The following is a 56,810-nucleotide window of genomic DNA, read 5'->3' as shown; positions in this document are numbered from 1 at the left end:
CAGCGGCGGGGTGGGCCGCGCAGGCGCGCGCCGATCGTCCGTTCCCGCGCCGAGGGCCGCGCCCGTCCGCGCGCGCGGCCGAGGAATCCAGGCGCGCCCGGACATGACGTAGGGCGCGCCATCGGGCGCGCCCTGGAGGGTGGACGATCGGCTGGGAGCGCGCCCTACTGCGCGCCGGACCGGGCCGCGCGCCGGACGTCGCGACGGTCGCGGCGCTCTTCTTGCTTGGCCGCGCGGTCTTCGCCGCGGACCTGGCGCAGGAGCTGGAGCAGCTCCTCGGGGTGGGCCTGGCCGAGGAGCTTGAGCGCCTGCAGGCGGTGGTTCGGCTCGGCCGGCATCCGGCCCTGGCGCGCCTCCGCGTACTGGACGGCGTAGCGCAGGAACGCGAGCTCGGCCTCCACGCGCAGGCGGAAGCCCTCGACCCGATGCCGCTGAGCGGTACGGCTCTCTCCGGGCTCCGGCTCGGGCATGAACTGGGCCGGTTCCTCGAGCATCAGGCGGCAGATGCTCACCGCCCTCCCGGCTACTTTGTGTGATCGGAATGCGAGGGCCTCAACGCGGTGGGACGTCGGTTCGGGGGCCGGCTCCCCGAGGACGAACCCTGTCCACCGATCGGTGAATGCGTCGTCGCCCATGGCCGCCAGTTCCTTCGCGTGCTCGTGGGCCAGGTCGTCGACAGCGTCCTGGAGCGGGCCCAAGGCGGCCTTGATCGTCGCTCGCCACGGCGCGATGCGGGCCTGCTGCTCCCGCTTGGTCTCGCCCTCCTGGAGAGGGTTGAAGGTCTTCGGCCGCCGCATGGCCGTCTCGAGGGCGTCAAGCGTGCGCGGTGCGAGCTGGGGTGACCCGAGAGCCGCGCCCTGGACGTCCCGCAGGGCGCGCCTGTCGGTGCCGCCCATGACGTAGGCGACGACCGCGCCCATGAACGCCTCGTCGCCCATCCGGGACAGACGCTTGATCTCGGCCGCGACCTGCTGCGCATCAGCCATGGGGGTGTTCCTCCGCTTCGGGTGGGGCCCGTGCTCTCGAGCCCTTGGTGGTGCCTGCTGAAACAAGGCGAGGTGGCCGCACGGTCGCGAAGAGGCGTGTGCCGGATCATCGCAGGAGCAACCGCTCCCCGGCCCCGAGTGCTCTACACGCACCCGGTTGGTCGACCCGTGTGGCCAAAGGGGACCACGGGCCCAGGAACACCCATCTCTTTCGAGAGGCGCGTGTCAGCCCATTTCACCTTTGACCGGTGTCTCAGACGCGTTCTTCGCGGCGGCAGTACGGCCACCTCGCTGCAGATGGTACCCGCCGGCGGGGGGCCGAACGGGCGCCGTGGACTTTATTCGGCCTGCTGAGGCGTCTTCTTGGTCGTCAGGGCCTCGATGATCGGGGCGAGCTTGCTCGGCTTCCACACGAGGTCGTAGCTCGTCTGGGAGGCCGCGAGTACGCCGAGGATGGTGGCCATGGTCAGCTTGCCGTGTTCGAACTGGTCCCAGCCGCTGTCCGCCGCCACGGTGGCGACGCCGGCGACGAGCGCGACGACGACCGCGACGACCTTCTTGTACTTCGCCGACCAGGCCGGGCGCTGTACGACAGCCGTGAGCAGCGGGAGCACGGTGCCGACCTGGACGCCGGTTGTCAGGGATTCGAGCGTTGCAGACATGGGTTGCCCTTCATGCGTGGGTGCGTGACGGGCGGACTGTGCGCGCGGCCGGCGCCTTACGTCGCGTCGTCGCCCAGGTCCTCGGCGATCTCCCGAGGCGGGGCTGGGACGGGGCGGTCGTAGAGCTTGGCGACCAGGGCGCGGAGCTGGTGGATGTACTCGACCGCGGCCGCCTTCCAGCGCCTCCACTGCCGCTGTTCCTCCTCCAGGCGCTCGACGCGGTTCTCCAGAGTGGTGACCCGCTCGAGCGTCTGCGCGGTCGTCGCGCGCTGCTGCTCGAGGAGCTTGGTGAACCCCTCGGTCACGGTCTGGACGGACGCAACGAACGTGCTGGCCTCCTGCGCCTGCGCGTCGGTGTCGGTCTTGCGCTTGTTCCCCCGGTACACCAGCCACGCCCCGCCCAGCACACCAGTCATGCCGAAGAGGGGGGAGAGGACAGGCGCCAGAGAGGTGAGCCACTCCACGGGGCGCCTCCTCGGTCATCGGTCGTCAGCTTGGGTGCGCGGGAGCCGGGGCCCGAAGGCCCGCAGCTCCCCGCAGCCCGGAACGCTGCACCACCGGAAGGCTTTACGTCGTCGTCTCCTGTACCTGGGCAGCCGTGTCCGGCCTGATGCCGGCGACGGCGTTCCATCCCGCGCGGATCGCGTCGAGGATCTGGTCGTCAGTGATGGCGGCCGCCATGGTTGCGGGGTCCGTGGCGCCGGTGCCCGCGGCGGCCGCGAGCATGGGCGGCGAGCAGACGATGCCGACAGCCATGCCCGCCGCCTGCGCGGGGGTGGGGCTCAGGACGGTCTTCGCCAGGTTCCAGCGCATCAGGGTGCCGGGCGTATCCGAGGCCTCGGCGAACACCTCCTGTGCGACAACAGCGATGGCCATGCGGATGCGTGGCAGTAAAGAGGCCTCGTTCGCGAGACCACACATGACGTCCAACGGCAGCGGCAGCGCAGGCATTGAGGACTCCTCACTTGGTGTAGGTGACGCGGAGCTTCGGGGGGTTGGTCTGGCCGTAGCCCCGTGCGCGGCCGTAGTACGTCAGGCCGGAGGTGTTTGGGTCCAGGGCAATGCCCCGCCACTTCGTCGAGTCGAACACGCTGGTGATGTCGACCCACTTGCCGACGTTCTTGCCCCAGCTCACGGTCTTGGACTCGGGGTCACAGGAGAACGTGGACGGGCGGGACGTGAAGCTGTGGGCCTTGATCACGGCACTGCCGCCGTTGTTGTAGTACCAGTGATCGAAGTAGAGATAGATCTCCGCCTTCTGGATGGTCGCGCCGGACAGGTCCGTGCCCAGGGACGACGAGAAGCCGATCAAGCTCGCCTGCATGCCGTTGGTCGAGCTGTAGTAGCCCTGGTAGCAGGAGTTCCCGTAGTACGAGTTATACGAGCCGCGGTTCGAGTACGACCCTGACCAGGTCGCCGAATAGGTCTTGATGCACTGCTGAACCGGCGGATCGGCCGTGCCCCCGCCCGTGTTGTACACCCCGGTCTTGGGGATCTCGGCGCCGATGTCCTCGACGATGAAGTAGCAGCTCCTGCCCGTGGTGGGGAGACCCAACTCGAACGTCTGCCCGCTGGTACCGCCCTCGTTGTAGAAGGACAGCAGGAACCTGTGCAGGCCCGCGCCCAGGGCGCTCGCCGGGACGACGTGCTCGAGCTCGGCCGTCCAGTACCGGCCCGTGTTCGACGGCGCGAGGATCACGTGCTGACGCAGCGTCGAGGTGATCGTGGGCGTGGCGGTACCGCCGTCACGCAGGTAGACCCGTGCCTCGCCATCGTTGGCGTTGTCAAAGTCGGCCGTCGCGTGAAACTTGATCCGGTACATCCGCCCGGTCACGATCGTCGCGGGCAGCTCGAAGAAGCCGATCTCTGTGCCCGTCGATGTCACGGTCGTAGCCGGTACGCCGTAGGCGATGATGCCGCGTGGCCGCTGGTCGAGGATCGTGGTGATGTCGTCGCCGCCGATGGTCACCGTGTCCGCGATGGCCAGTGACTGGAACCCGGCATTACCTCCCTGGTCGATCGTGGCGACCGGCACCCCGTCGGCGGACAAGGTGAGGTAGTTGGGGCGTCCGCTCATCAGCGCGACGGCCTCGTCACCGTCGTCGTCGAACAGCTGCAGACCGCGCGGGCTGAGCTCGGCCCGCGCCCCGGCGATACCGGACGCGAGGACGATGCGCGCCCTCGCGTTGTCGTACTGGACGGTGCCGACGCTGGAGTTGACGGTGGAGCACGCGATGCGGAGCTGGGTCGTGCCGGCGGGGGCCGCATCGTCGGGGACACCGCTCAGCGTGGTCCATGCGCCCTTGACCGCTGCGTTGTCTCCGGTGGTCACGGTGCTGTACCCCAGGATGTTCCCGGCCGTGTCCAGCCACTGCCCGTAGAAGCTGGCCCGGAGGCCGTCCCAGTCGGTGGAGGCGTAGTAGTCGATGGACAGCCACAGCTTTTGACCGGGCATCCCTGGCACCGTGGCCAGTGTCATGGAGCGGGTGATGGCCGTGGGATTGGCGGCGTTCACCTGCAGCGCCTGCGGGGTGTTGTTGCCGGGGCTGACGATGGACCAGTACGTACTCGTCGAAGCGCGGCCGGTGGAGATCGCGCCCTCGAACGAGGGGTCGGCGATGAGGTTGCCGTCGGTGCCAAGTGACAGCCGGTCGGCGGTGATCGCCCCGGCCTTGATGTGGGTGGCGTCGATGGAGCCCGCGGCGATGGCGGTTGCCGTCACGCTGTTCACGGCCATCTTGTCCGCGGTGATCGACAGGGCGGCCAGCTTGTCGGTGGTGATCGCGAGTGAAGCGATCTTCTCGGCGGTGACGGCAAGCGCGGTGAGCTTGTCGGTGGTGACCGCCCCAGCAATGATCTTCGGGGCCGTGATGGCGCCGTCGGCGATGTTGACGGTCTGCACCGCGCCGGTCTCGATGACCTCGACCGTGATGGAGCTGATCTCGGCGGTGCCGGTTCCGCCGCTGTAGTTCGCGTAGAACAGCGGCGATATGTAGCGGGCGTTCGCGTGCAGTATGCCCGGCGTGGTGGGTGCGGTGGTGGCGCCCTGGGTGGCGGTAGCGCCGGCTGCCGCGTAGCCCTTGAGGTAGCCGGTGAAGCGCTGCCATCCACTGCCCGCGGTGAGGTTCTGCGAGGAGGCGGCGATGTAGTGCTGCGAGGCCGCGGAGGCGGCGCCGGTGGTGTTGACCAGGGTGGTGCCGTCCGCTGCCACGCCGGCCACGCCCATGTAGAGCCGCTGCTGCGTGGTGTCGCTGCCCGCGACGGTCTGCCGGGCGACGACGGAGACGCGGTAGAGGATGTTCGGGTCGAACGGGATGAGCACGTCCGGCCGCCACGCGGCGACAACTCCACCGACCGCGCGCATGGCCGATCCGCCGGCCTGGGCGTCGGCTACCTGGACCGAGGTCAGGTTCGAGGGGGTGGTGACCGTGGTGGTGCTCGAGCCGCCGGTGCGCCACTTCGCCGCGTCCGCGCCGACGTCGTAGAACTTCTGCAGCACGCTCGCCGCGGTGGTGACGTTGAGCTGGCTCGTGGTGATCGAGCCGGACACGATGCGGTCGGCGTTCAGGGTGTTGACCGCGATCCGGTCGCCCTGGATGGACCCGGCGACCATCTTCGGCGTGGTGATCGCACCGTCGGCGATCTGCACGCCCGCCACCACGGGGCGGACGGCGACATTGTCGAACCAGAGCGTTCCGGCCGACGCCGTGAAGCTCTCTGCCCAGATGGACGCCTGCACGGTCCCTGCGGGCGCGGTGACGGTTGCGGTGGGCCGGTTCCACGTACTGCCGCCGAGGACAACCGTCGTGGGCTGAGCGACACCCCACCCGAGCGTCGCGCCGGTGGAGTCCTCCCACTTCGCGTAGACCTTCGGGATGCCCCCTGACGAGTAGTCGCTGGAGGCTAGGTAGTCGAACGCGATGAACAGTTGATCCCCGGGGATGATGGGAAAGCTGGTGATCTTCTTGGAGCGGGTGGTGACGGCTCCCGCAACGGCGTTGAGTTTGAGGGACTTGGGCGACCCGTTGCCGGTCGTGTCGATGGAGAAGTACGAGTCGTTAGCGACCAGGGCGGCGCTGTAGGCGCCCTCGAACGAGGGGTCGGTCAGGAGGTTGGCGCCGCCCGCGACGGTCAGCTTGTCGGTGGTGACCGACCCGGCCGCCAGAGCGGCCGCCGTGACGGACCCAGCGGAAATCTCCGCGGCTGTGACGGAGTTCGCCGCGAGTTCCCGGGCCGTGATGGCGTCAGCGGCGACCTTCCCCGCGGCTACGGCGTCCGCGGCGAGCGCGGCCGTCTGCACGCTGCCTGCTGTGAGCTGTGTAGCGGTGACGGAGTTCGCGGCGAGTTGTCCGGCCGTGATGGTGTTCGCAGCGATCTCGTTGGCCGTGACGGAGCCGGCCGCCAACTTCGCCGTTGTCACGGCCCCGGCGGCGATCTCGGATGCCGTGACCGCGCCCGCCGCGATCTGGGTAGCGGTGACCGCGTCGGTCGCAATCGCCGCGGTGGTGACGCTGCCCGCGACCAGGTTGACGCTGTCGACTACGCCCGTCTTGAGGGCCTCGACGGTGACGGCGTCGACCTGCATCGTCCCGGCCACGCCGGTCTGGTTGTTGTAGTTGAGCCAGACGTACGGCGAGATGAACCGGACGTTCGCGTGGACCGTGCCCGGGGACCGCGGGTCGTTGTTCGGGCCCGCGGAGCCCGAGGCGCCCGTGGCGGCGCGGCCCTTGAGGAAACCGATGACGGTCACCCAGCCGTCCGCGGTGCCAACGGACTTGCCGGACGCGGCCACGTAATACTGGCTGTTCGCGGAGTTCGCGCCGTCCCGGTTGACGAGCGTGACCCCGTCCGCGCCGATACCGAGCGCGCCGACGTACACAACATCCGCGGTCGCGGGCTGCGCTGTCGCGCGGACCCGTGCCGAGAACCGGTACAGGACGTCAGGGTCGTACGGGATCTGGGTAGTGCCGCGGATACGGATGAAGCCCGCGGCCTGGCCGACGGTCTGCCCGGTCGGGGCATCCGTGACCCCGCTCAGGTGGGACCAGGAGGCGCCGGTACCGGACTGGGTGACCGTCCACGCCGTGGGGTCGCCCATCGCGTCGACGTAGCGCTGAGAGGTGGTGTCGGCGAGCGCCGCGGTGAGCGCGTTGATGTTGACGGCCTGGGCGGCGATCTTGCCGGTCGTGACGGCCGCGTTGCCGATTTTCGCCGCGGTGACCGCGGCGTCGGCGAGCTTCGTGGAGTCGATCGCGGCGGCGGCGACCTTCGCCGCGGTGACGGCCTGGTTGGCGAGGGCGAGTTCGGTCACCGCGCCGTTGGCGAGTTTGGCCTGAGTGACGGCGTTGGCGGCGAGTTTCTCGCTGAGCACTGCCCCGTCGGCAAGGGCTGTGGAGTCCACCGCGCCGGCGGCCAGCTTCGCGGCCGTGACCGCGTCGTCCGCCAGGAGCAGATCGTTGATCGCCCCGGCCTTCACCTTCTCGCTGGTGACGGCCTCAAGCGCGATCTTCGCCTCGGTGACGGCGCCCTGGGCGAGCTTGACCTCGGTGATCATGCCGTCGATGAGGTCCTGGCCGACCGCTTGCCGAGCCTGCCCCTGGACCTTGGCCGACGGCCCCCCAGTCAGCAGCGCGGTGTTCTGCGCGACGAGGCACACGAACACGGGGTCGTAGCCCTCGATGTGCACGGTGACCGAACCGCCGAGCGAGGCCGTGATCGTGGCGACCTGGGTGGTCACGTTCGGTGTGAAGGCCTCGGTCGTCCCGACGTGGACCTGAATGAGGGCGAAGTCGCTGGGTGCCGTCTCGGCGTCGGCCCACGCGCCATCCCAGGCGATCAGGAGACCGGCGAGGGCGGACTCGACGGTCGGGGCCGTCGGGGTCGGGGGCGGTGTGGTGTTGACGGGGTCGGGGACCAGGGCGACGGCGCCGTCCGGCTGGACACCGACGGAGCCCTTGAGGGTGCCTTCCTCGTCGTAGATGTCGAGGGTGCCGCCCTCGATGCTGGCGTTGTTGAGCTGGTTGGAGCGCTCAAGCGCGGCAAGCCGGTCCTCGAGCTCCTTGAAGTAGGAGGCGAATTGCTTCCGCTTCTCCCGCTCGTCCAGGTTGAAGGACGACACCCCGTCCTCCCGTCCGTGTCTCTCGCGGCCGCCGGGATCTCCGGGGCAGCGGGAGAGTGGAAGGGAGGAGGGGTTAGTGTCGCGGCCTGATCAGCCGTAGAAGTCGGCGCGGGTCAGGGAGAGGACCGCGGTGCCGGCCGCGGGGTCGATCTCCTCGGAGACGACGCGGTGCCAGATGGCGAGTTCGCCCACCCACGGCACCTCGACCTGCAGAAGGATGCGGTCGCCGAGCGCCCACGAGCCGAGCGGGGCATTGGGATGGTGCCGGACCGCGATGGACGGGATCGTGAGTTGCTCGCTGTGCTTGGCCCGCTCTTTCTTGCCGTACTCGGTCAGCGTCCTCGCGTTCGCGGTGCTCTTGTGCGCGATGATCTTCGCGCGGCGTAGCCGCTTGTCGTCGACGACGACGCGGACCCGGGCCGTCTTCTGGCCGCTGCCCTTGCCCAGCACGTACACGTTGTTCGCGAAAAAGTCCCCCTGGTAGTTGGGGGTCGCGATCTCGATCACGTTCTCGCCCTGAGCAAAGCGCAGGTCGGAGCGGGACTTGCCGAGTCGCCGTGTGCCCAGGTCGATGTGGTGAAGGATCTTCTCCTTCGTGCCGTCCCAGTAGTGCCGCTCGAGGAAATCGCCCTTCGCGAGGTTCATGACGTCGGTGATCGTGGAGCCACAGTCGGGGTTGTCCCACCACAGCAGTTCCCACGGGTCCTCGCCGCTCGAGGCGCCCAGCTTGTATCCGGAGTCATGGCCGTCGAGGGTGACGCCCAACTTGCCCATCTTGTAGTCCTGCAGATGGGCCCAGATCGTCCGCACGACGTCGTAGGCATCCCACCGGGTGCTGACCTTGTTCTTCGGCTTCTTCGGCATCTTCTTCTTGGGGTGGGTGCCGTCGATGTAGCCGTCGTGATTTTTGTCTTTTCCGTCATACGCCCACTTCTGGGCTATTTTCGCGCCGGACCGGATGACCGACCCGAGGTAGGGCATGCCGCTGGGGTAGGCGGTGTAACCGGCACACGACACCTTCATCGCCTGGCCCTCGAACGACAGGTTCGTGACCAGGCCGCCCCACCGGATACGGCCCTCGAACTCGGCGAACAGGGCCGTCGACCACTCGGAGATGACCGGTAGGCCGTCGGGCTTGGCCATCAGCCGCAGATACTCCGGCTCGATCTTCCCCGTCATCTGGCCGGGCCCGTTCAACTCGCGCCTGGGCGGGGAATCGGCAACGAACGGCACGTCCCAGTCGAGGAAGTCACCCGACACCGCGCGCATCGCGATGTACCGCCACCCGCTCATCAGGCCTTCACCGGCTCCTGCGAGTACGTGACCTCGAGCGACAGCACCGTGTACGCGTCCGCGCGCAGCACGCCGGTGAAGCCGGCCGTGCCGATGCCCTCGATGTCGATGTCCCGCATCTGCCCGCGGTCGGTGGGGTCGAGGAGGAACTTGTGCCCGGCCTGGACGGCGAGCCTGCCCGCCTGGGTGGCCCCGTACGGCATGCCGACACCGTGCTGGTCGTTGAACGACACCCGTACCTGCCCGCGGGCCTCCGTGGTGTCCGGGTGGAGCAAGCCCGTCATGTGGACGTGCAGGCTCACGTGCGTCGCCCACTCCGGCACCTTCTCCGTCCACGTTGCGCCGAGCGGGAAGGCCTCCCAGACGTCGGTGATGGGGCCGACGTCGTCCGGTGCCGTCCAGGCGCCGGGCAGGTAGCGGCGTGAGGTCTGCGTGCGCGGCCGGGCGAGCTGCCGCAGGTCGGTAACCATGCCGGCGGTGATGGCGGTCGTCGACAGCGGCAGGTCGACCCGGGCGAGCGTGATGGCGGTGGAGTCGGGGTCGATGTCGAGGATGCTCGTGGTGCCGGGCGGCACGTCGGGGATGACCCTGGTGAAGACATACGGGCCGAGCGTCGGGTCCTCCGGTGCTGGCCACGTCTCCCCGCCGTAGGGGTCCTCAACCCTGGCGATGATCAGGTCCGACCGTCCTCCGTCGGAGGACGTCGGCTCGATGTCCACCTGCTCGGACGTCGGCATGCGGGCCGCGTACGACTGATCGCCGCCGCCCGCGGCTACACGCCGCTTCGCGACCATGGCCCCCGGCGCGACCTGCACAGCACCGGCCGGGGCGTCCAGCGCGGTGACGAGGAGGTCGGCGGGGGCGATGACGCCCTCCCCGCCGCAGGCTGCCGCCTCGACGATCAGGCGCAGCGTTTCCTCGGACGCTGCCGTGCCCTCGATGAACCAGGGGATGCCGTCCCACGCCATGACTTGTTCTCCTTCTCCGTACGGGAGAGGAGAGAGTGGGAGGCCGCGGCGTCTACTGTCGCCCGCTCACCACCACGAGTACGCGTCACGCCAGGCCATCCGAATCCGCGGCCCCTCGAGGGGTCGGGCCGACGACTTGGTGTAGGACAGCGACGCCGTCCAATACCCGGGCGGGAGGAACATCTGCGACAGCCGCGGACTCGACCTGGTCAGCTTGTCCGCCACCGACTTCGACGACGAGCTCGTGTAGTGGGTGACCGTACGCGCCCACGGGCGGGCGTCGATCGTGACGTGCTCGCCATCGGCGATCGTCATGGAGAGCTGCACCTCCCACAACGCCGGCGTCACCGTGACCTTCGGGTTCTTGCACGGCCCGTAGATCTCGATGTACGGGTACGTGTTGAGCGTGCCGCGCTGCTGGAACGAAGCGGTCTTCTTCGACGTGAACAGCCAGGCCCCGCCCCCGATCCGGCCGGGCCGCCCCGGCAGCCCAATGAACTGGTGGTCGTACAGCTCGACTTCCTTCTCCGTCTGCTCGTAGAACCGATCGTCGACGGCCGCGAACTCGCAGACGACGGGCGTGTAGCCCTGACGGGACAGGCGGGAGTGGGAGACAGCGAACTTCCGCGGCCGCCCGTACAACTGGCGGGTGCGTCCCCCAGAGCTGTGCACCAGCCACGCGACCCGGCCGGCCTTCTGGCGGATGCTGTCGGCCCGCCACACCTGCCGCAGCATGTTCACGCCGTCGAGGCCCCACTGGTACGTCCCCTGGTCCTTCTTGTTGTAGGCCGCGAGCACCGCCTCGGTGTTGCTCCAGTCGCCGACCCGGGTTCCTCGCGTCCACGGGCGCATCGGCCAATGCAGGTCGATGGGGCCGCCGACGCCGTCGACGCCGAGCTCGAACGTGACGGTGGCGGCGCGCTGGTAGTCGCGGCCCATGCGGATGCCGTCCTCGCCGGGCAGCGCTGAGTCGGCCAGGTCCATGTCGGCGAACGTGATGTCCGGCTCGCTCAGGCAGTAGATGCCCTGCGCTTCGCGGCCGAACGTCAGGGACGCGCCGGGGAAGTTGTCGTAAGGGGAGTAGCCGAGGAGCCATTCGCCGTCACGCATAGCTGCCTCCCAGGCGGATCCGGCGCAGCTCGAACATGGCGTCCTCCAATGCGGTGCCGGTGCTGTCCACGGCACCGATGTTCAAATTGAGGTCACCGCCGACGAGCGACCCGGCTGCCTGGGCGGCCGCCGCTCGCTGCCTGACGGTGGTGGCGCGCGTCCGTACGCCGCCCTGGGCGTACTGGCGCAGCGCGCCATTGGCGAAGTAGACGACCCGGCCGCCGAACATCTCCGCGACCTTCTCGAGGATTGCCTCGCTGCGCTTGCGCTTGCCGGGGGCCAGGGGGATGTAGGCCTCGCCGCCGGTCTCCGGCTCCGACCACAGGCGCCATTCACCGGGCTTGCCGATCTGGGCGATGTGGTTCTCGGCGCCGGCCGCGAAGGCACGGAGGCGGTTCGCGGCGCGGCGGATGCCGCCGTTGGCGTACTGGACGATGCCGCCGTCCGCGTGCGTGCGGACCACGGCCGGCTTGCCTGACTCGCTGTACTGGACGGTGACGTGCACGGTCTTGCCGGTCAGGTTGTTGATCGCGGTCTGGACTCGCTGGACCTGGGCGAGCGGGGTGGCGTTCGGCGCGGTGATCCGGACCTTCTTGCCGCCCTTGCCGTCCACGTTCTGGATCTTGTAGCCGAGATCCTTGAGCGCCTTCTGGGCAACCGCGGTGGGCGTCTTGACCTCGATGCTCTTGCCCTTGGGCAGGCCCGCGACCTTCTGCTGAACGTTCTTCAGGTCGCCCGCGGCCTTCTGGATGATCGCCTGGACCGTGACCTTCTTCTTGTCCGGGGCGTTGGCGATGTCCTGCGCCAGGGCGGCGATGTTCACGCGCGCGCCCCCGGTCGGGGCCGAGACCGACACCTTCTTACTGCCGGGGATCCGCTGCACGGTGAAGCCGAGCGCCTCGAGCTGTTCGCGGGCGGCCACCGTGGGCGCGTTGATCTGGATGCCCTTGCCCGGCGGGATGCTCTCGAGCTTGCCGCGCAGGGCCAGGACCTCGGCAGTCGCCTCCGGAATGCCCTTGGCCGTGACCAGGGTGGTGATGGTCTCCGGGACGAATCCCATCTGATCGACCAGGGCCTTCGCCTGGCCCTTCGGGATACCCAAGTCCCGGGCGAGCTCAAGGGCCTTCTTCCGGGCGCTCTCCATGGCGCTCTGGCTCTTGTCCATCGCCTCGGACATGGGCATCAGGCCCTGTTCCCCAGCTTCCTGCGCCTTGGTGGCGACGGCCAGCATGTTGTCGCGCAGGTCGGTGAGCTGGCTGTTCAGGGTCTGGCCGTTCTTGGTGCTCGTGTCCACCAACTTGTCGTTGCCGACGAGCGCCTTGCCCCAGCCGTCCGCCTTGTCGATGTTCGACTTCATCGTGTCGTCGATCTGGAGCATCACGGAGTTGAGCTGTGCCTCGGCGTCGTGGAACGACTGGGTATTGCCGTTGAGGGCGTCCAGTGCCGACTTGAGCGCCTGGGTCCGCTCGTCCGCCGACTTGGTCTTGTCGGAGAAGCCTTGGACGGCCGTCTGCAGGCGGTCGTATGCCGTCGTGCCGGTGGCGGTGCCGCCGTTCGTCGCGTCGGTGAGTTCCTGCTGCCGCTTCTTCGTCTCCTTGAGAGTGCCGCTCATGTCCCCGAGGGCGTCGGCAGCGGCCTTGTACTTCTCGCCCTGTTCCGAGTACACGAGCACGGACGCCTTGTCGGCGGCATAGCTCTTGTAATACTTCGTGGCGTCAGCCAGGCTCATCAGCTTCTTCTGCAGGTCGTCGACTGAGCCGCCCTGGGACAGGTAGGCGTTCGTGACGTCCTTGAGGCTCACGTCGGCGTCGCGCAAGACGTCGACGAGCTTCCCCTTGCCATCGGCGAGCTTGACGTCCTGCAGGTAGGTCGCTGCCTGCGCCCGGACGTTGGCGTCGACAACGCCGTTGGACTGGGCCAGGGCCTGGGCCAGGTTCTGCACCTGCTCCTCGTGCGCCTGCGCGGCGCGGGCCGCGGCCTCCTGCTTAGAGGCGAGCCAGCCGAGACCGATCGTCGCCGCGGCGATGGCGATACCGAGGGGGCCGCCCAGTGCGCCGGTGACGCCACCGATCGCCCGCACGGCAACCCTGTTGGCGGCACCGATACCGCGCAGGGTCCCGGTCAGGCGGTTGCCCTGCTGGGAAACCCGGCTGTAGACGCCGGTCATTCGGCCCCAGAGGCTCATGCTCGTGCCGCCCGCGGTCGCTGTACCGCGCAGCGTGTTGTTCAGGGTCCTGACGTTGGTGCCGGCGGCCACGACCGACGTGCCGAAGCCGCGCAGCATGGTGCCGATACTGCTGATGACCTTCAGCGACAGCATCGTGCCCAGGAGGATCGCCGCCACGGTGTTCAGCGCAGGGAAGGCGCTCGTCACCGAGTTGACGGCGTGTAGGAGACCGTTGAAGGCCACGAGCAGCACACCGAGACCGCTGCCGGCCGCCGACAGGTTGCCGATGGCCTCGGCGATGTTCGAGATGACGGAGATGATCGCGGGGCCGACGGTCTGCCCCAGGGAGTTGAAGAACGTCCCCAGCGCGGGCATCAACTGGACGCGGATCTGCCGGACCAGGTCGACGATGCCGCCGTCCTTCATGGACTTGCCGAGGCCGCGCATCATGTCGCCGAACAGCAGGTTGACCTCGTGGAAGGCGGGCGCAGAGTCAGAGAAATACTGCTTCATCGCCTTCTGGCCGGCGCCCGATTGGGCGTAGCGCTCGAAGCGCTTCATGCTGCCCTCGAGGCCGTCGAGCAGGGCGCCGCCGGTGTCCATGGCGGCCTTGCCGACGCCACCGAGGCCCTTGATCAGGCTCCCGGTGGCACGCCCGAGCTGTCCGGCAGCGTCTCCGGCGTGGTCCAGGAACTTCGCGAGGCTGCCCGTTTCCCGCCCGGCCTGGACCTGCGCCCGGACCCACTGGGTCATGCGCTCGCCGCCCTGGCTGACCCGCTCGACGAACGGGCCGGAGGCGACCAGGAAGTCGAGCGTGGCGTGGCCCATGTTGGCCAGGCCGTTGGTCAGGTTGCCGATGACGCGGGAGTTCGTGCCCGCGATCGTCTTGAAGTCCTTGCGGAAGACGCCGGACTTCATGAACTGGGCGCCGCGGTCGGCGAGCTTCCCCATCTGGGAGGCCGAGTCGCCGAGGGCACTCTTCAGCAGGGGAAGCGTGGCCTTCGCCAACGGCTTGATGTCGCCGTCGATGCGGGAGAAGAACCGTTCACTGACGGACTTCTTGACCTTGTCCCACGCGCCGGACAGTGACGCGATGTCCTTGACGGACCTCCGCGCCGAGCCGGACAGCTTGCTCACCGCCATGTCGAGCTTCTGCTGCTCGGCCTTGGTGACCTTGGTTCCGGCGGCCTGCTGCTGCTGGACCTTGAGCGTCTCCTTGAGGGCGTCGCCGAACCCGGAGAATGCGATCTTCGTGCCGATCGCGGCGGTGCCTGCGGCGGCGATCAGCCCGGGTATCGCGCCGAGGACACCGACCGCGGGTGCGGCCGCGGAGACCAGCGCGGTCAGGCCCGCGCCGTACTGGGTGATCAGAGCGACCGCAGGCTCGAGGAGAGTGAGGAGTCCGCCGATCAGCGCCCCGCGGCCGCCGGGCATCTTGGCCCGTACCGGGACGTTGACCGGCCTGCGGTTGGCTTCGTCCTGGGCGCCTCCGATGAGGCCGCGCAGCCCGCCGAGGAGGCCGCCCCGGCGGGAGCCGTCGCCGTCGCCGTCCGGCCGGACGGGAAGGTGCAGGTCGGCATCGTCAAGGCGGCGCCGAATCCCGTCCAGTTCGGCACGGAACCGCTCCTCGTCGACCTTGACCTTGACCTTGGCCGTGATGCCCTTGGAGGCCTCCTCGACAGCCTTCTTGAGCTGCTTGCGGAGCCCCTTGGCGTTGACCTCGACCTTGATCTTTGCGGCCAGGCCCTCGGCGGCCGCCTCGACCTCGCTGCGCAGCTTCGCCGCGAACCCGGATAGGTCGGCGACGACCGGCACATCGAGGCGGCCAGCCTGCAGGCCCTCAGACACTGCGGACCATTCCTCTCTGCATGGCGGCCATGAGCATCTGGCGGTGGCCGGTCATGCGGGGCGCCGGCGGTTCCGGAGCGGGCTGCGGCGGCTGAGGCCTGGTGGGGCTGGAGCTGCTGCGCGGCGCGGTGCCGGGGCGCGGCGGGCGAACGATGGTGGTCGGCTCCTCACGCCGCCGTTCTGCGGCAAGGAGCCCGATCTCCTCGACGATCAGCGCCAGTAGCTCGAGGTGCCGGTTCCAGCCCCCGAGGGGGATAGAGCGGACCTGGGAGTCGTCTGGCAGGCCGTCGACGAGGGAGATCAGCCGTCGGAGTCCGAGGAATCCGGGCTGTCCGGGGCGGAGCCAGACGCGTCGGGCGTCGATCCGGTGGTATCGGGAGAGGTCGGACTCGAGGTCTCCGAATCGCTCTCGGAGGAGTCGGCCGACCGAAAGAGCTTTCCCAGCTCAACCCCGTAGACCTTGGTCAGGCCGGTGGTGAGGCGGACGTAGTCGCCGATGAACGGGCGGCGCTTGAGGAACTCCTCGTGCTGGTCGCCCAGGAGGATCGCGTACGTCGCGCGGATCGCCTCGAGGAACTTGCGCGGCAGGGACGGGCGCCGGAACAGAGCGTTGACGACTTCCTTGACGCCGGCGTCGCCGTCGGACGACTCGAGGACCTCGCCCAGGAGGCCGACCAGGTCCAGTTCGTCGGACAGGATCGGGTCGAGGGCTTCCGCCGGCAGCTCCGCCGGGAAGTTGAACTGTTCTCCGCCGAACTTGACCGGGATGCCGTCGGGGTACTGAACCTCGCGGCGCTCGGCGTCCAGGTCGATGACGAACGACATGTGGGTGACCTCTTCTTGAGTGCGTAGCTGGGTTGCCGTGTGCGGCAGCGCGCGGACACTGGCAAGCCGGTGGGGCTTGTGTCGCGCGCTGCCGCGAGAGGTCACGTCGCGGGCGCGAACGCCGGGTCGTCGGTGAGGACGTACCAGGCATCGAGCTCGTCTCCGCCCTGGACCGCGAGCCTGAGAGGCAGCACGGCCTCCTTCGTCTTCGCGAGGTCCTTGGAGACGCCTTCCATCTGCATGCAGCGGGGAATGACGTACCGGTAGTGCTTGCCGCCGTCGATGACCTCGATGACGGCCATCACCTCGGTACGAGAGCCGATCCGCGGCGGGGTGAACTTGTAGTGCGTGGCCGCTGGCGGCCCGGCGACGCTGATGGTCGAGATCGTGCCGCCGCCGTACACGGCCACGAAGTTGTCACCGGACCACTGCTGCAGGTCGACCTCGATGGTCGCGGCGTCGGAGGTCTGGAAGGTGCGCGTCGGGTACGAGGACTGGGCGGACTTGACCTGCTCGAAGTTCGGTTCGGAGTTGAACTTGAGCGAGTCCTCGGTGGTGAGGCCGACGCTTCGCAGTGCGGCGGGCATCGCCACGGTCGCGTCGGCGGGCGCGGCCGTGCCGACGGGGGCCAGATAGACCCGGGTGATCGACGGGATGACGATCTGGTTGTTGTTGGTGGTCTCGCCTGCCATGACGGGGTTCTCCAAGGTGTCCGGTGCTAGGGCGCGGACACCTTGGAGAGCCGGGGTGGTTAACGTCGCGTCGTCACGGGTGCAGGGTCACCGAGAGGTTCATCAGCCATCGGGGTTGGCCGTCGACGAGCGGCGACCAGACCAGAAGGCCGGATGGCTTCACGCCGTTGACGACGGGTTGGCCGGGCGTGTGCGGAGCCTCGACGATGCCCTTGGCGGCCGTCGCGCAGCGCACGAGGATGCGGCGCAGCTCGGCCTTGCCGGGCCAGCCGCCCGGATCCCCGTGGACCTCGAGGGTCACCTCCGGTGCCGTCGCCCAGTTCAGGTCCCGCAGGTCTCCGCCGGGGCCGTGGCCGATGACCAGGTGCGGCCACGGCGCCTCGGGGATGCCGGACACACGGCCGGGGCCGCCGAGGGCGTCGGCGGCCTGGTCGCTCTGCTGGAGCCACGCCAGGAGCACGGAGACCGGGTCGGCGTCGGCGAGGGTCAACTCGGTCATCAGGTGCGGGCGATGAAGCCCTGGCCACGCAGGCGGCGGGCGTAGTCGGGGGACACGTGGATCTCGGCGCCCGGGGCGTAGTCGGTGCCGTCGATCCGCAGGTGATGGGACAGGGTGACGGGGACCGGCTTCTCGTCCTCGCCGAGAGGCGGGCCGACGACGTCGGGCGTACGGCGGGTGTGCTCGGGACGGGCCTCGGCGGTCTCGGTGACGGCCTCGGTGTTCTCCTCCGCCGCGGTGGCGGGCTTCCTGGTGGTGGTGTTCGTAGCCATGGCGGGCACTGTGGGGGCCCGGCCGGCTTGTGTCGCGCCGTCAGCGGCGGGCGGCGACGATGGCGGCCGCGCGGGACATGAAGTGTGCGCCGTCCGCTCGCAGGTTGCCCGGGTAGACGGTGCCCACCTCGGCCTCGACGACCTTCGGGGCCTGCACGGACACGGTGACGGTGACCTTCTTACCGGCCACGACCGGCTGCCCCGTGTTGATGTGCCGGGCGATGCCCTCGGGGTCCTTGTGCGTCGTGCAGCGGCAGTTCTTGAGGTTGGCCACGGCCCGGGAGCTCTCGTCGCGAGGCTCGAGCATGTAGGTCTGCGCGCCTACGCCGCGGTGTTCGATGTCCCATCGCATGGAGTTGATCGAGAAGCGCAGGTTCCCGGGGACTTCCTGGCCTTGGGCCGCGACGTGGGTGGGGCGGACCTTGTCGTCGCCGACGGTCACCCATCGCTTGGTGGGCGGGGCCAGCCGCTTTGCCTCGATCTCGACCTGGTGCGCGATGCGCTGCACCGCCGGGGCAATCATGCGGGCCAGGGCCTCCTCAAGCCCCTGGGTCGGCGTGAACTTGGCGCCGGCCATCACAGCACCTCGGGCGGGTTCAGGGTCGCGGCAGCCTGGACGTAGTCGACATCCGGGCAGCCGGGCACCGCGTGATGGCGGGGGGTGTTCGTCAGCGTCCAGGACCGGCCTGTCTCGTCGCTGATGGTGTCGCCCTCCTTGACCGGCCAGGCCTGCGGATCGAGCCGTACCGTCCATGAGCCGTCGTCCTGCTGCAGGACCGACCCGGGCCACGTCCCGCGCGGGGCCGGCTTCTGGTTCGGGTTCGGCGGGACGGGCACACCGTTGGCGTCCCGGCCCCAGGGATGAGCGAGGGCGTACACGGTCAGCAGGGCGTTCGGGAGGACGACGGCCATGATCAGCCTGCCCCAGCCACCACGAGGGCCTTGGAGATGCCCAGTTTGACCGTGTTGACGTACGTCGTGAACGCAGCGGTCGTGTTCTTGCGGTTGGCCCGGGTCATGTCTCCGTTGAGGAAGAACGCCGCGCGCTGGGTGGTGCTGATCTCGAGCTGGACGCCCATACCGCGGCTGGTCCGGTTGCAGATGTTCGTGGGGTCGTTGCCGTTCAGCTCCTCGGTGGCAAGCTGCACGGTGAACCCCGCGTCCTTGAGGCACTGGCCGATCTGGTCGCGGAGGTTGAAGTCCATGCCTCCGAGATAGGTGAACGCCGTGGCGCCCGTCGCTCCGTGCCATGAGACGCAGTGGGTGGCGGCCTGCGCCATCGCGAGGGCCTGCGGCTCGTCGTACCGGGTCGACGTGATGTGCAAGTCGGCGTTGCTGCCTGCGGGCTTGAAGGCGTCGAGGCTGTAGAAGTCGTGGATGTCGGCCGCGGCCGCGTCGGCGAGTTCGGTCGTGCCGGTCTCGATCCCGCCCCCGTGCACGGCCAGGTGCAGCAGGGTGGAGACCTGGGAGACGCGCCAGATCCGTTGATAGTCGATGCCTTCGATCTGGCCGCCGGCCAGCTCCCCGTAGGACTGGTAGAGGTCGCCCATCGGGGGCGCTCCTTTCGTGGATCAGAAAGACCGGCGGCCGCGGTACGTGGAGTACGGCCAGGGCGGGCGCGGCGGACGGTTGAGTGGCTGGTAGAGGCGGCGGCGTAGCCGGTTCAGGGACTCGAGCGCGGGGAGCGCTCCGGCCTGACCAGCAGTGGGCGCGGACTCGTAGGAGATGGACTGTCCCTCGGCGCTCACCGAGGACACGCGGCGCCCCGAGTTGCCCACTCCGCCGGGCCGTTGCCGCTCTGACTCTGCGGCGTGCGCGGTGACGTAGCGGACGATGGTCTCCTCGGTGGCGCCGTTGAGGCCCACCAGGAAGTCGACGTCGTAGGTGCCATCTGGGTGCGGCCGGTAGGCGATGACGCGGACGGTGTCGTCCTGGTCGGGCAGGGGCCAGGAGTCGGCGTCGTCCAGGTCGCCGGTGAAGAACGGCGTGACGGCGCGCAGGGTGATGGCCCTGGGCACGACCGGGCGGTTGAGGTAGCCCACCACGTCGGCCTGCGCGTTGCGGATGGCCGTCTCCAGCGCGCTGCGCTGCTCGGCAGTGATCGGGAGCGGTACGCCGAGTGCGTCGGCGACGGCTTCCGGGGAGGCGACGAGGCCCATGCCCATAGGCAGGTCGAGGCGCACGCTGGTGTCCTTGACCGGCTGGGCCCCGTCGCTCGGGGTGAAGGTGACCATGCCCCAGTAGCGGCCCGGCGGTACCTCGGGCAGGTCGAACCGGTACACCCCGGGGCGTAGCCGGGTGACCGTGGTCGCCGCGGCGACTACCGGACCGCTGCGGTCGGCCGTGCCGTACAGGTCCAGGCGGCTGACGACTCCGCCGGCCGGGTCGGGGTCGTAGTGCGCCCCGCCGTACATGGGTTCATAGTCGAAGACCACCCCTGGCTCCTCTTACTTCTCGTCGCTGTCCGCGTCGCCCTGGGCGGCGAGCCGTTCGGCCTGGGCTTCCAGCCGCTCCCGGATCCGCGCGGCGACGCCTTCGGAGACGTGAGCACCCGCGGGCTGCAGGAGGCGGTGAACGGGATTGCGGTGCGGTCCGAGGAACGTCTTCTCGACCAGGCGCACGGTGCACACGAGGACGGAGCCGTATTCGGTGAGCGGCACGAATACGGAGTCCACGTCGGCCGGGGGTTCCTTGGTTGCGTCGTCGATGATGACCTCGGCGAGGTTCTCGTCGTCGGGGATGACCTCGGTCGGGGTGGCGAACACGGGCGCTGCCGGGGCCTCCGGGGGCTCCTGGACGGCTGGCGGCTCGAGCGGAGCAGCGTCGGGTGCCTTCGGGGCACTGTCGGCGGCCGGGGCGGAATCCTCGGCGGCTGCCGCGGTGGTGGCGTCCTCGTTGGCTGGGGCGTTCTCTTCCGGGGCCGGGGTGTCGGTGGCCGTCGGGGGGTTCTCCACCGAAGTGGGGGTGTCGGTGGCCGGCGGGGCGGTCGGCTCCGCAGCGGTCTCGGGCTCGGTCTTCGCGGCCGCGGTCTTACGGGTTCGGGCGGTGGCTGCCATGGGTGGTTCCCTCTCGGGGTGTGGGTCCGGTCGGCGCGCACCCTGCACACCGGGAGACGTTTGTGTCGCGCCCTGCCTCGAGCGGGCAGGCGCACGTATGTTGATCGCGGACGGCCCCTGCGCCCGAGCGGAGGGGCCGCCCGTTCACGCAGATCAGGCGAAGGTGAAGCCGCCGGTCTTGGTGGTGTTGCCCGCGTCGTCGACGAGGACGACGTCCCTTGCGCCTGCCGTCACGGCAGGCGTGGTGACGGTCAACTTGTTGGCGGAGATGACGTTCAGGGCGGTGCCTGCCACGCCGTTGAAGGTCACCGAGGTGACGCCGTCCAGGTACTTGCCGGTGATGGTCACCGCCGTGCCGCCGGCGACGCCGCCGGTTGCCGGACTGATGCTGTCGATCACCGCCGGGGGATACAGGGCGTTGATCTGGGACTGGCGCACCACCTGCCCGGCCTTGAAGGCGAGGGTCTTGACGGACCCCTCGGGCTTCGTGTCGTTGCTGGTGCCGGTGTAGTAGCTGCCCTCGTCGCTGTGACGGGTGGCGTATATGTCCTGCGTGACGATCACCTCGGGGTCGGTGATGCCTGCCGTAGTGGAAGGGAACGCCGCCTTCGTGACCCGGGTTCCGTCCGTCTTGTAGAGCGCCATGGTCCACGCCTCTCTCTCGTGTCTGTGTTGGGCGCTGGCACCGTGCCCCACCCGGGCGGCTTCGGTCGCGCCCTACCGGGTGGGGCACTTGCCCAATTGGGCAAGAATGATCTTGGTGTGCCCCTGTGGCTGCTACGGACGTCCGCTGCGGAACTGCTTTCCGGGGCCGCGGCGGCGCTCATCCTGGGCGCGCTGCAGGTCGCTCCACCGGTTGGGGCCCTGCTTCTTCTTGAGGTGCTTGATGTTGTTGGCCGCGATCCCGACCTTCTGCGGGCCGAGCACGGACACCAGGCACCCCTCCTCGGCCAGGCCCCGGGAGGCGTATCCGGCCTCGGCGAGGGACTCCTCGTCGGGGAAGATGTCGACGTGCCGTTCGATGGTCACGTCGACCAGGCGGTCCTCGCGGCCGCCGAGCGAGTACACCCACCGGAAGTTCCCGGGCGGGTCGGGTTCGACGACCTCACGGAACAGGGAAACGCTCTTGGTGTACGCGTAGAAGCGAACGCCGGGCGCGGCCCGCATCACGCGCATCCACGCGCGCGTGTACTCCGCGGAGAAGAAGTCGCCGGCGTCGTGACAGCGGACCCACCGGTCTTGATACCGCTTGTGCTGGAGCTCCGCGGTCATCTGCGCTTCCCAGCCGGGCAGATCGTCCAGCACCATCATCAGGTTCGCCTCGTGGCGCGCCTTGACGCCCGGGAACCGGTAGGCCCCCTGGCGCGCGTAGCAGAGTTGAGCGCAGATTCCTGCCGAGGGGCACGTGTTGTAGGTGCGGCCGTCAGGCAGGGTTCCGGCCCATGCCGGGATCGACCAGTTGTAGATCCCCTGCCGCCGCATGTCTGAGTTTTGGGTGAGTAGCCAACGTGGTTTGTCAGTCATGCCCGGACCGTGAAGTTCCGGGAGGGCTTGCGTCGCGCTCAGAGGATCCGCAGGTCGTCCCAGCCGTCCGGGCCGACGCTGAACACCAGCAGGCCCGACGTGGAGACCTCACCGGAGCGGACGGCGTACCAGTCGCTCCCGTTGTCGAGCGTTGGCGCCTGGATCCACAGCCGGCCGTTGCCCATCTGCTGCGCGCGGAAGTGATGGAAGTGGCCGGAGATCAAGATGTCGGCGTCGGCGACGGGTTGACGGCCGAACGTCTGCCCGCGCCACCAGTCGCCCGCCTTGTCCGGCCGCGGGTACTGATGCCCGTGGGCCAGGCCGACGATGTGCCCGGCGACGTCGAGCGACACGGTGTCCCGCCACCGTTCCGGCATGACGAACGAGACGTGTCCGTAGGCGTCTTGGTTGCGGGCGTAGGCGTCGGCGATCTGGGACATGACCTCGATACCCCAGTCGTCGACGGGCGGGCCGACGGCGTCCTTCCCGCGGCGTACGCGGCCGTGGTTGCTGCCGCAGGTCGCGGCGACGACGCGGCCGAACTTCCCGGCGAGCCGGTCCAGGCCCTCGAAGGTGACGCGGCGGTGGACGCGAACCATCTCGGTGAGGGTCAGGTCGTTCGTGAAGGCCTGTTGGGTGGTGTTCTCGAAACCCTCGACACAGTCGCCGGCGTCGGCCCAGTAGGCGACGGACGGGGCGCGGCCGACGGCCGTGAGGTCGCGGATGTGGTCGTCGAGCCGGTCGAATCGGTCGGCGATCCGGGCGATGAGCTCCGGGGTGCCTCCGTCGCGGCCGACCTTCCCGGCCTGGGCGTCTGCGTAGACGACGACCAGGGCGCGCTCCGCGGTGTCGACGGCAGGGCGGGGCTTTCTGCGGCGGCGCATCGCGTCCCGTACGAGGGCGTCGACGTCGCCGGCGGACTGCCAGGCGGGGGTGGCGGGTTCGATGACGTACCGGCAGCGCCACACGGCACGGGTGACGGCGTCGTCGCCCTGGTTGTCGCGGTGCCAGGCGGCCGGATCGTGCTTGGCCTCGACGAGGCGGACACGGAAGCCGTCGGGGACGACGAGGCCCATCTCCTCGACACGCTCACGCCAGTCGTCCTCACCGGCGGGTGGCTTGTCGGCGGGCGGGGCAGTGACGACCATCGTGCCGCCGGGCTCCCAGCGCACTCCGCTCTCCCATCCCCGGGGTGCGGCCGGGTAGGCGCGCTGCACTTGGGGGGCGTTGCTCTGCTCGTGGGAGGCAGGCTCGAGGAGCGCCTGCAGATCGTTGTTCAGGGTCATCGCGGGCACCGGCATCCGTTGGATTCCCCGCGCCTTCGGTGCCGGGCGACGGTCCACGCGGTGACCGGGTCGCCGTGGCGGCTGAGTGCGTCGGCGATCGACTTGGCGGACACGCTGGGGGTGTCCAGCACAGTACGGAGCGATGCGGCGACGTCGACGTCCGCAGCCTCCAGGAGGGTGCCAACGCTGCAACGGGGCCCGCGTTGGGCGGCGGGGACGGTGGTGAGCGCGTCCAGTTCTGCCGCGAGGCCAATGAGTTGTTTCTCGATCACCAGGTCCTCCGTCGTCGTGATGGTGCTACGTGGGAGGGGGCGCACCCGTGGCCCGGGTGCACCCCCTCACTCCGGCGTGGATCAGCCGGTCGGCGTGGTCCAGGTGCCGATGACGAAGGACTCCGGCCGCGGAACCTCGAGCGCCAGGCGCTCGTCGGCGCGGAACGTGATGAGGCCCTGCTCGTAGTTCGTGCCGTTCTCCGAGGAGACGGTCACGGAGACGTTCTCGCGGTCGTGGAGCTGCGCGCCGAGACCGAACGCACCGATGAGGAAGTCGGTGTCGGCCATCGCAGTCGTTTCGACGACATTGAGGCGCCACACCTTCTTCTCGGCGCCGATGGCGACGGCGATGGCGACGCGGAAGGCGCCGTTCTTGTCCTCCTCGACCTCGACGTGTTCCCACATCGTGGGCGACAGGACGATGCCGGTCGGGTCGTACTCGGCGAGCAGCGCCTTGGTGATGCTGCGCCGAATCTGGACGCTGTACTGGTCGGTCGCGAGACCGGTGTACTGCTGGACACCCGGGGTGTTGTAGACGCCGGTGATGGACTGGCCGTCGCCGACGGAGTGCAGAAGGTCCCAGTCCTCCGCGTACTTGACGCCCTCCACCATGCGAGTGTTGATGAAGGTCTTGAGCCGCGGCTCGTCCGACAAAATGTTCTTGTGCGCGTCGAGCAGGTGGGCGACCTCTGCCACCGGGTACATCACCGGGGTCAGCGTGAGCTTCGACCGCGGAGCGCGACCCCAGGTGTCGGTGTCCGCGCCGGTCGCCGGCGAGGTGCCGTCCGCGGCGTAATGCTCCTTGACCTGGCGGGCGTTGTTCGTCCAGCCGGTCTCTCGCGCGCCGTACAGGACGGCGTTCTTGGTCGTCGACTTCGGGAACAGGTCCCGGATGTGGAACTTGCGGAACGGGCGCTCCGCGATGCCCAGGTTCTGCGCGGAGCCGAGGACCTGGTGGGTCACCGTGCCCGCGGACAGGGAGAAGATGGACTTCCCCTCGATGTCGGCGCGGATGTACGGCTTGTCACGGAACCCGGCCTCCGTGGCGTGCTTGTAGGACGCGGACTCGACGAACAGGTCACCGAGCGACTTCTCTTCGACGCTCATGGGGCGCTGCCCGTAGTGGGTGGCCGCGGCCGGCGCAGCCTCGGGGGCGTCGAGGTACTGCTTGATCTCGACGAGGCCCTGTTCGGCGTCGATGAGGGCCTTGATCTCCTGCGCCTCGCCGGAGACCTTGCGGAACGCGGTGGCCTGCTCGCTGGAGACGACGAACTGGCCGCCGTCCTCGACCTTGAAGGTCTGGCTGATGCGCTCGGCCTCGGCGGACTTCGCCTGGAGCGCCTTCTGCAGCTCCTCGATACGTGCGGTGGGCATTTGGGGTGCTCTCCCTGGTGCTGGGTGCGGTTGACGTGCGTCGCTCGCCCGGCCAGCACCGGGACGCCTCAACGCGAGGCGGAATGGAAAGGGGAGAGGGGTGTTAACGTCGCGCGCTGCCCGCTCAGGACGTCAAGAGCGGCAGCGCGTAGGGGTTGACCTGCGGTTTTGCTATCTGCGGTGGGAGGGGTGCGCGGGGATCGCATGGGTGCGGGGGTGCAACTCAGCTCCGCATCAAGGCGAGTGCCGACTTCACTTCCGCGGCGTCCAGGCGGACGGTGTCCTCCGGGCCCGGCGCCGGTTCGCCGTCGTCCTGGTCGCCGCCGTCGCCCTCGTCGGTCTCCTCGCCGGTGACGTCGCCGAAGGTGTCTTCGTCCCACAGGTCCAGTCCGAGCGGGGATCCGGCCGCGGCGGGCTGTCCGTCGTCGGCGACGTCGAGTCCCTTCGCGGACAGGGCGGCGATCAGCTCCTGGACCTTGTCGCGGACGTCCTCGAGGTCCTCCGGGCCGGCGGTGGAGCTGCTGACGCGGGCGGTGGCGTCGGTGAGGGCTCCGACGGTGGGCTGCACGACGCGTGCGTCGACGTCCTCGGCCTCGGTGGCGGCGCGGGCTGCCGTGGTGCCCTCCGGCACGACGATGGTGGCGAGTTCGACGGGTTGCGGCTTGTCGAGCGTGATGTCGCCCGCGGCCGTGACCGTGTACGGAATCGCGTAGTGGCTGCTGCGCCGCTCGTCCTCGCTGTGCACGGACACGATGACGCGGTCCGGGTAGGTGCCCTCGATGCACGTCCAGGTGCTGCCGTCCTGGTCGAGGAGTTCGCGGACGGTGTCGGCGAGACGGGCGCGGAACTGTTCCTGCGACTCGGGCAGGTGCATGGACGACATCACGGAGGCCTCCAGAGGGGCGGCGCTCTTGGCCTCGGCGACCATGGAGCGGGCGGACTTGTGCTCAATGCGCGGCAGGCCGCGGGCAATGCGAACGGCAGCGTGCGCGGACTTCTCCTCGTCGCCCTTGAGGGCGCGGAAGCGGGACATCACGCCGTCGGCGAACTCCTTGGCCGCAACGGTCCTGTCCGCGATCTTCGCGGCGTCGATGATGCCGTCGAGAACGTCCTGCGAGATGGGGTGCATCGGCTTCGGTGCCGGGCCCTGCGGAAGGGCGGCGCCGGCCAGTAGCTCCCACGGTGTCTCGCGGCACTCCGGCCGCAGAAGCGGCATGTCGGGGAGGGAGCCGATCGGCCACCAGGCGGTGACCTCCGTCGCGTCGCCCTTGGGGTCGTCCGGGTTGGCGACACGGCGTTCGTCGTGCGGCGTATTGATCGGCACCGACTCCTCGGTGGGCACGACCGCGACGAACCCGCGGTAGATGCCGCTCGGTGCCGTCCAGGAGCCGACGACGCTCGCGGTACTGGGCAGCGTCGAGCCGGTCTCCTCGCTCCACTCGCGCACCGCGGCGGCGAGCGGCTCCTCTCCGTCTTCCAGGTGCCCGCCGGGGATCTCCCAGGTGCCCGCGGCCGGATCGTCGTCATCAAGGGCGCGCTGGATCATCAGCACGCGGCCCGTGTCGGCGGCCTTCACCGCCAGGCCCGCGACCTTGACGTCCTTGCCTTCCGTCAGGGCGACGACGTCGATCTCGACGTGGGATGGCGTGGTCTTGTACTCGAGTCCGTCGTGTCCGCCGGTGGCGGACTTCACCTCGAGGGAGCGGGTCAGCGGGTGCGCGCCGTGCAGGACGGGCGAGACCTCGAACAGGTCCAGATCGTGGATGACGCGGACGCCGTCACCGCGCTTGCTCGCGCCGGTGTCGGAGACGCGGTAGCCGATGGAGAATGCGGCCTGCTTGTGCTCGTGCCACTGCTTGACCTGCTCGTAGGCGTCGCGGCCCTGGCGGGTGCGCAGGTTGTAGAGCACGGTCGCGACGAGGGCGCCGGCTTCGGCGGGCCAGTCGGGGATGTCCCGGAACCGTGGGTCGCCGGGTAGCCATTCCTCACACTCGACGACGACGCCGACAGGGTCTTTCCACCCGTGGTGCCACACCGTTTTGACGGGGCGTTTGGCAAGGGTGCGAGCGAAGGCGCCGGGCACGATGAGGTCCTCGACCTCGTCGACCACGCCCGTGACGGCGTAGATTGCCCGGCTCGTGCCTCGCTGGATGGTGCTGGGGCGTGCGGATTTGATGGGTGGAGCAGCGCTCGGCACGGCGGGGAACCTCCGGCGGTGGACAGTGGGCCGCCGGGCACCGTGCCGTCAGCGTGTGCCTACTGTCCTGCGCTGGCTCCCGCCGTCTGCTGGGGCTGTCCCTCGGCCTCGGAGCGGGCCATGGACCAGCCGCGGGTCCAGTAGCGGTATCCGAACCGTTCCTCGACGGAGCCGTTCATGTTGTACGGGCAGGCGTCGGACGGGTCTCCCTGCTGGTATGCGGCCTTGCCTTCGTTGAGCCGGTCCTGGAAGGTCTGGCGGTCGAGCTGCACTCTCGGCTCTCCTTACTGGCTCGCGAACATCGGGTCCTGGACACCGCGGTCTTCGGCCGGGGCCTGCCCGCCCGGCGCGGTCGGGTCGGTCGTACCGTCCCCTTCCGGGCCGTGGGTTCGGGTCATCTGCGCCCCGTCCACGTCGGTCGCCCACGCATCGGGGTCGGTGTAATGCCACACCTGGCCGGTGGAGTCACGCACCCATCCGGTCAGTGTGCCGTCCTGAGCCTGATCGAGCCAAGCCTGTTCCCCGTCACTGCCGGTGTAAGCGGCGAAGGCGTTGTCGGGATTGGTCTCGTCGCCCTCGTTGTACTCGTCTCCGGCCCATGGGCGGGAGTCGTCGTCGGGCTGTGGCGGGACCGCGCCCGGGTCGCCATCGCCTTCTCCTTCTGGTGGGCCGTCGGTTGCCGAAGGATCCGGCGGTGCGGCGGGGTCCTCTGCGGGCGCGGCCGGTGCCGCGGTGGGGTCCTCCGGCAGGTCCTCGCCGGAGGCCTCGGGGTCGGAGACGCCGAGCGAAGCCTCTTCGGTGCCCGCGGTCTCCTCTTTCTCGTCGTCTTCCTCCCCGAAAGGCTTGGCGCCCTGGGGGAGAGCCTTGATGGCGAATCCGTATCTGGTCACGGGCGGAGGATGGGCGCGCGGGGCGGCTTGTGTCGCCGCCAACCGTCGCACCCACCCCGATCAAGATCGTTCTTGCCCAATTGGGCAAGTGCCTCGGTTCAGCCTTCTGGCATGCGCGCCTGCCGCGGAACGGGCCCGCTCTCCTCGATGACGTTGGTGTACTCGCGGAGCACCGCGAGGATGGACGCACCGTCGTCCCCTGCAACGGCCGTCATGGGGCCGGTCGGTGACAGGGCGATGGTCTCGCCCAGGTGGAGCTCCACGAGGGCCGCGGCCCGGTGCGACCCGATCACCGGGCGGTCGGCCCGCCCGGTGATCTGCACGGTGTAGGTCGCACCGTCGTCGAACGAGCCGGTGACGGTGAACACTTCCTGCCTCCTATCGCGTGGCCATCAGGCCCAGGAGGAACGCTCTCAAGTCGTCGTCCTGGTACCAGTCGCCGCTAAACATCGCCTGAACAGACCGCGCGAGAGTGTCACCGGTCTCCGGTTGCGTCTGCTGCCGCCGCAGGAGCCGGGACAGGGCGCTCGGCCGCATGCGGCGGGCGCCGGGCCGGCCGGTGTGCGTCTGGGTGAACCAGAACGCGCGCTGCGCGGAGTCCAGGTCGCCGAGGTGCCGGGCGAAGTGCTGCGCCAGGGCGTACCCGGCGGTGCCCATTCCCTCGTCGGCCAGGTCGGCGACCGTGATCCTCTGCCCCTCCGGTTCGTAGCGGCCCTGCGTGCCGTCCACGGCCGTTAGGTGGCGCGCCTCGGGGGTGTTGAGCCACGCGCGCGGGATGAGCCGCTGTACGCCCCGTACGGCCCGTTCGGCGTCCGGGTCGGTGTCCCGGCCGAACACGATCGCGGCGTTGCCGTCGGGGCCCATGTCGCGGATGTCGGCCAGGGCCGCGGCCACGGCGTCCGGCACCGCGGCGGCGTACTGGGCCCGCATGTCCGCGTAATCCCGGCGCGAGGCCGCGAGTTCGGCACGGGCGGCCGTGATCTCGACCTCGAGGTCCTCGTCGTCCGGGATGGTCGCACCGCTGCGAGCTGCCTGCAGGTTGACCAGGCGGCGCTCGCTGCTGGCCACGTAGTCGTCGGCGTGCTGCAGCGTGGCGTGAGGGTCGTCGCCGAAGTCGTCGCCGAGAGCGGCGGACAGACGACGGGTCACGTCCTGGTCGACGTCGCTGCCGGCCGCCCGCAGGGCTGCCATGTGGCGGAGCGCGGTCAGGCCGGGGCCGCCGTCGGCCGCCCGGTCCGGGGTCCACTGGATGCGGTCCGACCGGTCCGGGAGGCGGCCCGCGGCGAGCTGTCCCCACGTCGTCGGGCGCCAGAAGGTGACGCGACGCTGCGACTGTCCGAACCGGCCCGGCTCGGGCATCAGTCCGGCCCAGTGGGAGATCCGAGCGGCCAGCGAGTTGCCGTCTGCGTCGGGCAGGTTCACCGCGCGGTGCAGGCGCGCCAGGCGGCGGGACTCCGGCCACTGTCGGACGCGGCGGACCATGCGGCCCAGGAAGGCACGCAGGCGGGCCATGCGCTCCCGCGCGTTGCGGTACTTCTCGGCGATCTTCCGGGCGCCTGCCTTCACCAACTCGGCGAGGCGCTTGGACATGCGGATCAGGGCAGCGACGATCCGGGCGAGGAGGCCCGGCTGTCGGCCAGCCTCCGGGGACACCGCGGCGACCCGGGCCGCGATCCGGCGGGCGGTGGCCTGCCGGGATCCGGCCATGTTCTGGGTGAGGGTGCGGGCGATCCGTTCGGCGTCGCCCGAATCGAAGCCCGCGGCCTGGAGCTGCTGCAGGAGCGCGTTCACCGCGTCGTCGGCGTGTCCCGTGACCGTCTGGGTGACGTCCGGGTCGGCGTCGGGGTCCGTGGTCGACGGTCGGCCGGCCACCTGGTCCGGGATGAGGCGCAGCAGGTCCCGGGCGCGGGCGGCCAGGTCCTCGTTGCTCTCGTCGGGGAGGGGCTCGAGGTCGTTGATAGTGCGCAGGGCTGCCCGCACGGTGTCCTTGTGGGTCTGGTCGCGGGTTTCCCGGAGACGGCGCAGGGCTGCGATCCGGTCGCGGCCGGTGAGGCCCGCGGCGTTGAGCGCGGCAGCCCCGTCACGGTGGGCTGCTCGGCGGGCATCGCGCAGGGCCTCAGCGGTGAGGCGCTGGGCGATCTGCTCCCGCAGGGCGTGGATGTCGCCGGGCGGCTCCGTGCCCGCGACGGCCTCGTCGATGATGCGGGCGGCGAGGCTGCGGGAGTGGTCGCTGACGATCCCGTCGACGTCTGCCTGCGGCACCTGGTTGGGGTCGCGAGGCGTACCGGCGGGCGGCAGGGCCGGGGTGGGCCGGTTGCGGTCGTAGACGTTCACGGCGCGGCCGTTGTGCAGACCGAAGTCGTGCACGTTGCCGTCCTCGTCCATGCCGGTGAGCTGCATCCACCAGCCGTTGCGCTGCGGCTCGCTGATGATCGTCAGGCGCCGATGACCGTTGAACTGGTAGCCGGTCCGGCTCACGGGCGCGTCGATGACGTCGCCAACGCGCAGGCTTCCCGGGCGGACGCGGGCGACGGGTACCGAGGGCTCGTCCGGCGTGCTCGAGGAATCCGGCGTGCTCGGCGTGGACGGAGTGGCCGGAGTGCTCGGGTCGTCTCCGGCACGGCGCAACGGGCCACCAGGGATACCGAATCCGGGGGCGGTCGAAGGGTCCGGGGTGGTGTCGGTGTCGTCGATGTCGGGCGGGGTGACGGGGTCCGGCTGCGCCTCGGGGAGCTGCCACACAGTGTCACTTCCGGGCACGGTCCGGCGGCGCCACTGGTGATTCTCGTCTTCGAGGAGGAGTCCTCGCATTCCGCCGGGAGCCTCTTCGACGTCGATGACGCGGTACACGTGGATCTGGTCGCCGCGGCGGGCGTCCGGCATGGCCACGTAGTCGCCTTCACCGATCTGGGACACGTTCATGGGTCGAGGCCGGTTGAAGCCGGGCGGCGGGGTCCAGCCGGCCGCCCGGTCAAGGCGGTCAGCGGCACGCAGTGCGCTGCGGCCCTCGGGCGTTGAGGGGTCCGCGGAGGCGCGGAGCTGACCGGCGAGAGCCCTGGCGTGATCGGGCGACAGAGGCAGGTTCGCGGTGATGCGAACGGCGCCCTGGTGCGCGTCAGGATCGTCATCCGGACCATCCGCGTGGTCGCCGACGGCGTCCCGCTCGTCCGGGGTCAGCTCGGGGTCGACGGTCGGGCCGGTGACAGGGTCGACGGGGTGCGGCGGGTCATGCACGACCAGGTCGTCGGCCGGCTCCGGGGCGTCGTCCGGGCCGAGGTCCGGGGCGCCACCGTCCGGGCCCTGGGCGCGCGGGAGTACCGCGCGGGCGTCGACGTCGATCTCGCCCATCTCGCCGGTGGTGGTGTCGGCGTACTGGATGGTGACGCGGTCCCCGTCCCGGCTGGGCGGGCTGGTGATCGCGACGGTGGAGAGGTGACCGTCCAGGTCCAGAAGCACGACGTCGCCGTCCTTAAGGTCCGCGGCCGCGGGCTCGTCGATGCCGGTCACCGGTGCCGTGTCGGGGACGTCGTCGCGTACCTGGCCGGTGACGCTGAGGTCTCCGGCGCTGCGGGTGATGGTGCCGTCGGCCGTGGTGATGGTGACGTTGTCTCCGTCGACGTCGTCGACGGGGCCGAGGAGCGAGCCGTCGGTGTCGCTGACGACGTTCTGGGTGGTCACGCGGTGTCCGTCGGCGGTCCAGCCGTCGGGGCGCTCGCTGTCGGTCACGGTGAGCGAAGTCGGCGAGAGCGCGGTGTCGTCGTTCCCGTCGGACCAGTGCACCGCCACGGTGGTGTCCGTGGCGCCGGTGACGGTGCCCTCACGGTCGTTGGATCCGGTGACGGTGCTGCCAGGGAAAAGGCCGCGGCCGTCGCGGTCCGCCGGGATCTGGCCGGGCAGGTCACCCGAGCGGAGAGCCGCCTGGGCGCCGCTGGCCGGAGACCCGGGCACGACGTCGTCCGGTGCCTCGGCGCGCGCCGCGGTGGCGTTGATGGACGTGTAGACGTTCCCGGCCGCGCCGGTGCCGTCCGGGTGCTCCGTAACCCAGCACCGCCACATCTGCTCGGTCCGGCCGCGGCGGGTGACCTCCACGCGCACGGGTGCGGTGTAGGCGTACCCGGCGCGCTGAACCGGCTTGCCCTTCTTGGTGGTGCCGGTCATGCGGACCATGTCGCCGGGCGCCAGGTCCTCGACGCGGGCCCAGTGCGCGGGCTGCCCGCCGATCGGCTCCGGCTCGGGCTCCGGGTCGGGCTCCGCCGGCGAACGCGGGGTGTTCTCCGGGGTGTTGACGGGCTCGTCCGGCGTCGGCACCGCGGGGGACGGCGTGTCGCCGTCGCCCTTCGGCTCGTCTTGGGCGCGGGGACGCTCCAGGTCGCTGTCCGGACCGCCCAGGCCGTCGAGGATGCGGCCCGCCCAGAAGGCGCGGGTGTCCAGGTCGGACAGCTCCTCGCGCTGCCGGTTGTTCCGCTTGGGGTCGTCCAGGGCGCTGCGCAGCCATGCGAAGTCGTCGCGGGCCTGCGCCAGGTCGTCCCGCAGGTTCCCGCTGGGAGACCGCTGGTCACGGAAGGCGTCGACCATGCCGGTCAGCCGCTCGTACCGGGCGCGGGCCTCCAGGTCATTACGCAGGGACTCCGGGAGCTCCGGCAGTTCCCGCGTCATGCCCGCCAGGTGCACCGTCACGGTGTCCCACACGTCGTCGCTCGGGTTCGCGGGGTCGGCGGGGCCGTCCTGCAGGGCGCGGACGACGAGGTTGGCGATGGCCGTGTCACGGGACTGGGAGCGGCTGTTCCGGTCGTGGGCCAGTCCGAAGAACGGCCGGGCGTCCCACACGGGTTCCGGGTTTCCGTTGAATCCGCGGAGAGCGGAGATGGTGCCGATCTGCTGGCCGTCGAGCCACACGTCTTGGGAGTCGCCGTTCCCGACGGGGCGCAGCTCGGCCCGGTCGGCGAACTCCTTCATCCGGTCGTGGCCGCCGAACCGGAACGCGGCGTCCTCCTCGCTCTCGACGTCGGCGGGGTTGAACGGCGGCGCCGGGGTGACTTCGTCGGCCGTGAAGGGCGTCGTGTCCTCGGGCGCCCCGCCCGCGGCCGCTCCCTCCTCAGCGGCGCGGCGCTGGTCCTCCTCGTGCTGGTGCCGGTCTGCGCGGTCGCTGTCCTGGCGTGACTGCTTGTACTGGGCGAACGTCTGGCGGCCGCCGTTGAGGTCGAACCACTCCTGCAGTTCCTCGCTGGCGTACTGCTGCCACCGATCGCGTGCCGACAGGCTGCCGCCCGAGAACAGCTCCCGCTCATCGAAGTCGGTGCCCCCGAACTTGTACTCACGGCGGAAGAAGTAGCCGTTCGTGAAGTCGACGGCCTGGCGGTAGCGGGCCTCGTCCCAGTCGGCGAACTCGGCGCGCAGGACACGGTCGGCCTCCCGCTGCCTGTACTGCGGGTACGTGAGCCGGCCGTTGCCCTCCCACCAGTCCTTCAACTCCTGCGAAGCCAGGTCCTGGGCGCGCTTGTTGCTGAACTTGCCGCCGGAGAACACGGCGCGGGGGTCGATGCCGTCTGCTTCGGCCTCGGGGCTGAGGATGCGTCCGCCGGTGGCCTGCATGGCTGCCTGGAAGCGCTCCTCATCGAGGGCGTCGAACTCTCGGCGCAGGCGTCCGGGGGTGGCCGGAGCGGGCTGTGTGACGTCCGTGTCGCCGAAGCCGAGGGCCTCGTCCATGAGGCGGCCCTCGCGCTCCGCCTCCTCGGGATTGGTCGGGGGCGTCTCCGGCACGGCAGCCCGGATCCGCTCGTCGACGTAGCCGTCGCGGCGGTCCATCTCCGCCATGACGCGGAACTCGTCCTCCGGGCCGAGGCCCTGCCGCAGGGCGTTCTCGAGGTCCGGGTCGCTCACGGTGGTGAGGTCCTCGGGAAGGGTGAACGCGCCGTTGCGCTCCTGCTCGTAGTCGTCCTGTACTGCGCGCAGCGCCTGGGGAAGGTTGCGGCCCTCTCCGTCACGCCACGCGGCCACGCTTGCCGGGCCCCATGCCTCGTTCCAGTCGAAGGGGTCACCGTTGCGGTCGGTGATCTCCTCGAACCGTCCGGCGAGCGCGCGCGCCTCCTCGGGGTCGTCGGAGGTCAGGGTGATGCCGGGGAGGTTCGTGCCGTTGCGGGCCTGGGCGAAGCGCCACAGGGTGGTGCCGTCGGCCTGCGGCTCGGGGTACACCGCGAGTCCGCCCTCGGGCGACAGGGCGAGGCCTTCACGGTCCGCCAACTCGGCGAGCAAGGCGCGCCGTTCGGGGGTGTCCTCGGCCGGGGTGAGGCCGTCGCCGGTGCGCCAGGCGTTCCGCAGGGAGTCCACGTCGCTGTGGCGGGGACGGCGGGATCGGTCGCCGTGGCGGTCGCCCGCGTCGCCGTTGCCACCATCGCCGCCGGTACCGGTCGCGGTCGGGACATTGAGGTCCGGCAGGTTCAGGTGCGGCAGGCCGACCCCACCAGGGCCGCCTCCGCCGGGACCGCCGTTGCCACCCCCGCGGTTGCGGCGGCGACGCCGGCGCCTGCGCTCCTCCTCGTCGTTTTCGTCGTTCTCCTCGATGTCCGAGCGGTCTTCCTCGTCGTCGGTGTTGTCGGGGCCGTCGCCCTCGTCGTCGCTCGAGCTAGTGCTGTCGTCGCTGTTTTCGGGGGTGTTGGGCGTGCCTGCGCCACCGGCGTCGGGCTCACCGTCAGGGGCGGCCGCCCCGCCATCGGCGTCGGGGCGTTGCTGGTGGCTTTCCTCGTCGCCCTGGCGCTGCTCGTCGTCCTGGTCGCCCTGGCCGTCGTCCTCGTTCTCCGGGGCATCTTCGCCCGTCGTCTCGTCACGGTTGTCGTCGTTCTGACCGTCGTTGGACTCGCCGTCGGTGCTTGGGGCGTCGCCGACCTGGCCGTCGCCGTTGTCGTCACCGCGGCGTTCGTCGCGGTCGTCCTGCTCACCGCGGGCGATGCGCGCAGCGCGACGGAACCGGTCGGCGGCGAGTTCGCCCTGCGGGCCTGCGAGCTCGTACTGATCGGCGAGCCCGTCCATGCGGTCGGCGATGTCGCGGAGCTCCGCGTCCCGGTCCTCACCGGAATCGGCACGGCCGAGACGGTCGTCGAGCTCCTGCATCTCCGGCAGGGAGTCGCCGCCAACTGCGTTCATGCCTTCGCCGAACAGATTCCGCGCACGAGTGGTGCGGTCGTCGACGTCCGGCGCGTTCGCATCCGGGCCGTCGCTCGGCGCGTCGGCACCATCGGGAACGGCCACGATGTCGCTCGTCCGGAAGCTCAGCGGCTGACCCTTGACGCGCCAGTAGCCCTCTCGCTCGGCCGGCCGCTCCACCGTGACGTTCATGTGCTCGCGGTCCGTAAGCCCGCCCCGGCCGCGCAGAGCGATCCTGAAACGGTCCCCGGGCTGGGGCTGGATCTGAGAACCGTCAACGGCTCGCCAGCCCTCCGGCACGCGCACCTTGGACGCGACGCGCTGCCCGTTCGCGCCCTCGATACGGCGCGCCAGGTCGGACGTGTCCTCTCGTCCCGGGTTGCCCTCCGGGAGCCGTTCCACCAGGTCAGTGCCCCGGAACATCGCGAACTCAGTTCGGACGGTCGGCTTGCCGTTGATCGTGACGTCCGACTCGACTTCGATGCGGACCTGGCCGTTGCTGAGTGGGGTGGCGTGAATAACGCGTCCCACCATGTGCATCGGCTCGTTGTAGGCGGGGTCTGCGGAAACGGTGTGGACCCAGTCGCCGACCTGGATCTTGTCGGCGGAAACCATGTCGCCGTCGTACCGCTGCCGCACCGCTGCGAACTCGTCAGCCTGCCCCGGGGCTGTGCTCTCGGGGGCACCCTCGTCCGGCGTACCGCCCTGCTGGAAGTCCGGATACCGAAGGTCACGTTCGGCCTTCATGCGGGCTGCGGTGGCCCACGACTTTGCCCTGCGAGTCTCGTACGGCAGCTCGAGGTCCGGGTCGTCGAACTGGCTCTCCAGCCACGCGGCCTCGTCGCGGATCTGGCGGAGGTCGCCCTGCAGATCGTCCGTCTCGCCCCGGCTGACCCGCTGGATGAGGTCCTGCAGACGCTGGATGCGCTCCGGATCCTGTAGGCCTTCCCTGTTCTGGAGGGTGGCGATGTCGTCGCCGATGTCGGCCATGCGGGCGCGGAGCTCGTGCCGCCATGCCGGGGTCGGCTCCGGTCGCGTGCGGTCGTTGGACCAGGCGAAGGTGTCGTCGGGGTGGCTCAGGAAGACGGGGCTGATGTCCGAGCGGGAGCCGTCGAGGTTGGAGACGGACAGGACCGTCGTCCCGTTGTCGTTCCGGGTCACGCTGTTGACGCGGACCGGCTGCCTCCAGCCCACGGGGTACGGGCGGCCGTTGCCGTCCCGCTGAGTGATCGGCACGCGGATGATGTCGTTCTCGGCGACGTCGGCGCGGTCGCCGAGGGTCCACCCCTCGGGTGCCTCGCTGCGGGCCTGCTCCCGCCGGGCGTCTTCGTCGGCGTTCGCGCGGCGGGCGTCGCGGTTGCGGACGAGCGCGGCCACGGCCTCCGTGCGGCTCGGGTAGAAGTCGGGGGACGTGTCGCCGTTGTCGTCGGTGTACCGCCACTTACGGGCGAGCTGACCAACGGTGCCGGCGTCCTCGCCGTCGACCGTCACCGGGTACGAGCCGTCATCGTTCCGCTTACCGATCTCGGCACGCGCGAGCGCCTCGGCCCGGTCCTGCTTCTCCTTTTCCCGCTTCTCCCGGTCCTTGCGGGCGATCTCACGCTTGCGCTGCTCCTCGCGGAGGTGGCCCCGCCGGTTGGCGACAGGCGAGATCGCGAGCATGGCGTTGCCCTGAACGCGCGGGCCTTCCCCGTTGCTCGCAACGTGCCGGTTCTGCCACGCCTGCAGCTCCTCGAGCTCGGCGTCGATGTCCTCGTCGGTCATGTCTGCCGGCGACGTGTTACGGATCGGCGCGTCGGGCGCCGTGGCGTTGTCGGCTCTGTCCGCGGCCTCGGGGATGTCCGGGGTGCCGGAGGCTTCGGGAGTGTCCGGGGTGCCGTTGGCGATGAGGTCCGGCGTACCGAACTCGTCGGTCGGCCGGGGCTGGTTCTGGTCTCCGGCCGCGGCCGGGATCTCGTCCTGGCCGAAGTCGTCCGGGCGCATCTGGCGCCAGTCCATGCCGCCGCCGGCGTCGCTGGGCTCTCGGTCCGGCACCGTGCCGGGCTTGGACGTGCCGAAGGTGGCGTCGGTGCGGGGCACCTCGAGCTGGACGTCCTCGTCGCCGCGGCGGCCAGTGATGAGGACCTGGCCCATGTCGCCGCGGCGGATCTCGGAGACCTCGAGGGGCTCCGACCAGCCGGTCACGATGCGGCCGCGGTTCTGGGCCCCCTCCGCGCGTCCCAGCTCGGGCAGGCGGATGGTGTCGCCCGGCTGGACGTCGTCCCATGCCGAGTGCTTCCAACCCTCTCCGGCGCGCTGGTTGCGCCTGTCGGTGAGCTTGTTGAGCGCGGTGATGGCGGCCGCGCGGCTCGGGTACCTCTCGGTGGTGGGGGTGCGTCCGTCGCGGTCGACGAACACCCACTTCCCCTTCTTCTCCGGGTAGACGATGCCGATGGGCGCACCGTCTCGGCCCTGGACCTGCTCGCCCTTGAGTCGGGCGAGGCGGGCAGGGTCGCGCACGAGACCGGCCTGGTCGCGGCGTCCCATCTCGTCGCGGCGGCGTGCGAAGGTCCGTTCGGACTGGGCGTCGCTCAAGGCGCGGATACGGGCGGTGACCTGGCGGCGCACGGCGCGGGAAGACGGGTCGTTGCCCTCGGGGAGGGTGGCGCCGCGAAGGTGGGCGAGCTCCTGGGCGATCTGCTCGTCCCGCATGGTCTTGGGGTCGTCGGCACCCGGGCGCGGTGTGCCGTCGTCGGCCGGGGCGTCGAACATCGTGCGGATCTGGCCGCCGCGGCGGCGGGCCAGGACACTGTCGTACGGCGTGGAACCGCGGCCCTGCAGACGCAGGTTCTTCGGGCCGACCGAGTCGACCGTGTCCCAGGAACGGCCGGTCCACACCTCGTCGCCAGGCTGGAAGTCCGTGGTGGCCCAGGTGCCGGCCGGGGCGTGGTACCGGTCCTTGAGCTGGTCGAGCTGCTCCGGGGTCAGGTCCGGCTTCTCGGCGTCGTCCTGCGGCGCGTGGTAGGCGACACCGCGTCCGTCCAGCCACTCCTTGAGCTGACGCACCTTGTCCTCGCGGCGCGACAGCGTCATGTTGCTGGGCAGGTAGAAGAACCGCGGCTGCGTCCTGTCCCTGCTGCCCTTGAAGCCCAGGCGGCGCAGCACCGCGAACTCTTCGTCGCTGACCATGCCGTTCGGCGTGGGGAAGCGGACGGTGGTGCCGGTGCCGCTGTGGTCGATGCGGACCTGGTCAGCCGGGGCCGCGGCGGGCTCGGCGTCCGGCGTAGCGGGCGTAGCGTCGGCGGCCGGGGCGTCTGCAGCGTTCGGTTCCTGGGTGTCCGCCTCCGGCGTCTCGTTGTCCGGAGTGTCCGCGGACGGGGCATCGCCCGCCGGTGCGTTGGCGTCGGGGGTGTCCGCCCCCGGCACAGCGGGGGCGTCCTCGTCCGGGTGCAGGACGCGCAGCTCTCTGTCCGCGGCGAGGAAGTGCTCACCGTCTTCGCCGACGACGCGGATACGGCCGCGCGGGGTTCGCAGCGGCGGCTCTGCCACGGTGTGCGTACGTCCGTCGGCGTCGACGAACCGGTCCCCGACCTGGAAGTCGGCGGGCTTGCGGGACTGCGGGGGGCGCAGTCTGCTGGTGTCGCGGCCTTCGGCGTCGGCGAACATGTCCGGGGTGCCCGTGGGGTCGTCCGCCTGGTCGTCCGGGTTGTTCGGGTCGGCCACGAACCGCTGCTGCTCGTCCGGGCCGACGTCGAACAGGCCGCCGGGCTCCTCCGCAGGCGGCTTCGGCTTCGGCTCCTCCCGCTTCGGGGTACGGCCGGCGCGGGTCGCCTCTTCCGCCTCGAGGACGGCCAGGCGGGTGCGGTCGGGGCCTTCCAGTTCGCCGCCGTTGGCCATCTCCCGCTCCATCAGGGAGACGATCTCGTCGCGGATCTCGCCGTCGTCCATCGTGGACGGGGCCTTAGCGCCGTGTGCGGCGGCCGCGGGCGCGTTGACCTCATCAGGGCTCAAGATGACCCCACCGTCGTCGCCCTGTCCGCTGGGCTCCGCGTTGGGGGCGTCGGCCGATGGCGCGTCCGCGCCGCCGCTGCCCGCGTCGGGCACGTTCGCGTCCGGGGCGTCGACGTGCCTCTCCTCGCGGCTCTGCTGCAGCTTTGCCGCGGCCTCGTCGACGCGCTTGGTGTAGTTGTTGTAGGCCCGGATCTCCTTCGGGTCGGAGTCCAGGCCTTCGCCGCCTGCCAGCGTCCACGCCCACTCGAGGAGGGCGCGGTGCGTCTCGATCGGGGCGGTCACCTTGAGCGTGCCGTTCCGGCCCCTTGTGGCCTCGGTGAGGGCCTTCCGGGTGTCCGGGTCCTCCATGGCCGCGGTCTCTTCGACGTGCAGGAAGTCCGCGAGAGCCTCCGGCATCGTCAGGGTGACGAGGTTCTGCGGGTTGTCCCAGTCGTGCTGCAGGGGCTCCGAGGTGGGCTCCTGGGCGCGCTTGCGCCTGTTCTCCCGGATCGCGCGGGCGTCGGCCACGAACCGGTCGGCGTTGTCGTCCAGGCGCCCCTCGAGCCGGTGCAGCGCCTGGAGAATGTCCCGGTCCAGGCTGTCGGTGTCGAGATCGTCGATGGCGGCGAGGGCGCGGTGCATGGCCTCGCCGTTCTCCTCGTAGCCTTTGGGCCCCTCGGGGGCGGCCGAGATGTTCCGCATGTGCTGTGACAGGGCACGGAATTCCGCCGGGGCGCCTTCCGGCCACTGCTTCTCGGCGAGCGCGTTGACGGCTTCCCAGTCGTTGAGGCTGGCCTCGGCCGCGCGCTTCGCGTCGGTGCTGTTGGGGTGCTGCTGCGTACGGGTGGGGGTGTCGCGCTGCACGTCCTCCGGGCGGCGGCTCGCTCTCGGGACGACGGGCAGGGTGTCGCTGGTGTTGGCACCGAACTGGTCGACTTCACGGCGTCCGCCAAGGTTGCGGGTGGTGAAGGTGCGCCCGCCCGGGTACCGCCTCACGTCGGTGACGACGTGGCCGAAGTCCCCATGGGTGAGGACGTCGCCGACGCGGACCTGGTCGACGCGCCTCGTCTCGGAGGCCGATCCGCTGGTGTGGCCCGTACGCTCGATCTGCGCGGGCATGTGCATGATGCGGGCGGAGTCGCCGGACGTCATCACGGTGCCGTCGGGCCTGGTCAGCGTGGCGTCCAGCAGGGGCGTGTAGGTGCCGTTCCGGTGGGATGGCGCGACGGTGCCCTCGACGGTGACTGTCTCCGGCTTGTCCTGGTCGCGGGTGCTGTCCGGCCACTCGATGTCGCCGGCGTCCACGGTCACTTTGATGCGGTCGCCGGGCTTGAGCTCGCTGCGGCTGATGGTCGCCGGACCGTTGTTGTCGGGCGTACGGGCGTTGTCGAACTCGGCGCGGGCTCGCTTGATGGCAGCCTGGATGTTCTCGCCCTTGCTCGAGCGCCAGGTGCTGGCGGCCTCGTCGAGGTTCGGGTTGGAGAAGTCGAACCCGGACCAGGTGCGCACCTTTGCGCCCTCGGTGGGAGCGGTGCGGTTGAGGTGGGCCGCGAAGTCGGTGGCTTCCTCCGGGGTGGCGAAGTCCCCGGCCATGTTCATGCGCTGGCCGGTGCCGGTGGCCGTCAGGTACCAGCGGCCGGTGGAGTCGTCGCCGAGGATCGCCAGGCGGCCGTCGGCGCTGGTTCTGAGGTCGTCGTCGCCTGCGATGGACCGCAGGAACTTCGCCATCTCCGGCTTCGTGCCGGGCCGGTCGGCAAGGTCGAGGAAGTGCTGTCGTACGGCCGCGGTGTTCGAGAAGCGGCCGCCGGCGATGTGCTGCTTGTTGGGCAGGGCGTGGACGTTGATGGGGTGCTTGCCGTCGGCGGGCTCGTCCTGGTCGTCGTTCTCGCGGGAGCCGACGGGGTCGTCGTCCTCGCCGATCGGGCGGCCGCGGTCGTCGACGTCGTGGGGGTCGTTGGGGGTGTCGGGGTCGCCGTCGTCGTCGTGGGCCACGCCGTTGCCGCGGCGAGGGTCCTTGTCCCGCTTCTCGTCCTCCGCGACCACCTTGTCTTCGTTGTCGGTGGGCGCGGAGCCGTCGGGCCTGGCGACCATGGACACCCACTTGGCGCTGGTGGTGTGCCGACGGCCGTTGAACTCGTTCTCGCCGGTCTGGTCCTGGACGAGGATGCGGTCGTTGGGGAGCGCGCGGACGACGCGCGCGAGCTTGCCGCCCCACAAGCGGACCGTTCCGCCGGTCTCGATGAACCTGCCCTTACTGTCACGCGGGTGCAGGGCGGGGTTCCACTTACGGCGGGCAGCCTTGACCTCGAGGTCGTCACTCAGGTCCTGCAACTCAGCGTGCGCAGCAGCGGGGCGATTCAGCATGGCGCGGACCATGCACATTGCCACTGGTTAGCGTCGCGTGCTCATGGCCGCCCGTATTTTGGGTGCGGGACGACCTTGATGGTGCGTAGCGTCGACCGCTATGACCTACGCATATCGGGCGGACGAGAAGACAGCCAGGCGGGTACGAGCCATCCTCCCCAAGCTGATCGCCGGAGCTAACCAGGCCATCACCGTGCAGTCCCTCGCATCCACCGAGGTATCAACGTCCCTCTTCGCCGTTCTGGCAGGGTGGTGGCGCTTCACCAACCGGACCGCGGAAGCCCTCATCGCTCTGTACGACGCAGGCTTCACGGTCGAAGCGGCACCGCTGATGCGTAACCTGGTCAATCACGCCTACGCGATTAACTGGCTGGCCGACAACGGCGAGGATGGGTACAAGGCGCTGGTCGACGAGTCGTACGAGTCGCGTCGCAAGCTGCGCAACAATCTCCAGGCCTTGAACTGGCAGTTGCCCGACACCGTGGACATCGGCGAGGCCCCCAACTTCGGTCACGCTACGGAGGAGGAGGAGAGGCGCCATAGGCGGCTGCGCGGCGAGTTGTCGAACTTCGAGACCATGGTCAAGGCGTACGGCACGCCGATGATGTATCCCGTGTACCGGAATCTGTCGTCGTTCTCGCACACCACCGACCTAACCGCCGCGGCGTTCGTCTCGTTCGACGAGCAGCGGGTGACGGTGTACGGGAACGGACGTCACGACCGGCTCGCGGACTTCTGCTGGATGCCCGTGCCCCTGCTGCAGGCGGCGAGCGTCATGAGTCCTCTCCTGAAGGGGAACCCCATGAAGAAGCAGATCAGCGATGCGTGCCGGGACTTGGGAATGCCTGACGACCTGGTGGCGAAGCGCCTCTGACCGTCACATGGTCTCGGTGAGGATGTGGAGGGCGAACCAGCCGGAGAATCCGAACCAGCCGAGGGTGAATATGGCTCTGCCGACTCTGCTGGTGCGTGTTCGGAATAGGCGTCGGACGTTCTCCGACAGGGTGTCCTCGTCGGGCTTGTTGGCCAGGGCGATGCCCTCGGCCAGGGCGAATACGGCGGTCCAAGCGATCCAGACGGTTTTCCACAGCATGGCGGTTACTCCTTCGATTCGGGAATGGGGAGGGGACCGTGGCCGTCGTACGGGGCGGCATGGCCGGATTCGATGAGGTCGGTGTTCAGGCATGCGCCGTCGTCGGTCGTGACCGTGGCCAACCACCGGCCGTACTTCTCCTTGCGGTGCGTCTGGATGATCAGCGTGGGGCCGTGCTCGGCGAGCCAGTCGGCGACATAGGCGTTGGCTTCCTTGCCCTTGGGCGTGTTCTTCTCAGCGGTGTTCAGGCCCATGAGGCGGAGGCGTTGCAGTGTGCGGACGCTGAATCCGAGGTCTAGGTCGCAGTCGAGGGTGTCGGCGTCGACCACGTGCTCTGCCGTGCCTGGATAGGTGTTCACGTCAGCTCACTTCCTCATCGGTGGCGTAGTACAGGCGGCATCGGCAGTTGATCGTCAGGGCGATCGGCGCGAAGGGGTCGCCGGGGTAGCGGAGTTGGGCGCCGTCGGTGCCGACCTGGAAGGGGATGCCAACCGGCAGGGTCTTGCCCTGAAGGGCCTTGTGCGCGGGCCGTACGCGGGCGTCCTGGCGGGTGATCCATGTCCGGGCGACTGCGGGCCCGGCCCCCTCTGCTGCGGCGTCCGCGGCTCCGTTGATCGTTGAGACGGCGCACGTCTCTGCGACCCTGGCCACCAGTTCCGGGCCGGCCGCGTTGTAGAAGCCGCCAACCGTGTGCTCAAGGGTCTTGAGGTCGAGGCTCGGGTCGTTGTCCTGGGCGGTGCGCAGCACTTCGGCGAGCTCGCCGAGGAGCGCCGTCATGGCCTCCCCGGCGTGCGCGGCGGTGACGAGCGCGGGCGCGAGCGCGGCCGGGGGCACCGTGTCGACGCCGGTGATGGCCTGGCTCAGCTTGCGGGCGGTGGCGGCCGCGGCCTGCTGCAGGATCGGGGCGAGGGTGTTGGTGGTCTCCTCCGCCCAGCGGGCTGCGCTGACGACGCGGTCCTCGTCGATGTTCGCGTGGCCGCCGCGGGTGTCGTTCTCGTTCTCCGGCTCCCAGAACCTCGTGTGCTTGCGGATCTTCGGGGCTCGGAGCCGGGCGACTATGACGCCTTCCTGGCGTGCCAGAAGCGCGGTGAGGGCCGCCTGGATGGCCATGGAGACGGCGTCGAAGTCGGCGTCGGTGACCTCGAATCCGTCGGTCGGAAGTGCCTTGGTCTCGAGCCGGGCGCGCGCTGCCTCGACGTCCTCGGTCGCGGGTCCGGCCTCGGGCTGCATGACGGTGGCGCGGGCACGCGCAACGTCGTCGGCCGCGGTCGTGGGTTGTCCGGAGGGCAGCTCGAGGGGCGCCTGCCCGTGGGCTGCGGCGACGTCGTCAGCGGCGGTTGGGGCCGAATCGAGGGCGCGGGCTTCGGCTACCGCCGCGGCGGCGGACTGGTTCCCGCCGGCTGCGGGCGGCGCGGCGCTCAGGTCGGCGCCGGGTTCGGCGCCGGCGCCTGGGTCGGGAGCCAGTCCGAGCGCGGCCGCGTCCTGGTCGTTGGCGGGGACGGGCGCCTTCTGCGGGCTGATCCACAGGGCGCGGGACTGCGGAGTGTTGAAGGTGCGGCGCCCGGCGAGCTGCCGGTACTCGTCGATGGTGATCAGGCCCGCCTCGAACTCCTTGCGGGCTTCCTCACGGGCCTGGCGGCGGGGGAACTCGAGCGCCTGGACGCGGGAGGTGTCGAAACGGATCACCCACTCGTCGGACAGGTCCGGGTCGAATGCCGACGCGATCAGGTTGAGGTGGGGGAGCTCGGTGTGGGCCCAGAAGTTCCACTCTTCACGGTCGGCGTTGTTGAACGTCCGCTCGGAGGCGTTGCCGATGACGCTCTCGTACACGCCGAACGCGGAGAGGATCTCGTTCTTCGCAGTGCTGGAAAGCGTCTCGTAAGCCATCTCCCGCGGGCGGGCGGAGGTGTCGACATAGGTGACGCCACCAGGTCCTGTACCGACGAGGGTGAGCTGCCCGGCGTTGTGTGCGCCCGGGGCGAGCCGCTTCTGGATCCGGTCGACCTCGTTGGCGTCGACGCCGTCCAGGTCGATGCCGACGATGCCGCCAGGGCGGCCGTCGTTGTCGATGAACGAGATGTTGTAGGTGCGGGCCTTCACGTCCAGATCGACCGACAGTCCCGCGGCCTCGAGCGGGGTCACGCCGCAGAAGGGATCGGTCGGGTGCGGATCACGGATCCAGATGACCTTTTCCGGCTTGAGCTCCCGGATGCGTCCGTTGTAGTCCGTGAACTCGAAGTGCTTCACGTACGCAGCGTTCTCGTCGTCCGGGATGATCTGGACGCGGTCCGGCGGCAGCAGGTCGAGCCTGGTGAGGACTCCGCCGCGGCTCTTGGTCTTCTCGATGAACACGCCCTTTTTGCTGAGCAGCAACTGGGCGCTGAGCCGCTTCTTGAAGACGTCGCCGGTCTCGAGCGGGTTGGCCTTCCGGTTGAGCAACTTCAGCAGCGGGTGGTCCTCGAGGACCTCCTCGAACTCCCGCTCGTCGCCGCCGCGACCGATCTGGATCGGAAGGGTGGAGGCATGCTTGCTGATCGCCTCCACGGACTTGAAGGTCCAGATGGAGCGCTCGTAGCCCTCGATGATGACGCGCTCGAGGTCCCAGCCGTCCGCGCGGCCGGGGGTTCCCCAGACGTTCGTGACGCCGGCGAACGACATAGACGTGTAGACGCCCCCGGCGAGGAGGTCCTTCGTCTCGACGGGCGGGGGTGCTGGCTCTACGGATCCTCTGGGAACGAGGAGGCCGCGGAGTGAGGGGAAGAGTTGGCGGGGCATCAGGCCCCCTCAGCGCTGGACATCCACAGGCCGGCGGCGACGGCAAGGATGCTGATGGCCAGCCAACCCAGCGGCGGCAGCAGGTAGAACAGAACGGCGGTCTGTCCTGCGTAGCCGCCGAACGCGGTGATGGCTCCGACGTCTTGCTGCCAGCGGTGCTTGGAGTTGCGGCGGACGAGAACACCACTGGCGCACAGCCCGATGAGGGCGGCGGACAGGCCCGCGGCCCAGTGCAAGGTGCCCAGCGCTCCGAGGCCGCCGAGCACACCGAACGAGAGCAGGAGGAGCCCGAAGGCCTCCCGGCCGATCTTCGCGTCGGGGAGCACGGGCCCAGTGATGTCGGTGGTGGCGACAACCGGGTCGTCGTTCGACGGCTGAGTTCGCTGAGTAGTCACGCCGCGCACCATGAACAGCGGGCGGTGTTAGTGTCGCGTGCTCAGCGTGGGGGGCGGGACACCCCGGACATGTAGGCGCCGATGCCGCGCCGGTTGATCGTGCCGCCGGGGATGATCCGTGCGTTCGCGGGCGGGGTGGGTACCTTCCGCTTCGCTCGCTTGGTCTGGTCACCGCCGATCAAGTGCGTGTTGTCGATCTTGGCGGCGCAGTCGTCGCCCCGGACTTCGTCGTACGGGCGGCGGCAGCCCCGGCAATACACCTCGAGCGCGTCGACACGCTGCCCCTCGGTGGCCTTGAAGCTGCCCCGGTAGTCGGCGACGCTCGCGATCTTCGGCGTGACCTCGATCTCGGCGGCCACAACCCAGACGTGGGAGAGGTCCGGCGCCTCCGCTTCGGCGGCCGGCGGCTCCGGCGGGGGAGCGGTCTTCTGATCAGGCTCAGGCGTGGACGCCGGGGCTGGGCGTATAGCCGGCTTGGAGGCCGGCTCGGGCTCGAGCCAGGCGAACAGGCTCTCCTGCAGGTGGGATCGGCTGGTCTCGGGCGAGAGGGGGGCTGTCGCGGTCGTCACCGTTCCTCCGGATCACTGCGGGGTTGACGTAAAGCGCAACCCCCTTCACCACCGGAACGTCAACAGCCGCGTTCTGTTACAGCCCCCTGTGTCAGCGGGCCACCACCCGAACGAGATCATTCCTGCTCAGTTGTGCGGTCACTGCGTCCGTGAGGTCCGGTGGGCGCGGATGAGTTGCACGACGACGGGGTTGTCGGCCTCGGGAGCGCGCAGCAGGTCGATCGCCTCCACGCGGAATGCATAGTCGACCAGCACGTCTTCCCAGAGCTGGGGCGTCAGGACCCACATCTGCACCGGGATCGGCTCCTGGCCAAGGACCCGGATCATCTCCTGCCGAGGCGCGACTTCGGAGGAAGGACCGTGGCCGTGGAGGTTGGTGTGCAATGCGGAGAAGACCAGCCGCCCGCCCTGGACGAGCCCGTCCCGGAGCGCCGGCAGTAGGTAGTGCGGGTCGTTGCACGCAAGGGTTCCGATCGCGTAAGCCGTCTCGTACGGCGCGGCGGTGCGGAGGTGCTCAACGACATCGGCGTTTACGAACTGGACACCAGGCACTTCGCTGAACTGCTGGACAGCCCGCTGATGTTGCGTGGGTGACAGTTCGACTGCGTCTACGAGGGCGTCATGGTCGCGTGCCAGGTGCACGGCCTGATGCCCAGGCCCTGATCCGAAGGCCAGCACCCGCCTTCCACGGAGCGGTCCGAGCGCATCAGTCCCCGGCCCGACGCCGTCCCAGAACCCCCACTTCATCTGCTCGGGAACCGGTGGCATATATCCGCGGTCGAGTTGCATCTGACCGTACCGGACCCAGGTCTGCGTGTTCACCGGGTGCGCGTTCAACTCCTCTGTCCCGTCGTCGAGGCGGCCCCAGCGTCGGCAGTCTCGCCCTGGTCCACCAGGTCCCGAGAGGCGATACGGGCCATGTGCCGTGCGAACACTGTCTCTGCATCGGGGTTCAGGCGCATCAGCGCGACCATGCCGGTGGTGATGACATCGCATACCTCGGACTCGACGTCATCCCAGGTATGCGAATGCCCCTTGCGGGGGTTCTGCCCCATGGCTCCGATCACTGCTTCGGCGACCTCGCCAGCCTCTTCCTGGATCTTGAGCAGCTGTAGGAGGATTCGCTGTTCGCGAGGGAGCGTGGAGTGATCCTCCAATCGGCCAGCAAGGCGGGCAATCGTCTGCCAGGTATCAGTCACGTGTCTCTCGATTCTGTGTCGTGCTGCGCAGTGGGACGTACGGTGTCTGCTGCACTGATGGGAATGGCGGCGGGGTCACCACAGGGTGGGCTCCTGTTCTGGTTCGGGGGCACCGGGAAGACCCGGGGGTACTGCGGTTGCGATGAGGCGATCCCAGCTCTCGTAGTGGTCAGCCATGGCGATGAGGAGATGAGCGGTGGCGTAGGCGTCGAAGGCGGCGCGATGGCGCTGTGCGGGTGCCTCACACAGGTCCGGCGCCACGTGCTCGATCAGGGCGCCGAGCGTGTACTTGGGCAGGCTCGGATAGGTGGTCTTGGCCAGCCGGAGCGTGTCAATGACTCCGGCAGGCTGCCACTTCGGCAGGTGCGCCGTCAGCACCCTGTAGTCGACATGGGCGTGGTGGGCGGCAATCCACGCGGTGCCCAACCGTGCGTGCACCTCGTCTGCGATTTCCTCCCAGTCTGGGGCTGTGGCGAGAACCTGATTGGTCAGGCCGTGCACCCGGGCCGCGTACGGTGTGACGGGGCGCCGCGGCCGGGTCAACCATGCGCCCGCCGTGCGCGTGTCCGGGCGTCCACCCTGCACGGGTAACGCGGCGACCTCTACCAGGTCCGGTGGATTGGCCCCATTGCCTTCGACGTCGACAACAAGAAGCGGGGGCCATGCGGTGAAGTCCATGGAGGTCACCGGTCCTTGGCCAGGGCGACGAGCTCGGCGAACACGCCGCCGGAGTTGACCAGGTCCTCGTACTCGCCGTGCTCGATGACCCGGCCCTTGTCCATGACGAGAATGCGGTCGGCGAGGCGTGTGTTTTCCAACTGGTGCGTGACCACAATCGTGATGCGGTCGGAGGCGCCGCGTTTGATCTTCTCGAAGATCTGGTGCTCGCCCCGTGCGTCCATCTGCGAGGTGGGTTCGTCCAGGATGAGCAGTTCAGGCCGCCTGTAGATCGCGCGTGAGCAGGCCAGGCGCTGCCACTGTCCGCCGGAGAGTTCGGCGCCTCCGAAGACTTCCCGGGCAAGCAGCGTCTCGATGCCGTCGGGCAGCGCCTCGACAGCCTCTCGCATGCCTACGGCGTCGATCGCTTCCCATACCGCTTGGTCGTCGTGGGTGAGGGGCTGCCCGAGGGTGACGTTCTCGCGGACGCGCAGGGGCCACTGGGCAAAGAGCTGCGGCACGAGGCCCGTCCGGGCCCAGACGCTGTCTTGGTCAAGCGTGGCGACGTCCGCGCCGTTCCATAGAACGCGCCCCTTGTCCGCCAGGTAGATACCAGTGATCAAGCGCAGGAGAGTGGACTTGCCACTGCCGTTCTCGCCGACGATGGCCAGGATCTCGCCACGGCTCAGCGAGAGGGACACGCCGTCGACGGCAGGGCTCTCCTTGCCGGGGTACTGGTAGACCACGTCGTCGATCCGGATGTCCTCCACGATCGCGGGTGCCGACAACTCACCGCGCTGCGGGGCCCGTTGTGCGGCGTCGTCGAGGAACGTCTGCATGTCGGTCAGGTAGAGGCTGGTGTGGAACAGGGCCGCCCCGTTGATAACGACCTGGGAGAGCGCTGCGAGCGTGGTCTGAACGGCGACGACCGCCGTCGCGGCAACGGCGAGTTCGATGCGCCCGGTGATGGCCAACCAGGCGAGGGTGGCCCAGGCCAGAAGCAGGAAGAAGCCGCTTGCCGTCGAGGACAGCAGGGTGATGCGCAAGGTCCGCGGAGCGGCGCCCAGCACGCGGCGGTCGATGCGCTCGGACAGCGACCGATACCAGAACAGCAGATAGCCGGTCATGCCGTTGGCGCGGACTTCGTCACCGTGCTTCGGCGTGGTGGCCCACCATCGCATCATGTGGCGGACGTTGCGGTCCGACACGTTCGCGTAGTGCATCTCGTAATCGACGCGCGCGGTGAGAACCGCGCCGACTCCGGCGGGCAGGACCGCGAGGAACAGCAGAGGCAACATCGCCCAGTGCAGCACGGACAAGACCCCGCTGGCCGCCGCCATCCTGATGATCGCGGCCATGAATCGCTGCGCGTCGTTCACCATCACGTGCGTGCGCACCACGCCCATCTCCGCGGCTTCCTGCCGGTCAGCGAAGCCGTCTTCGGCGTAGGCAGCGGCTTCTACTCGGCACACTGCTTCGACCAGCGAGGTGTCTGCATAGGTCGTCAATGGCGGGGTGAGCCTGCGATCCCCGTACGAGGCGAGCGCGCTGGACAGCCGTCCGAGTGCCGCCGCGCCGGCCACGACGAGCAGCGCGGGGAGCGCCTGGTGAAGACGATCGGCGACGGCTCCGGGGCCAAGGATCGGCTGCATGGCGCGGGCAGTCGCGGCCAGGCCCACCGCGGCGGCGGCGCCTGTGACCAGTTGGCAGGCGGCGAGGAGGAGAACGGCCGTGCGGTCGAGTTGCCAGGCCATTCGACAGATGCGGCGCAGCACGGACGGCAGGCGGGCGCACATGTGCGTGAAGGACACGTCGCCGAGCGGGTTGATGGAGTATTCGCCGCTGTAGCGGATCTCCGCAGGTGGCGGAGGGGGCGGCGTCTCAGCGTTTGCAGTCGAGGCGTCAGTCACAGTCACCTGTGTCCCTCCTAGGGGTCGGGGGCCTCACCTGGATGGCTCGGCGGTGCACGGCATAACGACGCGGTAGCAGAATCGAACGCGCTCGATTCCGGACGCGCTGGGGGCCTTGAGGCACAAGGGAACGAACGTGTGGACACGGTGTTGGGGCCGTTCTTGATGGGCGCGGATTGGCCGAATCGCCGACACCTGATGCGCCTGTGACGAATGAGGTTTTCAGCGAGCGTCTGCCTCCCTGAAGGCGATGGGCTGTCGCCCTGAGTCCAACAACGTCATGTCACCCAACAGGTATGGGTCCAGCCCTAGTTGGGCGTTCTGCATGTGTGGCGAGTCACAGGAGGCTGCGGAGCACGACTTCGCCTTTGTCGACTGCCTCCGTGAGCGCGTTCATGTGGTGCTCGGGCAGGCGCCCCGCGCCCAGTCCTGACGCGGCGACCGCGGCGTCCAGCTTCCGACGTTGCTCGCCGGTCAGGGACGGGCACGCTGCAGCGTGAGTCAGGACATCCCGGGCGGCGTACGCGTCAAGAGCAGCCGCGTTGGCGAGGGCGTTGTTCAACGGGCCCATGCTGGGGCTCGTTCGGTCGCGGGCCAGGTCGAGCGCGGCTAGGCCGGCTCGGGTCTGGAAGACGGCGGTTGAGGGGTCCGGTTCGGCGATCAGTGTGGCTACCTCGCTCAGCACGAGGTCCAGGTCTGGTTGTGGCACAGGCGCGGACATGGGTCGGCAGTAGACACGTAGGAGAGCCGCGATGGTGTTCTCCCACGGCTCAGTCGGGACGGTGGCGTCGATTGTGTCGCGGGCCTGCTGATCGAGGCCGCGTTCCATCAGCGCCATGATCTCGATTTGGCGGCCGTCGAGGAGGCGGTTGCCGACGCCGCGGTACGAGGTCATGGCCTCGGCGGCCTCGGTCCACCGGCCGATCCGCGCCAGGGCCCTGGCACCGTCGACGAGCACGGTGATCCACAGCTCCTCGCAGACCTTGCGGTGGTCCGTGTCCGTGTCGATCAACGCTGCGAGGTCGACGGTGTGGCCGCGGATCTCGGCGGTTTCGCGTTTCTGGGCGGCGCGGTACAGCCGCGTGAGGACGTCGTAGGCGGCCTTGCCGTCGCCCTCGCGGGTCAGCAGCCGGGAGATGTTGATGAGGGGCATCAGCGACATCACGGCGATGCCGCCGGTGAGGCGCCCGGCGTCGGCGAACACCTGGTGCTGTCGCCAGCACAGGTCAGCGGCCAGGTCGGGTAATCCGACGTCGGAGGCGATCAGCGCGGCGTAGTTGAGGACCCCGCTGGTGCGGGCCACCAGATCATGGTGGCCCGCACCAGCGGGCGCGACAGTCAGCCCCGTGAGGTGGGCGATGCGCTCGTCCAGCGGGAGCGCCGGCGCCTTGGGACGACGGACCAGCGGGATGCGGCTCGCTATCGCGGGGATCATCGGCTTAGCCCTTGCGCGGCCAGTCGACGACAAGGCGGCTGTACGTCTTGTCGATGACGAAGCGCTGGTCGGCGGCCGTGATCTTGTCGCGGGCTTCGCCGACGGCCATGCGGAAGGTGGGTTCCGGCGCGGTGTTGCCCCAGCCCTCTTCCCAGTCGCGGATCTCGCCCGCGACCTGGTCGGCGAGTTCGGCGGCGCGGGAGCCGTGGCCGATGACGCCGATCTCCCAGAAGCGGCCCTTGTCGTCCTCGCCCTCGCGGATAGTCAGGTAGGCCAGGCTGTCGCCGTCGAGCGCGGCCATGGAGCCCCAGCCGAAGTGTGGCGTGAAGCCGGGACGCTGGCCGGGCAGGCGGGACAGGCCGTTGGGCAGCACGGAGGCCAGGTACAGGTACAGCCACTCCCACGGGTCGCCCTGCCTGAACTTCACGCCGGTGTAGACCTTGGCCCCCTTCTGGTCCAGTACAGTGCGCATCGCGTCGCGGTCAACGTCCTGCTCGCTGAAGGTCTCCAGGCGGACGTTGCCCTCACCTGCCATAGGCACCAGGGTGTAGACGTCGTCGCACACGCCCTTACGTAGGGGCACGAAGGTCGACATCTCGCAGGAGACGGTCTTCCAGGTGTCGCCGTCGCGCTCGAAGGCGAAGGACCGCGAGATGCTGCCGCGAATCCGCATCGGGAGGACCAGACGTCCGCCGGGGGCGAGCTGGTCGAGGATCCTCACCGGCACGTCGCCCGCGCCGACCGTGAACTGGATGCGGTGGAAGGGGGCGTGCTCGGGAAGGCCGGCAGCGCCGTCGGCCAGCACCGCCGTCACGTTCGTCGCCCCGGCCTCGGCGAGGTTCTTCTGGGCGCCGTCGACGAGGTCCTGGTCGACGTCCACGGTCCACACGTGGCCGCCGGGGGCCACGAGCCTGCCCAGCAGGCGGGCGTTGTAGCCGGTAGCGGCCCCGGCCTCCAGGACCTTGTCGCCTGGCTGCGCAGCGAGTTGTTCGAGCTGGGTAGCGACGATCGAGGGTGCGGAGATGCAGGAGATCATCTCGCCGTGCTCGTCCTTCTTGATGGACACCGCGTCCTCCTTGTACGCCGACTCGAGGTCGACACCGGGAAGGAACTGGTGGCGCTCAGTGGTGCGAAAGGCGTCGATGACGGCCGGGGTGCGCAGATGGCCGCTGCCCATAAGGCGGTTCACCAGGGATTCACGCATGTCGGCGGCGTCGGTAACGGGTGTCACGGTGGTCTCCATTCGAGCGACATTAGGGTCCGGGGAAGTGAACCGGCGAGTAGACACGTCGGCCCCTTCCCCTGCGGCAAAGGCAACCTCGCGGCCCAGCCATGCGGTGGCGGCCTGCTCGGCGGCAGGTACTCCCGCGCGGTTGAACGCGAAGATCGCGTGATGGGCGAGAACGGCGCGCAGGCCGCGTATCAGGCGCCCATCAACGGCGAGCTGACGCAGGCGATGGCCAGCGTCCTCGAACGCGGCGAGACGTTCGGCCCAGCCGGGTTCGGCGTCCGGCCGCTGCGCCGCGTCGGCGTTCATCAGGCGCCGCATGGCGCTCACGGCCTGGTCGCGCGCGGGGCCGGTGGGCGGGGTGACGGGCGGCCGCAGGGCGCCGAGTTTCGCCCAGACGTCCCCGGCCTCGAACGGGTCCAGTCCCGCTGAGCGGATCATGGCGGAGAGCAGCAGTACACAGCGCTCTCGGCCGCCGGGCTTGCCGGTCTCGAACAGGGCGCTGGGGCTGTCGACGCAGAACACGTCGTGCGCCACGACCATGCCCTCCGGTCCGCCGAACGCCTCGGTCTCCGGCTCGTAGATGCCGCCGACCCATCCCGTGGCCAGATGCTCGGTGACGAGGCGATCCAGCAGAGCGCCGACGGGACGCTCGGTGCGCAGACGCAGACCTGCGTCCTTACGAAGGAAGTGGAAGCGCTGGGCATCCAGCGAGGCCGCCAGTGCCTGAGCGGCCGCGCGGCTCACCGCCCGCCCAGGAAACGCCACGCTGGCATGCCACCAGGTCGCATCGGCGGTGATCGGAAGGTTCTCGTCGTCGAAGTCCATACGTGTGGGGCTCCTTGTCGGGGCGTCAGTTCGGTTGAGGGCGGGTCAGGTGATCAACAGGACGCTGGTCCAGTCCGTGGTGTTCGTGCCGCCGAGGGCCAGGTGCGCGCCGCTTCGGCCCTCCATGAATCCGGGCTTGGGCAGTCGGTCCAGGTCCGCGGCCAGACGCCTGCTCAGGTCGTGAACCACTGGGGAGAAGCGCTCTGGCGTGGGGCTGTCGGAGGCGACGGCGCGAGCAATCGTCACCAGCCCGGCCCATCCGTGACACAGCGTGGCGTCGACGATCCGGCCGAGGTGGGACGGGTCGCTCAGCGTGCTCAGGACAGCGGCCTCCGCCGCCTGTCGGCGGTTCGAGTCGCCGAGCGCGAGCGCGGCAAGTTGCTGAGCGCGCGCAATGCCGGGCTGGCCGTAGCACCAGGACTGGCGCGCGGGCTGCGGTCCGGGCGGCTCATGCGCCACCAGTTGATCGAGCCTGGTCCAGTAACAGGCGCCGTACGCGTCCAGCCAGTGCGCGAATACCTCGATGGCGTCGAGCTGCCCTGGCACGTGGACGTCGTGCCGGACGGCGAGGGCGAGCACCGCCAAGGGGCCGGCCACGCCGTGAGCGACACCGTTGTTGCCGTGCCCGCCGCGCATCCCCTCCCCGCCAGGCCCCAGTGCGGACCACCAGCCGGGCAGCTCCCGGCCCTCGAAGCGGACCGGCTGCGCCAGAGACACGAGGTAGGCCAGCACCTCCCTCAGCCGCGGCGAGTCCGCGCCTCGGGCCAGCAGCAGCGCACCCAGCCCAGCCAGCCCACGGATGAGGTCGAACTCCGCCAGATGCGGCAGCGCACCCGCCGCCTTCCGCCGATGGGCAGCGGCCAGACGGGCGTCCACGACGCGGTCGACAACGTCGCGGACGTCGCGGCCAGCATGTCCGGCGCGCGAGAGCACGAACTCCAAGGCAGGGGCACCGTGGAACAGCGACGCATTACCTCCCGCACTGACGCCGCCCGCCACGGCCTGGGCGAGGTGGCGCCGCGCGGCCAAGTGATCACCGCGCTCGATGTGCAGCAGTGCCATCCCGAGCATGCCCTCGGAGAGATCCTGCGTGCCCGCCGGAACCGCCGTTGCCGTCATGAGCGGGCCCTCAGCGGAACGACGAGGTTGTGGGCCCTGCCACCGATCCAGCCGTCGGCGTCTGGCGGCGGTGCATCGTGCAGCGTCGCGACGCCGGTCGTGCTGGCGTCAAGGTGGGCGCGCAACAGGTCCAGGTGCATGTCGTGTCGCAAGTCGAGCGGAAGCTGCTGGTCGTCTTCGGCCAGCAGAACGCGGTCCGGAACGCGGAAACGGCCCATCCAGGCGTGCAGTTGCTCGGCCCACTCATCCAGTGACGCGGTGCGATCGGGCAAGTCCCGAGCGCGCACCTTCCATCGCGCGGCCACCAGAATCGAACGGCGGTAGTGCACCGCCGGGGTGAACGGCAGCGTCCATGCCGCGCCCCAGTCGAACCAGGTCACCTGTGGCGTGGTGGCCCGGCTGATCTCGACCAGGAACCGGGCCAAGGGCGGGGTGTAGTTGTTCCACAGGAAGTTCAGAGCGGTCGGCGCGAGCAGTTCCAGGTGCGTGCCGGTGGCAGCCTCGGCGAGGTAGGGGCGGCCGTCCCGGATGCCAACGACCAGGTCGGACGGGAACAGCACGCCTGCCTCGGGGTGCCGGAACTCGCCGACGCTGACCACCTTGGGCAGCACGCGCGGGGCGCGGGTGAGTAGGTCGGCCGGAACGCGTCCCGCGTGGAAGGAGAGTTGGGCCAGCTCCGCGCCGGGCTCGACTGTGGGCAGGTCGGTGTACGTCGCTCTCGAGTCCGGGAACAGGTGCCAGAACCGGCCCGTCATCGAGCCGGCCGAACGGGAGACGGTGGATACGTGGAGCCGAAAGTTCCCGCGCTCCAGGGCGCGGGTCGAGCGGGCGTTAAGGCGCATGCCGAGTTCGAGGTGGGGTGCGGTGGCCGTGGGCTTGCCCGCGGCGGCCTCCAGTTCTTCGATCACCGCCCCGGGCAGGGGAACGGAGCGGGCGCCTTCGACGGCCGCGGTTCCGGCCAGTTCCAGCAGCAGCCGGTCTCGCCGGGCCATGGGCCGCGGAGGCTCGGACACCTGGCCGAACCCGTCGGGAAAGCCCAAGCCCTTCTCGGGGTCCAGCACCAGGTGCAGTGGGATCTCGGCGGTAGCGCCGTAACGTTCGGTGAACTGCTCGATCCAGCGACGCCAAGCCGGGATGCCGTTGGGGTGCGCGGCGATCCGGGCAAGCACAGTCGCGGCTGTCTCCGCCTCCGTCAGGACCGTGCTCGGGAGTCGCACCGTGGCGTCCAGTCGCAAGTCGGGGGCCACCGTGCTTGTGCGGACCTGGCCACGCAGAGCAGGCGGTAGCGCTTCGGTGGGGTCGATGACCGTGGCGGGCGCGCGTAGCGATGACCGGAGCAAGCGCACGCGCAGAAGCTCCCCGAGCAATCTGGTGCGGTGCGGTGCGGTCGTGGTCGGGAACTCGGCGGCGAGCTTGTCGAGCAGGACCGAGTACCGGATCGGTGAGCGGGCGGCGTCGAGGATCAGCTTGAGCGCGGGCGTCAGCGCGAGGGAGAACTCCGAGGCGCCCTCGGACGGGACGTAGACGCGCCCGCCGCGCTGTTGGACGAGATTGTTGACGCACACGTCGACGTCACCTATCCGCTCGCCATCTGCCTCCCAGCCGCTGATTGCCACATCGAGCGCCACCGGGTCGGGCCGGGCGACGGACAGGTGTTCGTCGCCGACGCGGACCTCGGCCGTGTCAGCGAATTTGACCCGCGCGACCCCCGCGAAGAGACCGTACGGAGTGGGGCGGCGCGCGTACCGGATCGCGTACCGGGCGGTGGCCAGTGCCGCCCTCCGCACCCTCCGCACTCCTGGAGACCGCCCGGCGAGGACTGCCTGAAGCTGGCGGGCCAGATCCGGGCTGGCGCTGGTTACGGCCTGCCGGAAGGTGTCGTCGGCCCACACCACACGCAGCCACGCACGCCACTGTTCAAGCGAGGCGGAGGGACCTGGCCAGGGAGCCATGCTCGGCTCGGTGAGGTTCACTGCGGCACGCAGCATTGGTTCTCCGGCGGCTCGGTACAGGCTGTGCCGTACGCGCGTCATCCCCTCACTCCGTTCTTGGTAGGCGGGGCGTGGGTCGGACGGAAAGCTCCGTCCGAC

42 protein-coding genes are annotated in these 56,810 nt (G+C 69.8%); 1 reads left to right on the top strand and 41 read right to left on the bottom strand.

Annotated elements, in window-relative coordinates; translation table 11 throughout:
• Nucleotides 1–164: 164 nt before the first annotated feature.
• The 28 genes from ABZ453_RS34105 to ABZ453_RS33970 all read right to left on the bottom strand — a co-directional run bounded on the left by ABZ453_RS34105 (nt 165) and on the right by ABZ453_RS33970 (nt 41,512).
• Nucleotides 165–986 (bottom strand): hypothetical protein, encoded by an 822-nt coding sequence (locus tag ABZ453_RS34105; RefSeq protein WP_359021106.1) that lies wholly within the window; start codon nt 984–986, stop codon nt 165–167.
• Nucleotides 987–1,324: 338 nt separating this feature from the next.
• Nucleotides 1,325–1,648 (bottom strand): hypothetical protein, encoded by a 324-nt coding sequence (locus ABZ453_RS34100; RefSeq protein WP_359021104.1) that lies wholly within the window; start codon nt 1,646–1,648, stop codon nt 1,325–1,327.
• 56 nt (nt 1,649–1,704) lie between these two features.
• On the bottom strand, nt 1,705–2,112 hold the full coding sequence (locus tag ABZ453_RS34095) for a hypothetical protein (RefSeq protein ID WP_359021102.1): 408 nt from the start codon (nt 2,110–2,112) through the stop codon (nt 1,705–1,707).
• Between the two features lie 103 nt (nt 2,113–2,215).
• Nucleotides 2,216–2,599 carry a hypothetical protein gene (locus tag ABZ453_RS34090; protein WP_359021100.1) on the bottom strand — a complete coding sequence of 128 codons (384 nt, stop codon included), beginning with the start codon at nt 2,597–2,599 and terminating at the stop codon, nt 2,216–2,218.
• Nucleotides 2,600–2,609: 10 nt separating this feature from the next.
• The gene (locus ABZ453_RS34085) at nt 2,610–7,766 is read right to left on the bottom strand and encodes a hypothetical protein (protein ID WP_359021098.1); all 5,157 of its coding nucleotides are present in this window, start codon (nt 7,764–7,766) and stop codon (nt 2,610–2,612) included.
• Between the two features lie 90 nt (nt 7,767–7,856).
• Entirely contained in the window at nt 7,857–9,059 is a 1,203-nt protein-coding gene (locus ABZ453_RS34080; RefSeq protein WP_359021096.1) for a hypothetical protein, read from the bottom strand.
• Nucleotides 9,059–10,027: a hypothetical protein gene (locus tag ABZ453_RS34075; protein ID WP_359021094.1), complete on the bottom strand. Its 969-nt coding sequence runs from the start codon at nt 10,025–10,027 to the stop codon at nt 9,059–9,061. The genes ABZ453_RS34080 and ABZ453_RS34075 overlap by 1 nt, the downstream gene beginning before the upstream one ends.
• A 66-nt stretch (nt 10,028–10,093) precedes the next feature.
• The gene (locus ABZ453_RS34070; RefSeq protein WP_359021093.1) at nt 10,094–11,137 is read right to left on the bottom strand and encodes a hypothetical protein; all 1,044 of its coding nucleotides are present in this window, start codon (nt 11,135–11,137) and stop codon (nt 10,094–10,096) included.
• Nucleotides 11,130–15,152 (bottom strand): hypothetical protein, encoded by a 4,023-nt coding sequence (locus ABZ453_RS34065; RefSeq protein WP_359021091.1) that lies wholly within the window; start codon nt 15,150–15,152, stop codon nt 11,130–11,132. Before ABZ453_RS34065 ends, ABZ453_RS34070 begins: the two co-directional genes overlap by 8 nt.
• Before the next feature lie 300 nt (nt 15,153–15,452).
• Complete coding sequence (locus tag ABZ453_RS34060) at nt 15,453–15,977, bottom strand: hypothetical protein (RefSeq protein ID WP_359021089.1); 525 nt, start codon at nt 15,975–15,977, stop codon at nt 15,453–15,455.
• 101 nt (nt 15,978–16,078) lie between these two features.
• A complete protein-coding gene (locus ABZ453_RS34055; RefSeq protein ID WP_359021087.1) occupies nt 16,079–16,669 on the bottom strand; it encodes a hypothetical protein in 591 nt (196 codons plus the stop codon).
• A 73-nt stretch (nt 16,670–16,742) separates the two neighbouring features.
• Nucleotides 16,743–17,168 carry a hypothetical protein gene (locus ABZ453_RS34050; protein WP_359021085.1) on the bottom strand — a complete coding sequence of 142 codons (426 nt, stop codon included), beginning with the start codon at nt 17,166–17,168 and terminating at the stop codon, nt 16,743–16,745.
• Nucleotides 17,168–17,440, bottom strand: coding sequence for a hypothetical protein (locus ABZ453_RS34045; RefSeq protein WP_359021083.1), 273 nt, complete (start codon nt 17,438–17,440; stop codon nt 17,168–17,170). The genes ABZ453_RS34050 and ABZ453_RS34045 overlap by 1 nt, the downstream gene beginning before the upstream one ends.
• 40 nt (nt 17,441–17,480) lie before the next feature.
• On the bottom strand, nt 17,481–18,017 hold the full coding sequence (locus ABZ453_RS34040) for a hypothetical protein (RefSeq protein ID WP_359021081.1): 537 nt from the start codon (nt 18,015–18,017) through the stop codon (nt 17,481–17,483).
• On the bottom strand, nt 18,017–18,352 hold the full coding sequence (locus ABZ453_RS34035; protein WP_359021079.1) for a hypothetical protein: 336 nt from the start codon (nt 18,350–18,352) through the stop codon (nt 18,017–18,019). The genes ABZ453_RS34040 and ABZ453_RS34035 overlap by 1 nt, the downstream gene beginning before the upstream one ends.
• A gap of 2 nt (nt 18,353–18,354) precedes the next feature.
• Entirely contained in the window at nt 18,355–18,990 is a 636-nt protein-coding gene (locus tag ABZ453_RS34030; protein ID WP_359021077.1) for a poly-gamma-glutamate hydrolase family protein, read from the bottom strand.
• 21 nt (nt 18,991–19,011) lie between these two features.
• Entirely contained in the window at nt 19,012–19,875 is an 864-nt protein-coding gene (locus tag ABZ453_RS34025; protein ID WP_359021075.1) for a hypothetical protein, read from the bottom strand.
• A 12-nt stretch (nt 19,876–19,887) separates the two neighbouring features.
• On the bottom strand, nt 19,888–20,496 hold the full coding sequence (locus tag ABZ453_RS34020; RefSeq protein WP_359021073.1) for a hypothetical protein: 609 nt from the start codon (nt 20,494–20,496) through the stop codon (nt 19,888–19,890).
• A 153-nt stretch (nt 20,497–20,649) separates the two neighbouring features.
• Nucleotides 20,650–21,141 (bottom strand): IPT/TIG domain-containing protein, encoded by a 492-nt coding sequence (locus ABZ453_RS34015; protein WP_359021071.1) that lies wholly within the window; start codon nt 21,139–21,141, stop codon nt 20,650–20,652.
• Nucleotides 21,142–21,273: 132 nt separating this feature from the next.
• Nucleotides 21,274–22,020, bottom strand: a complete 747-nt coding sequence (locus tag ABZ453_RS34010; RefSeq protein ID WP_359021069.1) for a hypothetical protein — start codon at nt 22,018–22,020, stop codon at nt 21,274–21,276.
• 38 nt (nt 22,021–22,058) lie between these two features.
• Nucleotides 22,059–23,306 (bottom strand): hypothetical protein, encoded by a 1,248-nt coding sequence (locus tag ABZ453_RS34005; RefSeq protein WP_359021067.1) that lies wholly within the window; start codon nt 23,304–23,306, stop codon nt 22,059–22,061.
• Nucleotides 23,303–23,578: a hypothetical protein gene (locus ABZ453_RS34000; protein ID WP_359021065.1), complete on the bottom strand. Its 276-nt coding sequence runs from the start codon at nt 23,576–23,578 to the stop codon at nt 23,303–23,305. The genes ABZ453_RS34005 and ABZ453_RS34000 overlap by 4 nt, the downstream gene beginning before the upstream one ends.
• Nucleotides 23,579–23,659: 81 nt before the next feature.
• Complete coding sequence (locus ABZ453_RS33995) at nt 23,660–24,952, bottom strand: phage major capsid protein (protein WP_359021063.1); 1,293 nt, start codon at nt 24,950–24,952, stop codon at nt 23,660–23,662.
• A 223-nt stretch (nt 24,953–25,175) separates the two neighbouring features.
• Nucleotides 25,176–27,062, bottom strand: a complete 1,887-nt coding sequence (locus tag ABZ453_RS33990) for an NUDIX domain-containing protein (protein ID WP_359021061.1) — start codon at nt 27,060–27,062, stop codon at nt 25,176–25,178.
• Between the two features lie 146 nt (nt 27,063–27,208).
• On the bottom strand, nt 27,209–27,421 hold the full coding sequence (locus tag ABZ453_RS33985) for a hypothetical protein (RefSeq protein WP_359021059.1): 213 nt from the start codon (nt 27,419–27,421) through the stop codon (nt 27,209–27,211).
• Nucleotides 27,422–27,433: 12 nt separating this feature from the next.
• Nucleotides 27,434–28,039 carry a hypothetical protein gene (locus ABZ453_RS33980; protein ID WP_359021057.1) on the bottom strand — a complete coding sequence of 202 codons (606 nt, stop codon included), beginning with the start codon at nt 28,037–28,039 and terminating at the stop codon, nt 27,434–27,436.
• Between the two features lie 98 nt (nt 28,040–28,137).
• On the bottom strand, nt 28,138–28,407 hold the full coding sequence (locus tag ABZ453_RS33975; RefSeq protein WP_359021055.1) for a hypothetical protein: 270 nt from the start codon (nt 28,405–28,407) through the stop codon (nt 28,138–28,140).
• Nucleotides 28,408–28,417: 10 nt separating this feature from the next.
• Nucleotides 28,418–41,512: a hypothetical protein gene (locus ABZ453_RS33970; protein WP_359021053.1), complete on the bottom strand. Its 13,095-nt coding sequence runs from the start codon at nt 41,510–41,512 to the stop codon at nt 28,418–28,420.
• 100 nt (nt 41,513–41,612) lie between these two features.
• Between ABZ453_RS33970 and ABZ453_RS33965 the strand changes: the two genes are divergently transcribed.
• Nucleotides 41,613–42,386: a DUF5677 domain-containing protein gene (locus ABZ453_RS33965; protein WP_359021051.1), complete on the top strand. Its 774-nt coding sequence runs from the start codon at nt 41,613–41,615 to the stop codon at nt 42,384–42,386.
• Between the two features lie 3 nt (nt 42,387–42,389).
• Here ABZ453_RS33965 and ABZ453_RS33960 read toward each other — a convergent pair whose 3' ends face one another.
• The 13 genes from ABZ453_RS33960 to ABZ453_RS33900 form a co-directional block, all read right to left on the bottom strand.
• Nucleotides 42,390–42,605 carry a hypothetical protein gene (locus ABZ453_RS33960; protein ID WP_359021049.1) on the bottom strand — a complete coding sequence of 72 codons (216 nt, stop codon included), beginning with the start codon at nt 42,603–42,605 and terminating at the stop codon, nt 42,390–42,392.
• 5 nt (nt 42,606–42,610) lie between these two features.
• Nucleotides 42,611–42,964 (bottom strand): thermonuclease family protein, encoded by a 354-nt coding sequence (locus ABZ453_RS33955; RefSeq protein ID WP_359021047.1) that lies wholly within the window; start codon nt 42,962–42,964, stop codon nt 42,611–42,613.
• A 1-nt stretch (nt 42,965) separates the two neighbouring features.
• Nucleotides 42,966–45,380 (bottom strand): phage portal protein, encoded by a 2,415-nt coding sequence (locus ABZ453_RS33950; RefSeq protein ID WP_359021045.1) that lies wholly within the window; start codon nt 45,378–45,380, stop codon nt 42,966–42,968.
• Complete coding sequence (locus tag ABZ453_RS33945; protein ID WP_359021043.1) at nt 45,380–45,775, bottom strand: hypothetical protein; 396 nt, start codon at nt 45,773–45,775, stop codon at nt 45,380–45,382. Before ABZ453_RS33945 ends, ABZ453_RS33950 begins: the two co-directional genes overlap by 1 nt.
• Before the next feature lie 41 nt (nt 45,776–45,816).
• A complete protein-coding gene (locus ABZ453_RS33940; protein ID WP_359021041.1) occupies nt 45,817–46,344 on the bottom strand; it encodes a hypothetical protein in 528 nt (175 codons plus the stop codon).
• A gap of 138 nt (nt 46,345–46,482) precedes the next feature.
• Nucleotides 46,483–47,166 (bottom strand): class I SAM-dependent methyltransferase, encoded by a 684-nt coding sequence (locus ABZ453_RS33935; protein WP_359021039.1) that lies wholly within the window; start codon nt 47,164–47,166, stop codon nt 46,483–46,485.
• Between the two features lie 11 nt (nt 47,167–47,177).
• On the bottom strand, nt 47,178–47,543 hold the full coding sequence (locus ABZ453_RS33930; protein WP_359021037.1) for a MazG-like family protein: 366 nt from the start codon (nt 47,541–47,543) through the stop codon (nt 47,178–47,180).
• A gap of 75 nt (nt 47,544–47,618) precedes the next feature.
• Nucleotides 47,619–48,221 carry a 3'-5' exonuclease gene (locus ABZ453_RS33925; protein ID WP_359021035.1) on the bottom strand — a complete coding sequence of 201 codons (603 nt, stop codon included), beginning with the start codon at nt 48,219–48,221 and terminating at the stop codon, nt 47,619–47,621.
• A 5-nt stretch (nt 48,222–48,226) separates the two neighbouring features.
• Nucleotides 48,227–50,110: an ABC transporter ATP-binding protein gene (locus ABZ453_RS33920; protein ID WP_359021111.1), complete on the bottom strand. Its 1,884-nt coding sequence runs from the start codon at nt 50,108–50,110 to the stop codon at nt 48,227–48,229.
• A 337-nt stretch (nt 50,111–50,447) separates the two neighbouring features.
• Complete coding sequence (locus tag ABZ453_RS33915; RefSeq protein ID WP_359021033.1) at nt 50,448–51,545, bottom strand: hypothetical protein; 1,098 nt, start codon at nt 51,543–51,545, stop codon at nt 50,448–50,450.
• A gap of 4 nt (nt 51,546–51,549) precedes the next feature.
• The gene (gene fxlM / locus ABZ453_RS33910; protein ID WP_359021031.1) at nt 51,550–53,601 is read right to left on the bottom strand and encodes a methyltransferase, FxLD system; all 2,052 of its coding nucleotides are present in this window, start codon (nt 53,599–53,601) and stop codon (nt 51,550–51,552) included.
• A gap of 45 nt (nt 53,602–53,646) precedes the next feature.
• The gene (locus tag ABZ453_RS33905; RefSeq protein WP_359021029.1) at nt 53,647–54,720 is read right to left on the bottom strand and encodes a lanthionine synthetase LanC family protein; all 1,074 of its coding nucleotides are present in this window, start codon (nt 54,718–54,720) and stop codon (nt 53,647–53,649) included.
• On the bottom strand, nt 54,717–56,672 hold the full coding sequence (locus ABZ453_RS33900; RefSeq protein ID WP_359021109.1) for a lantibiotic dehydratase family protein: 1,956 nt from the start codon (nt 56,670–56,672) through the stop codon (nt 54,717–54,719). Before ABZ453_RS33900 ends, ABZ453_RS33905 begins: the two co-directional genes overlap by 4 nt.
• Nucleotides 56,673–56,810: the final 138 nt, after the last annotated feature.

It is taken from the genome of Streptomyces sp. NPDC005799 (assembly GCF_040630525.1).
Taxonomy (GTDB): domain Bacteria; phylum Actinomycetota; class Actinomycetes; order Streptomycetales; family Streptomycetaceae; genus Streptomyces; species Streptomyces griseorubiginosus_B.
This window is presented reverse-complemented; position numbering and strand designations above follow the sequence as displayed.

What these genes read in the sequence shown, in the direction of transcription:
- ABZ453_RS34105 (WP_359021106.1), bottom strand. Translation starts at nt 986, where the DNA reads ATGGCTGATGCGCAGCAGGTCGCGGCCGAGATCAAGCGTCTGTCCCGG.
- ABZ453_RS34100 (WP_359021104.1), bottom strand. Translation starts at nt 1,648, where the DNA reads ATGTCTGCAACGCTCGAATCCCTGACAACCGGCGTCCAGGTCGGCACC.
- ABZ453_RS34090 (WP_359021100.1), bottom strand. Translation starts at nt 2,599, where the DNA reads ATGCCTGCGCTGCCGCTGCCGTTGGACGTCATGTGTGGTCTCGCGAAC.
- ABZ453_RS34080 (WP_359021096.1), bottom strand. Translation starts at nt 9,059, where the DNA reads ATGAGCGGGTGGCGGTACATCGCGATGCGCGCGGTGTCGGGTGACTTC.
- ABZ453_RS34075 (WP_359021094.1), bottom strand. Translation starts at nt 10,027, where the DNA reads ATGGCGTGGGACGGCATCCCCTGGTTCATCGAGGGCACGGCAGCGTCC.
- ABZ453_RS34070 (WP_359021093.1), bottom strand. Translation starts at nt 11,137, where the DNA reads ATGCGTGACGGCGAATGGCTCCTCGGCTACTCCCCTTACGACAACTTC.
- ABZ453_RS34060 (WP_359021089.1), bottom strand. Translation starts at nt 15,977, where the DNA reads ATGTCGTTCGTCATCGACCTGGACGCCGAGCGCCGCGAGGTTCAGTAC.
- ABZ453_RS34055 (WP_359021087.1), bottom strand. Translation starts at nt 16,669, where the DNA reads ATGGCAGGCGAGACCACCAACAACAACCAGATCGTCATCCCGTCGATC.
- ABZ453_RS34050 (WP_359021085.1), bottom strand. Translation starts at nt 17,168, where the DNA reads ATGACCGAGTTGACCCTCGCCGACGCCGACCCGGTCTCCGTGCTCCTG.
- ABZ453_RS34045 (WP_359021083.1), bottom strand. Translation starts at nt 17,440, where the DNA reads ATGGCTACGAACACCACCACCAGGAAGCCCGCCACCGCGGCGGAGGAG.
- ABZ453_RS34040 (WP_359021081.1), bottom strand. Translation starts at nt 18,017, where the DNA reads ATGGCCGGCGCCAAGTTCACGCCGACCCAGGGGCTTGAGGAGGCCCTG.
- ABZ453_RS34035 (WP_359021079.1), bottom strand. Translation starts at nt 18,352, where the DNA reads ATGGCCGTCGTCCTCCCGAACGCCCTGCTGACCGTGTACGCCCTCGCT.
- ABZ453_RS34030 (WP_359021077.1), bottom strand. Translation starts at nt 18,990, where the DNA reads ATGGGCGACCTCTACCAGTCCTACGGGGAGCTGGCCGGCGGCCAGATC.
- ABZ453_RS34020 (WP_359021073.1), bottom strand. Translation starts at nt 20,496, where the DNA reads ATGGCAGCCACCGCCCGAACCCGTAAGACCGCGGCCGCGAAGACCGAG.
- ABZ453_RS34015 (WP_359021071.1), bottom strand. Translation starts at nt 21,141, where the DNA reads ATGGCGCTCTACAAGACGGACGGAACCCGGGTCACGAAGGCGGCGTTC.
- ABZ453_RS34010 (WP_359021069.1), bottom strand. Translation starts at nt 22,020, where the DNA reads ATGACTGACAAACCACGTTGGCTACTCACCCAAAACTCAGACATGCGG.
- ABZ453_RS34005 (WP_359021067.1), bottom strand. Translation starts at nt 23,306, where the DNA reads ATGACCCTGAACAACGATCTGCAGGCGCTCCTCGAGCCTGCCTCCCAC.
- ABZ453_RS33995 (WP_359021063.1), bottom strand. Translation starts at nt 24,952, where the DNA reads ATGCCCACCGCACGTATCGAGGAGCTGCAGAAGGCGCTCCAGGCGAAG.
- ABZ453_RS33970 (WP_359021053.1), bottom strand. Translation starts at nt 41,512, where the DNA reads ATGCTGAATCGCCCCGCTGCTGCGCACGCTGAGTTGCAGGACCTGAGT.
- ABZ453_RS33965 (WP_359021051.1), top strand. Translation starts at nt 41,613, where the DNA reads ATGACCTACGCATATCGGGCGGACGAGAAGACAGCCAGGCGGGTACGA.
- ABZ453_RS33960 (WP_359021049.1), bottom strand. Translation starts at nt 42,605, where the DNA reads ATGCTGTGGAAAACCGTCTGGATCGCTTGGACCGCCGTATTCGCCCTG.
- ABZ453_RS33950 (WP_359021045.1), bottom strand. Translation starts at nt 45,380, where the DNA reads ATGCCCCGCCAACTCTTCCCCTCACTCCGCGGCCTCCTCGTTCCCAGA.
- ABZ453_RS33925 (WP_359021035.1), bottom strand. Translation starts at nt 48,221, where the DNA reads ATGGACTTCACCGCATGGCCCCCGCTTCTTGTTGTCGACGTCGAAGGC.
- ABZ453_RS33915 (WP_359021033.1), bottom strand. Translation starts at nt 51,545, where the DNA reads ATGATCCCCGCGATAGCGAGCCGCATCCCGCTGGTCCGTCGTCCCAAG.
- fxlM (WP_359021031.1), bottom strand. Translation starts at nt 53,601, where the DNA reads ATGGACTTCGACGACGAGAACCTTCCGATCACCGCCGATGCGACCTGG.
- ABZ453_RS33905 (WP_359021029.1), bottom strand. Translation starts at nt 54,720, where the DNA reads ATGACGGCAACGGCGGTTCCGGCGGGCACGCAGGATCTCTCCGAGGGC.
- ABZ453_RS33900 (WP_359021109.1), bottom strand. Translation starts at nt 56,672, where the DNA reads ATGGCTCCCTGGCCAGGTCCCTCCGCCTCGCTTGAACAGTGGCGTGCG.